The 57,671-nt window shown below is 68.6% G+C and carries 50 protein-coding genes and 1 riboswitch (2 of these 51 cut by a window edge); of the genes, 28 read left to right on the forward strand and 22 right to left on the reverse strand.

Going from position 1 to position 57,671, the window contains the following annotated elements; translation table 11 throughout:
* The 5 genes in view from ACWEKR_RS26280 to ACWEKR_RS26300 are tightly spaced (at most 59 nt apart) and all read right to left on the reverse strand, a layout consistent with a single transcriptional unit that may run on beyond the window.
* Window positions 1-721: the 5' portion of an HAD family hydrolase gene (locus ACWEKR_RS26280; RefSeq protein ID WP_195090733.1), read on the reverse strand. Its footprint begins 68 nt before the window's first position; the window shows 721 of its 789 coding nt (coding positions 1-721); it begins with the start codon at window positions 719-721; the stop codon falls past the left edge of the window.
* Between the two features lie 59 nt (window positions 722-780).
* On the reverse strand, window positions 781-1,920 hold the full coding sequence (locus ACWEKR_RS26285) for a cysteine protease StiP family protein (RefSeq protein ID WP_452356733.1): 1,140 nt from the start codon (window positions 1,918-1,920) through the stop codon (window positions 781-783).
* Window positions 1,917-3,365, reverse strand: coding sequence for a phosphoribosyltransferase family protein (locus tag ACWEKR_RS26290; protein WP_452356734.1), 1,449 nt, complete (start codon window positions 3,363-3,365; stop codon window positions 1,917-1,919). The genes ACWEKR_RS26285 and ACWEKR_RS26290 overlap by 4 nt, the downstream gene beginning before the upstream one ends.
* The gene (locus tag ACWEKR_RS26295; RefSeq protein ID WP_452356735.1) at window positions 3,362-4,576 is read right to left on the reverse strand and encodes an HpcH/HpaI aldolase/citrate lyase family protein; all 1,215 of its coding nucleotides are present in this window, start codon (window positions 4,574-4,576) and stop codon (window positions 3,362-3,364) included. The genes ACWEKR_RS26290 and ACWEKR_RS26295 overlap by 4 nt, the downstream gene beginning before the upstream one ends.
* 13 nt (window positions 4,577-4,589) lie before the next feature.
* Window positions 4,590-5,807 carry a hypothetical protein gene (locus ACWEKR_RS26300; protein ID WP_452356736.1) on the reverse strand — a complete coding sequence of 406 codons (1,218 nt, stop codon included), beginning with the start codon at window positions 5,805-5,807 and terminating at the stop codon, window positions 4,590-4,592.
* A gap of 145 nt (window positions 5,808-5,952) precedes the next feature.
* On the opposite strand from ACWEKR_RS26300, the gene ACWEKR_RS26305 reads away from it, so the two are divergent.
* From ACWEKR_RS26305 to ACWEKR_RS26315, 3 genes are all read left to right on the forward strand, one after another.
* Window positions 5,953-6,528: a TerD family protein gene (locus ACWEKR_RS26305; protein ID WP_452356737.1), complete on the forward strand. Its 576-nt coding sequence runs from the start codon at window positions 5,953-5,955 to the stop codon at window positions 6,526-6,528.
* 159 nt (window positions 6,529-6,687) lie between these two features.
* A complete protein-coding gene (locus ACWEKR_RS26310; protein WP_159841213.1) occupies window positions 6,688-7,788 on the forward strand; it encodes a DUF475 domain-containing protein in 1,101 nt (366 codons plus the stop codon).
* Window positions 7,789-7,882: 94 nt separating this feature from the next.
* Complete coding sequence (locus tag ACWEKR_RS26315; protein ID WP_452356738.1) at window positions 7,883-8,506, forward strand: TerD family protein; 624 nt, start codon at window positions 7,883-7,885, stop codon at window positions 8,504-8,506.
* Between the two features lies 1 nt (window position 8,507).
* On the opposite strand, the gene ACWEKR_RS26320 is transcribed toward ACWEKR_RS26315, so the two are convergent.
* A complete protein-coding gene (locus ACWEKR_RS26320; RefSeq protein ID WP_452356739.1) occupies window positions 8,508-9,395 on the reverse strand; it encodes a DMT family transporter in 888 nt (295 codons plus the stop codon).
* A gap of 85 nt (window positions 9,396-9,480) precedes the next feature.
* On the opposite strand from ACWEKR_RS26320, the gene ACWEKR_RS26325 reads away from it, so the two are divergent.
* The gene (locus ACWEKR_RS26325; RefSeq protein ID WP_452356740.1) at window positions 9,481-10,014 is read left to right on the forward strand and encodes a CGNR zinc finger domain-containing protein; all 534 of its coding nucleotides are present in this window, start codon (window positions 9,481-9,483) and stop codon (window positions 10,012-10,014) included.
* Here the strand turns inward: ACWEKR_RS26325 and ACWEKR_RS26330 are convergent.
* Window positions 10,011-11,399: a hypothetical protein gene (locus ACWEKR_RS26330; protein WP_452356741.1), complete on the reverse strand. Its 1,389-nt coding sequence runs from the start codon at window positions 11,397-11,399 to the stop codon at window positions 10,011-10,013. The two genes, ACWEKR_RS26325 and ACWEKR_RS26330, sit on opposite strands and share 4 nt — an antisense overlap.
* Window positions 11,400-11,615: 216 nt before the next feature.
* Between ACWEKR_RS26330 and rpsF the strand changes: the two genes are divergently transcribed.
* The 5 genes from rpsF (at window position 11,616) to ACWEKR_RS26355 (ending at window position 16,588) form a co-directional block, all read left to right on the forward strand.
* The gene (gene rpsF, locus ACWEKR_RS26335) at window positions 11,616-11,903 is read left to right on the forward strand and encodes a 30S ribosomal protein S6 (RefSeq protein ID WP_159841205.1); all 288 of its coding nucleotides are present in this window, start codon (window positions 11,616-11,618) and stop codon (window positions 11,901-11,903) included.
* A gap of 88 nt (window positions 11,904-11,991) precedes the next feature.
* Window positions 11,992-12,522, forward strand: coding sequence for a single-stranded DNA-binding protein (locus ACWEKR_RS26340; protein WP_195090747.1), 531 nt, complete (start codon window positions 11,992-11,994; stop codon window positions 12,520-12,522).
* Between the two features lie 57 nt (window positions 12,523-12,579).
* Complete coding sequence (gene rpsR, locus ACWEKR_RS26345) at window positions 12,580-12,831, forward strand: 30S ribosomal protein S18 (RefSeq protein ID WP_043700357.1); 252 nt, start codon at window positions 12,580-12,582, stop codon at window positions 12,829-12,831.
* Between the two features lie 17 nt (window positions 12,832-12,848).
* Window positions 12,849-13,301: a 50S ribosomal protein L9 gene (gene rplI, locus ACWEKR_RS26350; RefSeq protein WP_452356742.1), complete on the forward strand. Its 453-nt coding sequence runs from the start codon at window positions 12,849-12,851 to the stop codon at window positions 13,299-13,301.
* A gap of 629 nt (window positions 13,302-13,930) precedes the next feature.
* Window positions 13,931-16,588: a replicative DNA helicase gene (locus tag ACWEKR_RS26355; protein ID WP_452356743.1), complete on the forward strand. Its 2,658-nt coding sequence runs from the start codon at window positions 13,931-13,933 to the stop codon at window positions 16,586-16,588.
* Window positions 16,589-16,717: 129 nt separating this feature from the next.
* On the opposite strand, the gene ACWEKR_RS26360 is transcribed toward ACWEKR_RS26355, so the two are convergent.
* Window positions 16,718-17,902, reverse strand: coding sequence for an NAD(P)/FAD-dependent oxidoreductase (locus ACWEKR_RS26360; protein WP_195090752.1), 1,185 nt, complete (start codon window positions 17,900-17,902; stop codon window positions 16,718-16,720).
* A gap of 249 nt (window positions 17,903-18,151) precedes the next feature.
* Here ACWEKR_RS26360 and ACWEKR_RS26365 point away from each other — a divergent pair, with 249 nt between their 5' ends.
* Window positions 18,152-19,816 carry a cutinase family protein gene (locus ACWEKR_RS26365; protein ID WP_452356744.1) on the forward strand — a complete coding sequence of 555 codons (1,665 nt, stop codon included), beginning with the start codon at window positions 18,152-18,154 and terminating at the stop codon, window positions 19,814-19,816.
* 60 nt (window positions 19,817-19,876) lie between these two features.
* On the opposite strand, the gene ACWEKR_RS26370 is transcribed toward ACWEKR_RS26365, so the two are convergent.
* Entirely contained in the window at window positions 19,877-20,626 is a 750-nt protein-coding gene (locus ACWEKR_RS26370) for an SDR family oxidoreductase (protein WP_452356745.1), read from the reverse strand.
* Between the two features lie 201 nt (window positions 20,627-20,827).
* Window positions 20,828-22,060, reverse strand: coding sequence for a phthiocerol/phthiodiolone dimycocerosyl transferase family protein (locus ACWEKR_RS26375; RefSeq protein ID WP_452356746.1), 1,233 nt, complete (start codon window positions 22,058-22,060; stop codon window positions 20,828-20,830).
* A gap of 259 nt (window positions 22,061-22,319) precedes the next feature.
* Here ACWEKR_RS26375 and ACWEKR_RS26380 point away from each other — a divergent pair, with 259 nt between their 5' ends.
* The 5 genes from ACWEKR_RS26380 (at window position 22,320) to ACWEKR_RS26400 (ending at window position 27,260) form a co-directional block, all read left to right on the forward strand.
* Window positions 22,320-23,237 (forward strand): DMT family transporter, encoded by a 918-nt coding sequence (locus tag ACWEKR_RS26380; RefSeq protein WP_452356747.1) that lies wholly within the window; start codon window positions 22,320-22,322, stop codon window positions 23,235-23,237.
* A gap of 78 nt (window positions 23,238-23,315) precedes the next feature.
* On the forward strand, window positions 23,316-23,753 hold the full coding sequence (locus ACWEKR_RS26385) for a nuclear transport factor 2 family protein (RefSeq protein WP_452356748.1): 438 nt from the start codon (window positions 23,316-23,318) through the stop codon (window positions 23,751-23,753).
* A 21-nt stretch (window positions 23,754-23,774) separates the two neighbouring features.
* On the forward strand, window positions 23,775-24,440 hold the full coding sequence (locus tag ACWEKR_RS26390) for a class I SAM-dependent DNA methyltransferase (protein ID WP_452356749.1): 666 nt from the start codon (window positions 23,775-23,777) through the stop codon (window positions 24,438-24,440).
* Window positions 24,441-24,573: 133 nt separating this feature from the next.
* The gene (locus ACWEKR_RS26395) at window positions 24,574-25,917 is read left to right on the forward strand and encodes a WS/DGAT/MGAT family O-acyltransferase (protein ID WP_452356750.1); all 1,344 of its coding nucleotides are present in this window, start codon (window positions 24,574-24,576) and stop codon (window positions 25,915-25,917) included.
* Between the two features lie 218 nt (window positions 25,918-26,135).
* The gene (locus tag ACWEKR_RS26400) at window positions 26,136-27,260 is read left to right on the forward strand and encodes an NAD(P)H-dependent flavin oxidoreductase (RefSeq protein WP_159841118.1); all 1,125 of its coding nucleotides are present in this window, start codon (window positions 26,136-26,138) and stop codon (window positions 27,258-27,260) included.
* A gap of 371 nt (window positions 27,261-27,631) precedes the next feature.
* Here the strand turns inward: ACWEKR_RS26400 and ACWEKR_RS26405 are convergent, their stop codons facing one another.
* A complete protein-coding gene (locus ACWEKR_RS26405; RefSeq protein WP_452356751.1) occupies window positions 27,632-28,408 on the reverse strand; it encodes a GntR family transcriptional regulator in 777 nt (258 codons plus the stop codon).
* 105 nt (window positions 28,409-28,513) lie between these two features.
* Here ACWEKR_RS26405 and ACWEKR_RS26410 point away from each other — a divergent pair, with 105 nt between their 5' ends.
* Window positions 28,514-30,004 carry an ABC1 kinase family protein gene (locus ACWEKR_RS26410; protein ID WP_452356752.1) on the forward strand — a complete coding sequence of 497 codons (1,491 nt, stop codon included), beginning with the start codon at window positions 28,514-28,516 and terminating at the stop codon, window positions 30,002-30,004.
* A 131-nt stretch (window positions 30,005-30,135) separates the two neighbouring features.
* Here ACWEKR_RS26410 and ACWEKR_RS26415 read toward each other — a convergent pair whose 3' ends face one another.
* Window positions 30,136-30,735, reverse strand: coding sequence for a GDSL-type esterase/lipase family protein (locus tag ACWEKR_RS26415; RefSeq protein ID WP_452356753.1), 600 nt, complete (start codon window positions 30,733-30,735; stop codon window positions 30,136-30,138).
* Between the two features lie 85 nt (window positions 30,736-30,820).
* On the opposite strand from ACWEKR_RS26415, the gene ACWEKR_RS26420 reads away from it, so the two are divergent.
* The gene (locus tag ACWEKR_RS26420) at window positions 30,821-31,615 is read left to right on the forward strand and encodes a 2OG-Fe(II) oxygenase family protein (RefSeq protein WP_452356754.1); all 795 of its coding nucleotides are present in this window, start codon (window positions 30,821-30,823) and stop codon (window positions 31,613-31,615) included.
* Window positions 31,602-32,372, forward strand: a complete 771-nt coding sequence (locus ACWEKR_RS26425; protein ID WP_452356755.1) for an SDR family NAD(P)-dependent oxidoreductase — start codon at window positions 31,602-31,604, stop codon at window positions 32,370-32,372. Before ACWEKR_RS26420 ends, ACWEKR_RS26425 begins: the two co-directional genes overlap by 14 nt.
* Window positions 32,373-32,381: 9 nt before the next feature.
* Here the strand turns inward: ACWEKR_RS26425 and ACWEKR_RS26430 are convergent, their stop codons facing one another.
* Together ACWEKR_RS26430 and ACWEKR_RS26435 are read right to left on the reverse strand one after the other, a co-directional pair.
* Window positions 32,382-33,251 (reverse strand): SDR family NAD(P)-dependent oxidoreductase, encoded by an 870-nt coding sequence (locus ACWEKR_RS26430; protein ID WP_452356756.1) that lies wholly within the window; start codon window positions 33,249-33,251, stop codon window positions 32,382-32,384.
* A gap of 20 nt (window positions 33,252-33,271) precedes the next feature.
* Window positions 33,272-34,171: a polysaccharide deacetylase family protein gene (locus ACWEKR_RS26435; RefSeq protein WP_452356757.1), complete on the reverse strand. Its 900-nt coding sequence runs from the start codon at window positions 34,169-34,171 to the stop codon at window positions 33,272-33,274.
* Between the two features lie 268 nt (window positions 34,172-34,439).
* Here ACWEKR_RS26435 and ACWEKR_RS26440 point away from each other — a divergent pair, with 268 nt between their 5' ends.
* Entirely contained in the window at window positions 34,440-36,812 is a 2,373-nt protein-coding gene (locus ACWEKR_RS26440) for a lysylphosphatidylglycerol synthase transmembrane domain-containing protein (protein ID WP_452356758.1), read from the forward strand.
* On the opposite strand, the gene ACWEKR_RS26445 is transcribed toward ACWEKR_RS26440, so the two are convergent.
* On the reverse strand, window positions 36,809-37,516 hold the full coding sequence (locus ACWEKR_RS26445; protein WP_452356759.1) for a class I SAM-dependent methyltransferase: 708 nt from the start codon (window positions 37,514-37,516) through the stop codon (window positions 36,809-36,811). The genes ACWEKR_RS26440 and ACWEKR_RS26445 overlap by 4 nt on opposite strands.
* A gap of 97 nt (window positions 37,517-37,613) precedes the next feature.
* Between ACWEKR_RS26445 and ACWEKR_RS26450 the strand changes: the two genes are divergently transcribed.
* Window positions 37,614-38,189 carry a TetR/AcrR family transcriptional regulator gene (locus ACWEKR_RS26450; RefSeq protein WP_452356760.1) on the forward strand — a complete coding sequence of 192 codons (576 nt, stop codon included), beginning with the start codon at window positions 37,614-37,616 and terminating at the stop codon, window positions 38,187-38,189.
* A 31-nt stretch (window positions 38,190-38,220) separates the two neighbouring features.
* On the opposite strand, the gene ACWEKR_RS26455 is transcribed toward ACWEKR_RS26450, so the two are convergent.
* The 3 genes from ACWEKR_RS26455 to fadD5 form a co-directional block, all read right to left on the reverse strand.
* Window positions 38,221-38,850 (reverse strand): hypothetical protein, encoded by a 630-nt coding sequence (locus ACWEKR_RS26455; protein WP_452356761.1) that lies wholly within the window; start codon window positions 38,848-38,850, stop codon window positions 38,221-38,223.
* Between the two features lie 223 nt (window positions 38,851-39,073).
* Complete coding sequence (locus ACWEKR_RS26460) at window positions 39,074-39,676, reverse strand: cysteine hydrolase (protein ID WP_452356762.1); 603 nt, start codon at window positions 39,674-39,676, stop codon at window positions 39,074-39,076.
* Between the two features lie 66 nt (window positions 39,677-39,742).
* Window positions 39,743-41,314 carry a fatty-acid--CoA ligase FadD5 gene (gene fadD5 / locus ACWEKR_RS26465; protein ID WP_452356763.1) on the reverse strand — a complete coding sequence of 524 codons (1,572 nt, stop codon included), beginning with the start codon at window positions 41,312-41,314 and terminating at the stop codon, window positions 39,743-39,745.
* Between the two features lie 342 nt (window positions 41,315-41,656).
* On the opposite strand from fadD5, the gene ACWEKR_RS26470 reads away from it, so the two are divergent.
* Complete coding sequence (locus ACWEKR_RS26470; RefSeq protein ID WP_452356764.1) at window positions 41,657-42,634, forward strand: NAD(P)H-dependent flavin oxidoreductase; 978 nt, start codon at window positions 41,657-41,659, stop codon at window positions 42,632-42,634.
* A gap of 6 nt (window positions 42,635-42,640) precedes the next feature.
* Here ACWEKR_RS26470 and ACWEKR_RS26475 read toward each other — a convergent pair whose 3' ends face one another.
* Window positions 42,641-43,612, reverse strand: coding sequence for an MBL fold metallo-hydrolase (locus ACWEKR_RS26475; RefSeq protein ID WP_452356765.1), 972 nt, complete (start codon window positions 43,610-43,612; stop codon window positions 42,641-42,643).
* Window positions 43,613-43,764: 152 nt separating this feature from the next.
* Here ACWEKR_RS26475 and ACWEKR_RS26480 point away from each other — a divergent pair, with 152 nt between their 5' ends.
* The 3 genes from ACWEKR_RS26480 to ACWEKR_RS26490 are packed head-to-tail and all read left to right on the forward strand — an operon-like array spanning window position 43,765 to window position 50,953.
* Entirely contained in the window at window positions 43,765-44,061 is a 297-nt protein-coding gene (locus tag ACWEKR_RS26480) for an acyl carrier protein (protein WP_452356766.1), read from the forward strand.
* Complete coding sequence (locus ACWEKR_RS26485) at window positions 44,058-49,100, forward strand: SDR family NAD(P)-dependent oxidoreductase (protein WP_452356767.1); 5,043 nt, start codon at window positions 44,058-44,060, stop codon at window positions 49,098-49,100. Before ACWEKR_RS26480 ends, ACWEKR_RS26485 begins: the two co-directional genes overlap by 4 nt.
* Complete coding sequence (locus ACWEKR_RS26490; RefSeq protein ID WP_452356768.1) at window positions 49,097-50,953, forward strand: fatty acyl-AMP ligase; 1,857 nt, start codon at window positions 49,097-49,099, stop codon at window positions 50,951-50,953. The genes ACWEKR_RS26485 and ACWEKR_RS26490 overlap by 4 nt, the downstream gene beginning before the upstream one ends.
* Window positions 50,954-50,962: 9 nt before the next feature.
* On the opposite strand, the gene ACWEKR_RS26495 is transcribed toward ACWEKR_RS26490, so the two are convergent.
* The 3 genes from ACWEKR_RS26495 to ACWEKR_RS26505 form a co-directional block, all read right to left on the reverse strand.
* Entirely contained in the window at window positions 50,963-51,367 is a 405-nt protein-coding gene (locus ACWEKR_RS26495) for an RNA-binding S4 domain-containing protein (protein ID WP_452356769.1), read from the reverse strand.
* Between the two features lie 3 nt (window positions 51,368-51,370).
* Entirely contained in the window at window positions 51,371-51,967 is a 597-nt protein-coding gene (locus tag ACWEKR_RS26500) for a C40 family peptidase (RefSeq protein ID WP_452356770.1), read from the reverse strand.
* 78 nt (window positions 51,968-52,045) lie between these two features.
* Window positions 52,046-52,214: riboswitch (cyclic di-AMP (ydaO/yuaA leader) on the reverse strand.
* 201 nt (window positions 52,215-52,415) lie between these two features.
* Entirely contained in the window at window positions 52,416-52,673 is a 258-nt protein-coding gene (locus ACWEKR_RS26505; RefSeq protein WP_452356771.1) for a hypothetical protein, read from the reverse strand.
* 167 nt (window positions 52,674-52,840) lie between these two features.
* On the opposite strand from ACWEKR_RS26505, the gene ACWEKR_RS26510 reads away from it, so the two are divergent.
* The 4 genes from ACWEKR_RS26510 to ACWEKR_RS26525 form a co-directional block, all read left to right on the forward strand.
* Window positions 52,841-54,022: an AAA family ATPase gene (locus ACWEKR_RS26510; protein ID WP_452356772.1), complete on the forward strand. Its 1,182-nt coding sequence runs from the start codon at window positions 52,841-52,843 to the stop codon at window positions 54,020-54,022.
* Window positions 54,023-54,180: 158 nt separating this feature from the next.
* Window positions 54,181-56,136 (forward strand): acyl-CoA dehydrogenase family protein, encoded by a 1,956-nt coding sequence (locus tag ACWEKR_RS26515; protein ID WP_452356773.1) that lies wholly within the window; start codon window positions 54,181-54,183, stop codon window positions 56,134-56,136.
* A 318-nt stretch (window positions 56,137-56,454) separates the two neighbouring features.
* A complete protein-coding gene (locus ACWEKR_RS26520; RefSeq protein WP_452356774.1) occupies window positions 56,455-57,417 on the forward strand; it encodes an alpha/beta fold hydrolase in 963 nt (320 codons plus the stop codon).
* Between the two features lie 191 nt (window positions 57,418-57,608).
* Window positions 57,609-57,671, forward strand: the beginning of a protein-coding gene (locus ACWEKR_RS26525; RefSeq protein WP_452356775.1) for a hypothetical protein. 225 nt of this gene lie beyond the right edge of the window; 63 of the gene's 288 nt are visible here — the first part of the coding sequence; it begins with the start codon at window positions 57,609-57,611; its stop codon lies off the right edge, out of view.

Consider the following 57,671-nt stretch of genomic DNA (forward strand, 5'->3'; position numbering starts at 1 on the left):
TGGCTCGGGTGATGGTGAGGTTGGGGTGGGTCCAGTTGAGTTGTTCGAGTTCGCCGTGGCGGGGGCGGATGGCGGAGTCGGCGGCGCGGAGCATTTCGGCGTCGAGGGCGCCGTCGCCCGCCGCGAGTGTGCGGGCCTCGTCGGCGAGTTCTCCGCTTTCCCAGAGACGCTTGCGCACCTCGGCGACCGCGCGGCTCTTGCAGACGACCTGCGGCATCGTATAAATCTTGCGGCCCTGCTGGGAGGCGGACCAACCGCGTGGACGACACCATTCGTCCCACTCGGCCAAGAAGCCCTCGGGCACCTCTTTGGGCTGCACCACCAGGTAGCAGAACAAATGGTCGGCCACGCGGAACTTCGTGACCCAAGAGTCATCGATGCGGGTGTGCAGTTCCTTGCTCACCTCGGACAACGTGGCGCCCCCCGCGCGAACCTGGGCGTCGATGGCGATGCGCCAGCTCAGGTCGGGTACGCCGTCGACCAGGATGTTCCCGCCGTTACTGGTGATCGCGTAGCGCCACGGCGCTCCGGGCAGCCGGATGCGGTCGAACTGTTTGATCGTGCGGGTGGTGGTGGGAATGACGGCGGCGGGTTCGGTCAGGGTCTGCATCCGCAGCGCCGCGGTGGTCGTCATGAACGACAGCGGCGCCCCTTCCAGATGCTCCACGCAGACCGTCGGCACGTCGGCGGTGGTGCTGAAGGCGTTACGCGAGTAGATCATCGTCCGGTCCAGGTCGGTCGCGATCAGCGCACGTCTTCGGTGGGCTCTCGGAGATAGGTTCACTGCTGCACGTCCTTGATCAATCCCATGCACGAATATGCCAGGTCGGGGACGACGTCGACCGGGACACCCCGGGACGCGGCGAGCAGGCGGATGTGCGCGTGCTCCGGCGCGTCCGCCTCACGCACCAGCACCCGCCACGGCACCCGCCGCAGCAGCACCCGGGTCGTCTCGCCGACGCCGGGTTTCACGAAGTTCACGCTGGTGATGCCGTACTGCTCGCGCACCTGCTGCACGGACGCCCAGCCGGTCCAAGTGGGCGTCCGGTCACCCCCGCGGATCCCGGCGACCTGCGCGGGCACCCGGTCGCGGATCGCATCGAAGGCGCCGCTCACGGTGTCCAGCAGACGCCCGGACACGTCGTCACCGGCTAGTTCGCGGTAGAACTTGGCGCCGTGGAAGTCGTCGGGGCCGATCAGCGTGTCGTTCAGGACGGTGCGCGAGACCAAACCGGACACCGTCGAATTGAGGCACGCCGAGGCGATCAAGAAGTCGTCGCGCGTGCCGTAGGTGCGCACGCAGTGCCCCGGATCGGCCAGTACCGCCAATTCGTCGTCGAACCGGGGGCCACCGGCCGCGTGATAGGCGTCCAGTGCCTCGGTGAGCTCGCGGGTGATCGCCCCTTTGCCGGTCCAGCCGTCGACGAATACGACCGAGGCCGGGTCGTGATGCGCGGCCAGATAGTCCAGCGCCACCGCGTCGATGCCGCGATCCCGCACAATCGACACCGCATAGTGCGGCACCTCGAGACTCGGCCGCCGCGAACGCAGCCAGCGGCGCATCAGGATGCCGACCGGCGTGCCCGCTCGGGCCAGCGACACCAGGACGATGTCCGCGCCGCGTTCGGCGACGACCAGTTCCGACACGGTCGCCACGGCCAGCGCGAGCCGCTCGGCGCTGGTCGCGAGCACCTCGTCGAACAGCGACCGGTACGCCGCGTCCGGCTGGTACTCGATCGGCAGCGACTCCGCGTAGTGCGCCTTCCCCGCCTGGATCCGCCGTTCGCGCTCGGCGACGTCGGCCTCCAGATCGACGTCCGAGAGGTCCTTCAGCAGCCAGGAGACCTCATCGGCCGCGTAGGAGCCGAACTCCGGTCCGTGCAGCGGCGTGGGTAGCGCACCCACCCTGGTGCTCGTCACGCTCGGCTCCCCCGCGCCGCCTGCGCGCGTTCGGCGTGCAGCCGACGCGGGTCCGCCTCCGGCAGCACGGCGAGCAGCACATCCGCCCCGGAGGCGGTCAGCACGTCGACCAGCCCGTGCTCGGCCATCAACTCCGCCGTGTCGGCCGGCGAGTCGACCACGACGACCAGCACCGGATCGGTCGCCGGAGCGTCACCCTCGGCGCCGCTGTCGACACTGTCATCAGTGATGGCGGCATCGGCACCGAACGGAGGAGCGACGAGCAGCGCCGGATCGGCCTCGAACAGGTCGAGAGTCCCGGGCCACTGCGCGTTGTACAGGTAACGCGGCGCGGTATCGCCAGGCTCCGGCGCGATGAACCGGAACCCCCGCCGCAGCGGATACCCGGGCTCGTCCAGCACGTACGCGGGCGAGCGCGTGGTGGTCTGGAAACGTGTGGGCGTCCCCGAATCGGCGAGCAGCACCGCCAACCGCAGCGGCAGGTACATCAGTTCCTCGTGCCCGAGCACGATGACGGCCCGGCCCGGGAAATCAGCGGCGAGCCGGGCGGACAGCACCTGCCCCGCGTCCAGCAGCGCGGTCTCGAACGCCTCGGCGTCGGCGGCGAGGATGCCGTGCCTGCCGCCCTCCGGAACGGCAGCCGGCCAGGGGATCTCGACCCGCCCGAACGAACCCGCCTGTCCCGCGGTCGGATTGAGCCGCGGTTCGGGCAGCGCCCGCACCGCCTCGACGAGACCGGGAGGCAGCGACGCGCGGCCGGTGGCGAGGCAGACCGTGTCGATGCGGGCGCCGAGCTCCGCCGCCGCGGCGTCGAATTCGGCGCGATCCGCCTCCGCCCGCAGATCGACCAGCGACGCGAGAACGTAGTGCGCCCGTGGCGCGAAGGCGTGCAGCGCGCGCACCGCGTCGATCGCGGTGGCTCCGGTGGAGATCTCGTCGTCGACCAGCACCAGCGGCAGATCGTTGACGAAGATGTCGGCCGGCGCCGGTTGCAGCAGGTGCGAGGTGGCGTGCGAATGCCCCTCCTCGAACCCGGCGAGCGTCGGCGCGTGCGGCACCACGCGGCGGGTCGAATGCAGGTAGCAGTGCGCGCCGATCCGGGCGGCCACGCAGTGGCCGAGCCCCGTCGCGGTCTCGGCGAACCCGAGCACCACGGCTTCGCGATCACCGAGCACCGCGCGCACCAGGTCACCCAGCTGATCGCCCGCGCCGAGCACCACGCGCGGATCGGTGGGCAGGTGCTTGCCGAGCACGGTGGAGACCAGCAGATGCGCCCGGCGCCGATTGTTGTGGCGAACGCCCGGTTGCACCAGCGCGGTGATCGGCAGCCGCGCCGAACGCAGCCGCTCTGCGCCGCCGTTCGGATCGTGATGCAGATCGATACCGAGATTTCTTGTCGCCCAGGGTATTTGGTTGTGACCGAGATCGGTCGAAGTCCGGCTCATACGGTGACCAACGCCGTCAGCAGATCCACGAAGGACACTCCCTTGTTCGCCACGCCGAACACCTGTGCACGCAACAGCGTCTGCCGCGCCCAGCTGCGATGCGGCCGCATCTCGTTCATCTTGTTCCGGTAACCGGAGGCCGCCACGCCGCCGACGTCCTCGCGCAGAATGTCCAGCGCGTCCGAGTACTCCTCGTGCGTCACCACCGACAGCGCGTGCACGGCGGCCACGTGCGACGGGTGGATCACCGTCTTGCCCTGGATGCCGTTGGCCCGGTCCAGCGTGATCTCCCGCAGCAAGCCGTCCAGATCCCGGCTCACCAGGTACTGCCGGAACGGCACCGCGTCGGATTCCTCGAACGGCGCGGTCCGCAGCAGCGGCCGGAACATCCGTTCGTGGTCGGCGAAGTACTCCCACACCGGTCCCGTGATGACGAAACCGGTGCCGTCCGCGCGCCCCAGGTAGTTCACGATGTCGGCGATCACGTCGGCGACCACGCGCACGTCATAGATCGTCAGGTCGCGATCGCGCCGGATGCCGAACGTCGAACACATGTCCGTCGCGCCGACCCGTACCGCGAGCACCCGGTCCCGGTGCGCGGCCAGCAACGCCGCGATCTGGGTGAGCTCGTAGTCGCGGGTCTCCCGGTGCACCAGCCCCGGCGACTCCAGCACCGGCATTCCGTACAGCGGCCGGTCCACCCGCTGGGCCGCCACGTTCAGCGCGTTGAGGTACTTCGGGCCGGTGACGCTGTCGAACTTCGGGAACACGAAACCGGTCAGCACCCTGGCGCCCGGTCCGAGTTGCTCGATCAGCTCGGTGATCGTGTCCGCGTCGCGCACCCGCACGAACAACAGCGGGTTGGCGTCGTGGCTGCCCGCGAGCAGATCGAGCGCGGCGACGGTCTGTTGCTTAGCGTACTCCACCTCGTGATCGGCGACCGCGTCTTCGAGGTCGATCACCATCGAACACACACCGTGCTCGGCGCGCCTGCCGATCGTCAGGGCGAGATCGGGCCTGGTCGCCGGTGCGTACAGCGTTGCGCCGAGCCCGATCGCGAGCAGCTCGCGATCGGTGTGGTCGTCGCCGAACGGTTCGGGCTGCCGGTGGAACAGTCGCCTTGCCTCCGGTCCGTGCAGCTGCCGGAAGTGGCGCAGCGGCATGCGCTTCCGCAGGCAAACCTCCTGCTGGACGGCGATGCCTGCGGTCATCGTTGCCCCATCCTCATTCTCGTCGTGGTCCTGCTTGTCTTCTCATTCGATCCACTACCCCGGCTATGAATTCGGTGACGGCGTCCAGTTCCGTCACATAGGCCCAGTAGTCGGGGTGACGCCCCGACAGTGTTTCGCTGATTCGGTCGATCCGTGCCGCTTGCGCGTCGAGCACCGAACCCCATTCGGCGACCAGCCCGCGGCTCACCGCGAGCATTTGCGCGTCCCGCAGCCGGAATCGTACGGCCTTGGCCTGTTCTTGCGGGTCGGACCGAGTCGCACGCAGCAGGGTCAGCCGCTTGGTGACGGCGTCGACTCGCTGCTCGGCCTCGGCGAGGTACCCGCGCGCGGATGTGGTCAGATCAAGTGCTAACTCCGGATCGTTCGCCACCGCCGCCGCACGTGCCCTGCCGAGGGCAGCGTCCGCGGCCTCGATGGCTCGCTGGCTTTCCCGCTCATTGTTAGCCAGATCGGCCGAACTCGCAGCATTGAACTCGCGCAGCAGCGCCGAGAACGCCTGCGGAACCCCCTCCGCCCTGGTCCGGACGGCGGCAAGGCGGGTTGTCACGGACGATATCGCGGTGTTCGCCGCCCCGGCCCGAGATGGGGCTTGCGCCAAGGCCTCCGCCAGCTCCCCGGTGGCCGCCTGCAGCCGGTTCGCGGCCTCCCGTACCGTGCTCGTGGGTGCGCCCGCATCCGCCGCCTCCAGTGTGACCAGCGCCTCATCGACGGCGGCGGCACGCAGGCGCACCGACGGATAGTGCTCGAACTCCGATTCGGCGGCCCGGGCGCGCACACCGGCCGCGGCGGCCTTCACCTGCTGCACCAACTGCGGCACCGCACCGAGCACGGCCACCGCCTCTTCGAGCTTGCCCTGGTCGCCGCGGTAGAACTCGTCGACCGCGCGCGCCGCGTCGGTCAGCTGCCGTACCGCGGCGTCGACGCGCTCCCGGCCCTGCGGGACCGACGGGCCGCCCTGCTGCGCGGCCTCCAGCTCCGCGCTCAGCGTCAGGTACGCCTCCGCCGCGCCATAACATCTGTGCCGCACCGGTTCCCAGCGCGCGCCGATGCGCCGCTCCGGGAAAATCTGCTCGGCGGCGTGCACCGCCGCCTCGGCCGCGCTCTGCCGCCGGTCCATGTCGAGGAACGCCGTCGCCAGGGTGGCGCGGGCGTGTTCGATCCACTCGTCGTTTCCCGACGAACGGAACCAACCCCGCCTACGCCCTGCCACGCCCCGATGGTAGGAGATGTTCCTGTTCGCCGGGGGTTGCGCCGGTTCCTACGCAAGTTCGCGGAAACCTACTACTGTCGTATGGCGTACCCGGCGATTCGGACATGCTGGGAACCAATGACGGACTATTGAAAGGGAATCCCGCATGGGTGTCAGTTTGTCCAAGGGCGGCAATGTCTCGCTGACCAAGGCGGCGCCTAACCTCACTGCTGTTGCGGTCGGCCTCGGGTGGGATGTGCGGACCACCACCGGTACCGACTTCGACCTCGACGCGAGCGCCATCGCGACCGGCGCGGACAAGAAGGTCCTGTCCGACCAGCACTTCGTCTTCTTCAACAACCTGCGTTCCCCCGAGGGCTCGATCGAGCACGTGGGCGACAACCGGACCGGTGAGGGTGAGGGCGACGACGAGGTCATCAACGTCGACCTGGCGAACACCCCGCCCACGATCGAGAGCATCTTCTTCCCGGTCTCGATCTACGATGCCGACTCCCGGTCGCAGTCCTTCGGCCAGGTCCGCAACGCCTACATCCGCGTCGTGGACCGCAGCAACGGCGAGGAACTCGCCCGCTACGACCTGACCGAGGACGCCTCGACCGAGACCGCGATGGTCTTCGGCGAGCTGTACCGCAACGGCGCGGAGTGGAAGTTCCGCGCGATCGGCCAGGGTTACGCCTCGGGTCTGGCGGGCATCGCCCGCGACTACGGCGTGAACGTGTAAGGGACACTTCGCTGTTCGCAGGGGGCCCGGTGACGGGCCCCCTCGTCGTGCGACCCAGGCATGCCGGCGCCCTGGGAGCGCGTTGGACAACCGGCGATCCAGCAGCCACGCTGGTAGCAACCGTCGCCGCCTCGTTTTTCACTCACGAAAGGTCCCAGCGTGGTCCTGCGCATATTCGGCATGTCCCTCGTCATCACGGTGCTGTCCCTGGTCGTGGCGGTGTTGTACGGCGGCCCGACCGCCCTCGCGCTCGTCGCGATCCTCGGCATCCTGGAGGTGTCGCTGTCGTTCGACAACGCCGTGATCAACGCCACCGTGCTCGAACGTATGAGCGCCTTCTGGCAACGGATCTTCCTCACCATCGGCGTGTTGATCGCGGTGTTCGGCATGCGTCTGGTCTTCCCGCTCGCCATCGTGTGGATCACGGCCGGACTGAACCCGGTGGAGGCCTTCGACCTGGCCCTCAATCCGCCCCCTGGCGACGCGCTGACCTTCCCGGACGGCAGCCCGAGCTACGAGAAACTGCTCACCGACGCGCACCCGCAGATCGCTGCCTTCGGCGGCATGTTCCTCGCGCTGCTGTTCCTCAACTTCATCTTCGAGGAACGCGACATCACCTGGCTGAGCTGGCTGGAGCGGCCGCTGGCCAAGGCGGGCAAGCTGGACATGCTCTCCATCGTGGTCGCCGGCGGAGGGCTGATCCTCACCGCGGAGTACATCGCCGACGAGGCGCACCGCTCGACCGTCCTGGTGGCGGGGCTGCTCGGCATGATCACCTACATCGCGGTGGACGGCTTGGGCTCGATGTTCCACACCGAGGAGCACACCGAAGGCGGCCCGTCGGAGCTGGCCAAGGCCACCGGTAAGGCCGGCTTCTTCCTGTTCCTCTACCTGGAGGTGCTCGACGCCTCGTTCTCGTTCGACGGCGTGATCGGCGCGTTCGCCATCACCTCCGACCCGATCATCATCGCGCTCGGCCTCGGCCTGATCGGCGCCATGTTCGTCCGGTCGATCACGGTGTACCTGGTTCGCAAGGGCACGCTGTCGGAGTACGTCTACCTGGAGCACGGCGCGCACTGGGCGATCGGCGCGCTCGCGGCCATTCTGCTCGTCTCGATCGGCGTGCACATCAACGAGCTCGTCACCGGCCTGGTCGGCGTCGCGTTCATCGGCGCGGCGTTCGTCACGAGCATCGTCCGCAACCGCCGAGCGGACGAGGAGGAACTGGACAGCGAACCGGAACCGACGCCGGTAGGCTGATCTCCGGCAAGCAGCCCAAGACTCGTTGCGGCAGCGGCCCCATCCCCACGGATGGCCGCTGCCGCTCTCGTTTCCACAGAGGGGGGATCGAGCCATGGCGATCGACGACAACCCCGGCGGCGTCAACCTGTCCAAGGTGACCCTGTCGAAGGCGACACCGAGCATCAACCTGACCAAGCCGGGTGAGCAGCAGGGCACCATGCGGGTCAACCTGAACTGGTCGAGCGGATCCAGGGGCTTCTTCCGCCGGTCCAAGCCCGTGGATCTGGACCTCGGCTGCCTCTACGAACTGTCCAACGGCGCCAAAGGCGTGGTCCAGGCGATCGGGAACAATTTCGGCTCGCTCGAGGGCGAGCCCTACATCCGGCTCGACGGCGACGATCGCAGCGGTTCGGCCGCCTCCGGCGAGAACCTGCACATCGATCTGTCCCGGCCCGAGCTGTTCCGGCGCATCCTGATCTTCGCCTTCATCTACGAGGGCGCGCCCAACTGGGCGGCCGCCGATGGCGTGGTGACGCTCTATCCCACCGCAGGCCCGCAGGTCGAGGTGCGCCTCGACTCTCCGGTGGACGGCGCCCGCTCGTGCGCCATCGCCCTGCTGCAGAACCATGGGGCCGGGATCACCGTGCATCGCGAAGTGCACTACGTCAACGGCGCCCAGCGGGAACTCGACCAGGCCTATCGGTGGGGCATGCAGTGGCAGAGCGGGCGCAAGTAGGTCACCGCGCCGCGGGCACCGGCCTGCGCGCCACAGCCGTCGATCCGGTCGGCGTGCGCGCGGCGAACACCAGACCGACCAGGCCGATGCCGAGCCCGGCGACCGTCAGCAGCCGCAACGGCTGATCGATCAGCAGCCAGGCCAGGATCGCGGTCACGGCGGGCGTCGCGAAGAACAGTTTGCCGACCCTGGTCGCGTCCCACCGCCGCAGCATGGCGTTGAGCAGCAGGAACGCGGCCATGGAGTTCACCAGCACCATCCAGACGAGCGACCCGGCGAACCGGCCCGCGTCCCACACCTGCGCCTGACCCGACGCCCAGACCAGCGCCCCCGCGATCGGCGCGCTCACCGACACGTGCAACGCCGTGGAGGCTCTCGGATCGACGGCGGGCGCGAACCGCTTCTGATAGACGGTGCCGATGCTCAGACCGAGCAGTCCCACCACGCACAACAGCAGTCCGGTCGCGGAGAAGTGGGACTGGTCGAACACGGCCAGGGCGACCCCGATTCCGCCGATGCCGAAGCCGAACCACTGCCGCAGCGTGACCACTTCGCCGATCAGTCCGGCGCACAGCGCGATGACCACCGGATTCAGGCCCTGCACCAGCGCGATCACCGCCGCCGGGACATGCTCGGCCATCGCCGTGTAGAAGGCTCCGAACTGGACCATCTGCATCAGCAACCCGGCGACGAGCACGTGCCGCAGCGTGCGACCGCGCGGCCACGTGGCATGCGCGAGGACCGCGTACGTCATGAGCAGGACCCCTGCGACGGCGAAGCGCACGAACAACACCATCAGCGGCGGCGCGGCGCCCACCCCGATCACACCGGCGATGAACGCGCTGCTCCACAACACGACGAACAGCGGTTGCGCGAATCGACTCTGCACGGAACCTCCTCGCAACTAACCACCTAGGGTGGTTATCACAGTCGCATCCGCCGAACTAACCTGTCAAGGCGGTTATCATGCGAATGTGTTCACCTTCGTGAGCGGCAACCTCGCCCTGGATTTCGCGGGCACCGTCAAGGCACGGTCGTCCACGTTCGAGGACATCCTCGCCACCCCCGCCGTGCTCGCCGACTGGATCGTCGCCGCGGGGCTGCTCGACCACCCCCCGCGCAGCGACGCCGACACCCTGGCCCGAGCGGTCCGCCTGCGCGAGGCGGCTTACCGCATGGCGTTCGCCGCCGCCGAGGGACATACCTTCGATGACGCCGATCGCCGGACCGTCAACGCGTTCGCCGACGCCGCACCACCCTCGATCAGCCTGCGCGCCGACGGCACGGTCGTCCGCTCCGGCGACGCGGACGCGGCACTCGCCGCCATCGCCCGGTCCGCGATCGAGCTATCGGGTAGTGGGGCACTCGTCAAAGAGTGCGGCCGACCCGCGTGCACCCGGCTCTACGTGGACACTTCCCGCGGCGGCTCCCGCCGCTGGTGCGACATGACGCTGTGCGGCAATCGCGCCAAGAGCGCCGCCTTCCGGGCCCGGCACGGCGGGCCTTAGACGACCGGGACCAGATTGCGGGGGTCGGACCGCGGCACCGGGGACGACGCCGACCGGCTCCCGCGCGGCAACGCCCACAGGAACACGAAGAACAACACGACGAGCAGGCTCGCGCGCCCCCACACCCCGAACTCGACGACGTTCTCCATCTGCTCGACCGCGGTGCCCGAGCCCATCGAGTAGAAGTACCGGAACACCCCGATGCCGATCGCCGCGTCGGCGACGAGATAGCTGCCGATCAACCACCACGGCACCGCGAGCAGCACCAGGAACGGCACGAGCCATAGCGTGTACTGCGGTGAATGCACCTTGTGGAACAACAGGAATCCACACAGCATCGCGCCGCTCACGCCAACCCACGGGAACACGCCGGTCGCCCGATAACGCTTCCCTCCGAGCCACATGGCCAGCGCGAACGCCGCGAGCACGAGCAGCGGGGAAGCGACCGAGACCACTTGCTGGAATGCCGCCTCGCTGCGCGCGTCCGGACCGAACATCGGCCGAAGTCCCCAGTACCAGATCGAATTCGTGGTGATGTCGGCCTGCCGCAATTGCTGGAAGGTGATCGACGCGCGCCAGCCCTCGTATCCCGCGAGCGCGAACGGCAGATTCACCGCGACGACGGTGCCGATCGCCGCGGCCGCGGTGAGCAGAGCGCCTCGGACGTCCAGCCTGCGCTGCCGCCCTTCTCCCGCACGCTCGCCCCCGGTCAGCACGTACGCCAGCAGGGGTAGCACGAAGATCCCCGGGTACAGCTTGAGACAGAATCCGAGCCCGAGCAGCACCGCCGCCACGATCCCCCTGGTCCGCACGGAGTACCGGGTCTGCGCCGCCATCACGTAGACGGCCGCCACCGCGGTGCACACCACCGGGAGCTCCCAGTTGTGGAACGCATACAGCACCAGCGGCGGGCCTGCGGCCCACAACAGGGCGGCCCAGCCGGCCAGGCGAGCCAACATCCACGCGGTCAGCAGTGCGAACGGCGCAAGCAGCAGCGCCGAGTAGCGCAGGAAATCGGCGTCGTTGTGCGCGCCGATCGCGCCGAGCCACATCAGCACACCGCTGAGCACGGGGTACTCCACCGCGCCGCCCACCAACGCGCCGTCGTCGGTGATGCCGCCGGTCACGTAGGGGAAGACGTGTTCGTTGATGTCTCTGCCGAGCCAGAGGAACTGGATGTCCGAGTAGCAGACATCCGAGTCCTTGACGACATCGAAAACCGTGCTGCGCCCGTCCCGATCGAACGGCGCCCCCGCACAGCGCGCCTTGTTCGCGTACGCCAGGGCGAGGACGAGACCGCAGAGCAGCATCACCACCACGGCCAGCGCCGCACGGCGTCGCACGCGACCCGCGGGCAGGTCGCTGGCGACGAGTCCGGTCGGCATGGATCCACCCTAAGCGGACGGTCCGGGCGGTGCCGCCGTTCCCCCTTCCTACGGAGGCGAACGCGCGGCGCGGCCGCGTGCGCGCCCGGACCGCACGCCGGGGCGATTTCACTGCTCAGCTGCCGCTCATGTAGCCTGTTCGGGTTGCTGACGCAACGACCCTCCTGCCACGGACCGTCCGTGGCCGTTTCCTAGTCCACAGGAGGTGATTGGTCCGTGCGTCATTATGAAGTGATGGTCATCCTCGATCCGAGCCTGGACGAGCGCACTGTTGGTCCGTCGCTGGACAACCTGCTCAGTGTCGTTCGCACCGAGGGCGGCAAGATCGACAAGGTCGACATCTGGGGCCGCCGCCGGCTCGCCTACGAGATCGCCAAGCACGCCGAGGGCATCTACGCCGTGGTCGATCTGACCGCCGAGCCCGCCACGGTGAACGAGCTCGATCGCCAGCTGGGTCTCAACGAGACGGTGCTGCGCACCAAGGTTCTGCGCCACGACAAGTAGTCCGGCAACCCTCGTTTGCGTCGGAGCCTGTGCCTAGGCTCTAGCGCAACAGCGAGACGCGGACTGCACACCGAGCAGGAGGAACCACATGGCAGGCGACACGGTCATCACCGTCATCGGAAATCTGACGGCCGACCCGGAGCTTCGATTCACACCGGCGGGACAGGCGGTGGCGAATTTCACCGTCGCGTCGACTCCCCGTGTGTTCGACCGTAATTCGAACGAATGGAAAGACGGCGAAGCGCTGTTCCTGCGCTGCAATATCTGGCGTGAAGCCGCGGAGAATGTCGCCGAAAGCCTGACCAGAGGTTCCCGTGTCATCGTGAGCGGACGGCTCAAGCAGCGCTCCTACGAAACCCGCGAGGGTGAGAAGCGCACGGTCGTCGAGCTCGAGGTCGACGAGGTCGGTCCCTCGCTGCGCTATGCCACCGCGAAGGTCAACAAGACCAGCCGCGGCAGCGGTGGCGGCGGCTTCGGGTCCGGCAGCGGTGGCAACTACGCCTCCTCCGGTGGTAGCGGTGGGCGTTCCGGCGGCGCCGAGGACGACCCTTGGGGCAGTGCGCCCGCGGCTGGCTCCTTCGGGGGCGGCGGCCGCATGGATGACGAACCGCCGTTCTGAGAACGGCCACAGCGGCCCGCTCGCTTCGGGCCATCAATGATTACGGAGTACAAGACCATGCCTAAAGCGCCCGCGCGCGAAAAGGTGCTCAAGAAGAAGGCTTGCTCGTTCTGCAAGGAGAGCAAGACCGGAACCGTCACGATCGACTACAAGGACACGGCGTTGCTGCGCAAGTACGTCAGCGACCGCGGCAAGATCCGCGCCCGCCGCGTCACCGGCAACTGCGTCCAGCACCAGCGCGACGTCGCGGTTGCGGTCAAGAACTCGCGTGAGGTCGCTCTGCTGCCTTACGTGTCGACGGCTCGCTGAGAAAGGGAGGCACGCAAATGAAGTTGATTCTGACTGCTGATGTGGACAACCTCGGTGCCCCCGGCGACACCGTGGAGGTGAAGGACGGCTACGGCCGCAACTACCTGCTGCCGCGCGGTCTGGCGATCGTGGCCAGCCGTGGCGCGCAGAAGCAGGTCGAGGGCATCCGCCGGGCGCAGGAAGCCCGCCGGGTCCGCGACCTGGACCACGCCAACGAGCTGAAGCAGGCCCTCGAGGGCCTGGAGTCGGTCTCGCTGGCGGTCAAGACCGCTGGCACCGGCAAGCTGTTCGGCTCGGTGACCCAGTCGGACGTCGCGGCGGCCGTCAAGGCGGCGGGTGGCCCCGTCGTCGACAAGCGCAGCATCGAGCTGCCGAAGGCGCACATCAAGACGACCGGCAAGCACGTCATCGTGGTGCACCTGCACCCGGACGTGGCGGCGAAGTTCGACCTCACGGTCACTGCCGCCTGATCGAAGCAGAGCATCGAGGACCACTCCCGTCTCAGCGAGAGGAGTGGTCCTCGGCTGTGCCCGGTCATGCGAGATCGATTAGTAGCTGATCGATTGCCGAATGTTCGAGAGCGTCATTCGAGACAATCGGGGCGGTGCACGACCTCGCGGCTGCGCCTTATTCGTCCAGCCTGTGGATTACCGGCAGAACCGACCGTTCGCAATGTGATTCAAGTCATATGCGGCTCACGTTCTGTTAACCCAACACGCCCGGCTGTTCAACTCGACCGACACGCCGGTACTTCGTTAATCCACACCTGGAAAATCGCGAAAGCGCATATCTATCTGCGCATTCAACCTTGCCGACATGCGTTTTCCCCAAGTTGTACACAGGGCCTGCACACGGTTTGGTGAACTTTCCCCAAGTTATCCACAACTGTGTGCACAGCGCGGTTTGGTCCGCACCCATCGGGTCGCCTAGGTTCGTCGCATCGCCGCGCGCGGATCGCTCCGCGTCGCGTGCGCGGGCGGGTGCCGCGACGGTAGCTGGAGCCCTGGTCAAAGGCTTTCCCAAACGTGTCGGTGCCCGGGAGTACAACGAGTCGACAGGGTGGAACCCGGTCGTGGGGTAGAGAGGACGGTCGAGTCTGGTGACAACCACCGATGACCGCGGGCACACGGACTTCCCGCCCGAACCTCCCGGCGAAGACTTCGGCCGCCAGCCGCCGCACGACATGGCGGCCGAGCAGTCGGTGCTCGGCGGCATGCTGTTGAGCAAGGACGCCATCGCCGACGTCGTCGAGGTCCTTCGTCCCGGCGATTTCTACCGGCCCGCGCATCAGGCTGTCTACGACACCATCCTCGATCTCTACGGGCGCGGCGAACCCGCCGACCCGGTGACCGTCGCCGCGGGCCTCGACCGCCGCGGCGAGCTCAAGCGCATCGGCGGCGCGCCGTATCTGGTCACGCTCACCCAGACCGTGCCGACCGCGGCCAACGCCGGTTACTACGCCGAAATCGTCGCCGAGAAGGCCATTTTGCGCCGCTTGGTCGAGGCGGGCACCCGCATCGTCCAGTACGGCTACGCGGGCGCCGACGGGCAGGACGTCGCCGAGGTGGTCGATCGCGCCCAAGCCGAGGTCTACGAGGTCACCGAACGCCGCACCAGCGAAGATTTCCTCCCCTTGGAGGAATTGCTCCAGCCGACGATGGACGAGATCGACTCCATCGCCAGCCGCGGCGGCATCTCCCTCGGCGTCCCCACCGGTTTCACCGAACTCGACGAGATCACCAACGGCCTGCACCCGGGCCAGATGATCATCGTGGCCGCCAGGCCCGGAGTTGGCAAATCGACCCTGGGAATGGATTTCATGCGTAGTTGCTCGATCAAGCACGGCTTGGCGAGCGTCATCTTCTCCCTGGAGATGAGCCGGACCGAGATCGTCATGCGGTTGTTGTCGGCGGAAGCGAAGATCAAGCTCGGAGACATGCGGTCCGGGCGGATGAGCGACGACGACTGGACCAAGCTGGCGCGGCGGATGAGTGAGATCAGCGAAGCGCCGCTGTTCGTGGACGATTCGCCGAATCTCACCATGATGGAGATTCGCGCCAAAGCGCGGCGGCTCAAGCAACGTCACGACCTGAAACTCGTTGTGGTGGACTACCTGCAGCTGATGACCTCCGGTAAGAAGGTCGAATCCCGCCAGCAGGAAGTCTCGGACTTCTCCCGCAACCTGAAGCTGCTGGCCAAGGAACTCGAAGTGCCGGTGGTGGCGATCAGCCAGCTCAACCGCGGTCCCGAACAGCGAACCGACAAGCGCCCGATGGTGTCCGATCTCCGCGAGTCGGGTTGCCTGCCTGCTACCACACGTATCCTCCGCGCTGACACCGGCCACGAGACCACACTCGGCGACCTGCTGTCCGGCGGGGAGCAGCCATTGGTGTGGTCGCTCGACGAGCGTATGCGGATGGTTGCACGGCCGATGGTGAAGGTGTTCCCGAGCGGGCGGAAAGAAGTGTTTCGACTGCGCCTGGCATCCGGTCGTGAAGTGGAAGCGACCGGGAATCATCCGTTCTTGACATTGGACGGTTGGATTCCCCTCGACAAGTTGACCGTGGGCGACCGACTCGCCACTCCTCGCCGCGTGCCGGAACCGGTACACACTGCACGGATGCCAGAGGCCGAGGTGATTCTGCTCGCCCATATGATCGGCGACGGCTCGTGCGTAAAACGCCAGCCGCTGCGCTATGCCAGCATCGATGAGGAGAATCTCACGGCAGTAACCGACGCGGCGACGCATTTCGGTGTGACAGTTGCTCGTGACGACTACGCGGCCGCGAGAGTCACTACGCTTCGCCTGCGGGCTCCGAACCGACTTACGCACGGCAAGCGTAATCCGATTGCAGCGTGGCTGGACGGGCTCGGCTTGTTCGGTCTTCGCAGCTACGCGAAGTTTGTGCCCGCGCGCGTCTTCGCGCTGCCCAATGATCAAGTCGCGCTTTTCTTGCACCATCTCTGGGCCACGGACGGCTCCGTGCGCTGGGATGCGAAAGGACGTCAAGCCAGGATCTACTACGCGTCCACCAGCCGCCGATTGATTGATGACGTGGCCCAGTTGCTGCTTCGCTTGGGTGTGCACAGCCGGATCAAGAAGGTCACCAAGCCCGGCTACCGCGATGGCTGGCATCTGACGATCGATGGCGCGGAGAATCAAACCCTCTTTCTCCGTGACATCGGCGTGCACGGCGCACGCGGCCACTCGGCACGGGCTGCCCTCGCCGAGTTGGAGCCGATCGCGCGCAATACCAACGTCGACACGATCCCCCGCGAGGTCTGGGCGAAGGTCCGTGCGCTCCTCGCTACCAGAGGTATGACGCACCGCGAATTCTCGGCGGCGATGGGCTCGCGTTTCTGCGGATCGACGATGTGGAAGCACTCGCCCAGCCGCTCCCGGCTGGCTCGCGTCGCAGCGGTGCTGGAAGACGCGCAGATCGAGATGTTCGCCACGAACGATGTGTTCTGGGACAGGATCGTCGAAGTCACCAGCATCGGTGAGCAGGACGTCTACGACGGCACCGTGCCAGGCACGCACAATTTCGTCGCGCAGGGCATTTCGGTCCACAACTCCCTGGAACAAGACGCGGACATGGTCATCCTCCTGCATCGTCCCGACGCTTTCGAGCGCGACGACCCGCGCGGCGGCGAGGCGGACCTGATTCTGGGCAAGCACCGTAACGGCCCCACCGCGACGATCACCGTGGCCCACCAGCTGCATCTGTCCCGCTTCGTGGACATGGCGCGCGGGTGATGTTCCGGCCGTCACGGACCGGTTCGTCGCCATGCCGCATGCTGGAATAGGCGAGTCCGGTTCATGGTGGGATGGATGTAGGGCGGGCCGCGTCGGATCCGTCCGACACGGCCCGCAGCGGGCGCGGCCTCACGCGGTAGGGGCGCGGTTCGGCTCGGCTGTGGTGATGTGACGACGGCGGACCGGGAGCATCGTCGTCGGGTGCGAGATGCTCCAGGCCGCGCTCTTGCAGATGAGCTCTTTGACTCGCGCGGCCGCCCAACCGGTGAGGGCGGAGGATTTGGGCTGATCGTCGGGGGTGACCCACTGCACGACGGCGTCGCGGCGACCGAGGCTGATGCACTGCCCGGTGTAGCCGATCTCATTGCGGGGGATTTTGCGACCGGTCAGGCGTGCGGCGATGGCGTCGGCGGCTTGGTAGGCCGTAGGGACTCCCGAGGCGCAGGACATGCGCAACGGATCGCCGTTCGCTCCAGGGGCGAGCGCGGCGTCGCCGACGGCGTAGACGTCAGGGTGCGAGACCGACCGCATCGTGTCGTCGACGACGATCTGCCCGGTCGCCGACACCTGCAACGTGGTGGCCGCGGCGATCGGGTGGACGGTGAAACCGGCTGTCCACACGGTCATCTGGGCCGGGATCGTCCGGCCGTCGGCGGTGACCGCGCCGGTCGGCTGGACGCGGGCGATCTCGGTATTCTCCTGCACATCGATACCGAGCCGGTCGAATGCCTTGCGCAGGTGCTGCCGGGCCTTGTCGCCGAGCCAGTCCCCGAGGCCGCCGCGAGCGGCGAGGGCGACGGCGAGATCCGGTCGCGCTTCGGCTATCTCGGTGGCGGCTTCGATGCCGGTCAGACCACCACCGACGATCAGCACGGTCGCGCCCGCGGCCAGGCTGGCCAGACGGTCTCGCACCCGCTGCGCGGACTGCTTGCCCGCGATGTCGTAGGCGTGCTCGGCCACGCCGGGAACGCCGTGGTCGGCGGCGGCGCTGCCGAGGGCGTAGACGAGGGTGTCGTAGGCGATCTCGCCGGGGCCGTCGGCGTCGGTGACACTCACGGTCTTGCGTTCGGCGTCGACCGCGGTCACCCGTGCCGGCCGCACCCGCACGCCGGTGCCCGCGAAGATGTCGGTCAGCGGGCGGCGCTGGAGATCCTGGCCGGTCGCGTACTGGTGCATGCGGACCCGCTCGACGAACTCCGGGTCGGCGTTGACGAGGGTGATCTCGACATCGGCGGGGTGCAGCCGCTTGGCGAGGCGACCGGCGGCGTTGGCTCCGGCGTATCCGGCGCCGAGGACGACGATGTGGTGGGTCATGGTCTCACTCCTGTCTGGGTGGTGTTCGCTTCCTGAACCGGACAGCGGCGCGAACTCTGACAGGAGTGCGGTGTGATCTGAGTCACTGTTCGCCGAGGGTCGGATTTCGTGCCCGGACATCGCCCGGGGAGTGTGGTGCGCCCCACCCGAGTAACGCTCGGGTCCCCTACCACGACGTTCTCGGTGACGTATGGCCCGTCGGGGGGCTTGTCCGTCCCCTTTGTCGGTGTATGGAATGGAAAACAGGACATGGCTCTTCGCGAGTTCTTCGCGCGGCATCGCATAGGTTCGGCCGTTGCCGCCCCGGCGGCATTGGGGGTGGCGGCGGTCGTCGCCGCCTCGCTGGCACTGACGTCGTCGCCGCAAACCAGGGATACGCAGCTCACGACCTCCGTCACGGAATGCCGCGACATGGTCACCATCTCGGTAGCCGGTCGCAACGACACCCCGGTCGAGGGGACCACCAAGATGCTGGTGGACGCCAACGGCAACCCGCTGCCCGCCGCGCTGTCCGGCGACCACAGCAGTGAGTGGGTCGATCCGGTGGTCAACGCGCCCGCCGACGACGTCGATCCGGACGCGTACGCCGCGGTCTACATCGCCTATCCGGCGAACATGGCCACCTACGAGGACGCCGTCAACGCCGGTGTCGCGAACACCGAGCGGGTGATGCGGGAGATCGCGCAGGCGTGCCCCGACACCAAGTTCTCGATCGTCGGATACAGCGAGGGCGCCGATGTCGTCCGCCGTGTCGCGATGAAGATCGGTCACCAGGAACCCGGCCAGGACGGGTCCTACGAAGTCGTCGATCCGGACGATGTCGTCGGTGTCGTCATCCTGGCGGACTCGGGCCGCTCCGCGGGAGACGGGCCGTTCCCGGGCTCGAAGGACCCGTTCGGCAACCCGGACGGCTTCGACCAGCAGTATCAGAACGGCACGAACCCGGTCCCCGGCCGGGGCGCGGTGCCGGGCACCAGCGGTGACTTCGGTGCGTTGAACGGCAAGATCGCGTCGTTCTGCTCGGACGGCGATCTGACCTGTTCGGCGCCGCAGAACATCTCGCTGCTGCAGTTGGTGGTCAACGTCGGCAGGCAACTGAACGTCGACGCGCTGGAACGCGACGGGTTGACGCCGGCGACCGGGCAGGACGTGGCGGTGGTGCTGGGCCGGATCGCGTTGGCGGCGTTCGCCGACATCCAGTCGCAGCCGAACTGGATGCAGAGCGACGAGACCTTCCTGGAAGTGCTGCTGCGGGTCTCGGATCCGGCGTACAAGCCGGGGGAGAAGAAGGCCCCGGCGAAGGCGGATTCGATTTCGACCGCTGAGATGTCGCCGTTGGCGTACCTGCCGCAGAAGGTGCTCAACGAGATCGTCGGCCTCATCGTGACGAATCAGAACACCATCCCTGTGATCATGAGCGACCCGTACAACCTCACGCTCGGTCCGAACCACACCGGTCACCACTTCGACTACTGGGACGATGCCGACCCCGCTGCGGGCAAGCCGCTGACCTCGGCCGAGTACGCGGCGGCCTGGCTCACCCATCTGGCGAAGCAGGCACAGGCCGGTAAGCAGGTCGACCCGACGTCCAAGCCGCAAGAAGCCGATCTGGCCGCCGTGTACAAGGCGGTGGAGACCACCTCGGCGACGCCGACCACCGAACCCGCCAAGGCTTCGACCACGTCGGCGACGTCCACCAGCGCCGCCCCCACCACGACCGGCAGCACGAGCAGTCCGACCACCACGGTCGCGCCGACCACGACCACGACCACGACACCGGCGGCCACCACTCCGGCCCCGTCTCCGGTCGCGGCGCCGGTCGAGACGACGAAGCCCACCACCGCTGAACCGACGACAACCACAACGCAATCCGCGGCCCCGGCTACCAGCACGACCGCGAAAGTATCGAATTGACCGACCCGTCGGCTCGCGATCGCAACCCTGCGGTGCGATCGCGAGCCGACGGTGTTCCGGTCAGACGAGTCCGCCGTTGGCGCGAACGACCTGACCGTTGACCCAATGTCCCTGCGGGCCGGCCAGAAAGGCCACCACGGCGGCGATATCGGCTGGGGTGCCGAGTCGCTGCAGCGGCACCGCGTCGGCGAGTCGCTGGATGGTGGCGTCGTCTTTTCCGTCGAGGAACAGATCGGTGGCGGTCGGGCCCGGTGCCACCGCGTTGACCGTCACGTCCCGGCCCCGCAGTTCGCGGGCCAGGATCATGGTCAGCGCCTCGACGGCTCCTTTGCTGGCGGCGTAGGCCCCGTAGGTCGGGAACGCGGCGCCGACCACCGACGTGGAGAAGTTGATGATCGCGCCACCGGGTCGCAGCCGCCGCGCCGCCTGCTGGTCCACGACGAAAGTGCCGCGGATATTGGTCCGGTAGGTGCTGTCGAGCACCGCCAGATCCAGATCGACCAGCGGTGCGAGCTGCATCCGGCCCGCCGCGTGCACCACGACGTCGACGCCGCCGAATTCGCTTTCCGCCCGGTCGAATACCGCCACCATCGCGGACTCGTCGGCGACGTCTCCCTGGGCGGTCACCGCTACGCCCCCTGCGCCACGGATGGCTTCGGCGGTGTTGTCGGCCTCGGCGGCATTCGACGCGAAATTCACGACGACCGCGCACCCGTCCGCGGCAAGACGCTCGGCGCACGCGCGGCCGATGCCACGAGAACCGCCCGTTATTACCGCGACCCGTGCGGACCCGCCGTTCGTGGTTGCCACAGGATGCTGTTCCTTCCGCTCGTCGGCGTCGTTCCGGAGCTGTTCGACGGCCCGGTCACGGGGCGAACGACTGTGGGCAGGCGACACGCCATGGCCCGCGGCGTCGGTTCACCGGAAGGGGCCAACCATAACAGCGCAGTCTCCGGAATTCGCCGGTCACCGCACCGGCGGGTCACGCGCTCGCGCGAGCGGGTGGCATCGTCAGGCGAGGACAGCGCGAAGATTGCGCGCCAGTACTTCGACGCGGTGGCGCTGGAGCTCGGTGAATTCCTCCGGATGGTGTATCTCGACGCTCAGCCGACCGTCGAAGGTGCTGATGACGCAGGTGCCGCCACCCGGTTGCTGCGGACGGCGGCCGGTCAGATCCGGCTTCGCCAGCATGGTGGAGTGGAAGTCGTCGATTCGCAGCTCGTCGTGTTCGGGTAGCTGCGGAATGGTGCCCCAATTGGTCGCGATGACCACGCCGGGCAGCACGGGCCTGGGTGCGGCCGCCATGTCGGGGATGCTCAAGGGGGTGCGTTGCACGATGCCCGCGGCCAGGCCGGCATGCAGCGCCTCGCTGATGCCGCGAGCCGACTCCACCAGCGTGACGTCGGAGTCGGGGGAGAGGTAATTGGCGAATCCGAGGACGTTCGTCCCCTCGGTCGCGCCGATCTCCGGGTTCACCCTCGTGCGCAGGTCGACGGAGTACAGGTAGAGCAGTCCGGTGAGCGGTAGGTCGCGAATCTCCGCTTCGGTGCGCAACAGCGCCGCCGACACCAGACCGTGCACGGTGACGTTCTCCCGATGCCCGAGCGCCACCAGCGCGGCGGTCTCCTCCCGGGTGAACCTGCACCTGGTGGTGTACAGCATCGGGTATTCGTCGTCACGCTCCGGTACGCCCGGCGTCGCAGCGGCGGGAGTGGCGCCGGCGGGCACGGCGCCCGGCAACGCCATCTTCTCGATGCCGCGCGCCGCGAGCAGATGCTCGACCGGATCGGGGAACGCGCGCACCGGCGGCTGCGGCGTACCGCCGCCGACCGCTTCCCGATATCCCGCCCAGAACTCGGTGACGACGACGAACGCGTGAAAGGCGTCCGCGATGCTGTGATGGATCATGAGCGTGACGCTCGCGGTGTCGCCGTCGCGTACCACGCACAGGGCGCAGACGCCCGTTCGCTGATCGAACTTCGCACCGGCGAGGGGGAATTCGGGATTCGCGTCGGCGACGAAGATCTCCGGTACGGCGTCCGTCACGGCGAAGACATGTCCGCCCGCTTCGGTGGGCTCGATGCGGGCCCGCAGGATCGGATGCGCTCGCGCGACGGCCTCGAAGGCAGCGGTCAGCGCCCGCACGTCCAATCGGCCGGATACCCGGGCCGCATAGCCGATGAAGACCTCGCCCGCGGCGAACATCTCCTCGCTGGGGGCGAGCCGGCGAATCACCTCGACCACGATGATGCTTTCCCTTCGCTCCCGGCGAGACTAGCCCGAACACCGTTGCCTGCGGGCATGATTCGCCCCAATCGGACGAAAAGGACACAAGTCGGCGCCAACCGGCCTTGCCGGAGCCGGGAACTGGATCTGTCGGATGATCGGATCACTTGGCTAAGCTCCCGGTGGTCGAAAGCGACCGAAGCATGTTCCCCACCGAGCAGAGGTCGTTCGGCGCCGAGCCGATCGCCGTCCCTGGGTGCCGAACGGCGGGCGCGCGATGACCCGCCGGGGGTGGGCGCTGTTCTTGGTGATGGGCGTGATCTGGGGCGTGCCCTACGCGATGATCCGCGTCGCGGTGGAGGATCTGGACCCGATCGTGGTCGCGTTCGGCCGCACGCTGATCGGCGGTTTGCTGCTGTTGCCGGTCGCGCTGTTCTCCCGTGCGCTGGCGCCGGTGTTCCGGCGGTGGCGGCCACTGCTGCTCTACACCCTGGTGGAGATCACCGGGCCGTGGTTCCTGATCGGCTACGCCGAGACCACGCTGCACAGTTCCACCGTCGGCTTGCTGATCGCGGCGGTGCCGCTGATCGCCGTGGTGATCGTGACCGCGCTCGGTCACGATCGGTTCGACGCACGTCGGCTGCTCGGCCTGCTGATCGGTTTCGCCGGCGTCACGGCGCTGGTCGGATTGGACGTCGACCTGGGCAATCCCGCGGCGATCGCCGCGATCGGCCTGACCACGATCGGCTACGCGGTGGGCCCGATCGTGATCAATCGCGCGCTGGCCGATCTGCCTCCGCTCGGCGTGGTGACCGCGTCGCTGCTGCTCGCGGCGGCGATCTACGCGCCGTTCGCGGGCCGGCCGTGGCCGGCGCGGATCACCGCCGACGCGGGCTGGTCGGTGCTCGGCCTCGCGGTGATCTGCACGGCCGCGGCGTTCCTGCTTTTCTTCGCGCTGATCGCCGAGGTCGGCCCCGCCCGTGCGACGGTGATCACCTATATCAATCCCGCGGTGGCGATCCTGCTCGGCGTGACGGCGCTCGACGAGCCGCTGACCGCGGGCATGGCGATCGGCTTTCCGCTGGTCATCCTGGGTTCGGTGCTCGGCACCGCGAGCGGTCGCGACAAGGCGGCGCGGACGGAGCCTGCGACGCCCGCCGCGCCGGAGGCCGCCGCCCAATTACCCGAGAGGTAATCGCCACGGGTGCGGGCACACCAGAGAATCAGGTACGCGCCGTTGCGATCGCGCGGTGTCGTTTCGAAAGGATCTCGCGTGTCAGTCACCGTGCCCGCCACTAGAGCGGTGGTCGAAGAGTTGTTGCGGCGGATCGGTTCCGGAGACCCGGAAGCCGTCGCCGAGTTGTACGCCGAGGACACCGATTGGCGGCTCGATTGGCCGGAGGCCGAGCACGGCCGTACGGCGACGCCCTGGATCCGGCACCGTCGCACCCGGACCGATGTCGCCGATCACTACCGCTCGATCGCCGAACACCATGTGCCGGAGGAGGTGGCCACGCGTGTCGAACGAATACTCGTCGAGGGCGCGGACGCCGTGGTGCTCGGCGAGATCCGGCAGACCGCGCGCGGCACCCGTCGCGCCTATCGCGCGCGCTTCGCGCTGCATCTGACGGTGCACAACGGCCTGATCACCCGGCACCACGTCTACGAGGACAGTCTCGCGGTCGCCCAGGCCTTCGAACCGGGGGAGTGAGGAGGTAATACGCTGCTCGAGGTGCTGGATTCGACGGAAGACTTCGCAGACGAACGCCCCGATGTGGCGGCCACCCGCGCCGCCTACGACGATATCGCCGAGTTCTATACCGAACTCTTCCGCAACCACCTCGCCGGTGCGGTGCTCGACCGCGCGATACTCGGCGCGTTCGTGGAATCGGTGGCGGGCAACGGATCCGGGCCGATCGCCGATCTCGGTTGCGGACCGGGGCGGATCACCGGCCACCTCGCGTCGTTGGGGGCGCGGGTATTCGGCATCGATCTCTCGCCGCGCATGGTTGAGCTGGCCTGCGCGGAACATCCACAGCTGTTTTTCGCGCAAGGTTCGGTAGAGGAGCTACCGATCGGCGATTCCACGCTCGGGGGCATAGTGGCGTGGTATTCGCTGATCCACACGCCACCGGAGCGCGTGCCGCACGTGTTGAACGAGTTTCATCGGGTACTCGCGAGCAAAGGGCACGTGTTGCTGGCGTTCCAGACAGCCGACCTGCCCGATGCGGTGGAAGCCTTCGACCACAAGGTGACCCGGGCCTACCGGTGGGCACCGAAACGCCTTGCGCGTCTGCTCGACGCCGCCGGGTTCGCGATGATCGCCCGTATGGTGCGCGAACCCGGCCCCGACGAGCGGTTCGGGCAGGCATACCTGCTGGCTTCGAAGGTTCGGTGATTCACCGAACGCGGTCCATCCTGTCCGGGTAGGTTTGGCGTGTCGCGGCGGTTTCATGGCTGCGCGGGCCCGCCGACAACGTGGTCGATCCGAAACTCGAACGTTCCACCATGTCGTCAGGGGGCGACTCATCATGGAATTCATAGCGCCGGTCGATGCCGTCTTCTTGCTCGCCGAATCCCGGGAACAGCCGATGCATGTCGGGTCCCTGCAACTGTTCGAGCCACCGGAGGGCGCGGGAGACGACTTCGCCGCGCAGGTGCACGACGTACTCCTACGGAACACCGATATCGATCCGACCTTCCGCAAACATCCCGCGACGATATTCGGCTCCCCGCAGATGGCGTGGACGCGGGCCGAGCACGTGGAACTGGATTATCACGTGCGGCGGCTGGCCGTGCCCGGTCCCGGACGTATGGATCAGCTGGTCGAGCTGGCCTCGGGACTGCACAGCAGCCTGCTGGACCGGCATCGGCCGCTGTGGGAGTTCCATCTGATCGAGGGTCTCGCCGACGGCAGGTTCGCGCTGTATTCGAAGATGCACCACGCGTTGATCGACGGCGTCTCCGCTCAACGCCTGCTGCGGCGCACGCTGACCAGCGACCCGTCGGCCGCCGCCGCGCGGGTGCCATGGCATCTGCCTCGGGGCAGGCGCAGGGCGGCGGCCGGTGCGGCCGGTACCGCGCGCAACCTGATCTCCGCGGCGACGTCCGCCGCATCGGTGCTGCGCGCGGCCCGCACCGCCTTGACACGGCAGCAGCTGACCTTGCCGTTCGCGGCCCCGCGCACCATGTTCAACGTTCCGATCGGCGGCGCGCGCCGTGCGGTGGTCCGGTCCTGGCCGCTGGAGCGGCTCCAGCAAGTCAAGAAGGCCACCGGCTCGACGCTCAACGACGTGGTGCTCGCCATGTCGGCGGGAGCGCTGCGGCGGTACCTGATCGAACGCTCGGCCCTGCCGGACAAGCCGTTGATCGCGATGGTGCCGATGTCGTTGCGCGCCGAGGACGACGACGCGACCGACGGGGTGAAGGTGGGCGCGGTGCTGTGCAATCTCGGCACCGACCTCGCCGATCCGGGGGACCGCCTGCGCGTGGTCGCGGCGTCGATGCGCGACGGCAAGGAGGTCTACCGCACGCTGTCGTGCAACCAGACGATGGCGCTGTCGGCGCTGATGCTCAGCCCGCTGGCGCTCAATCTCGCGCCCGCGCTGATCCCGTACACCAACCCGACCTTCAATATCGTCATCTCGAACGTCCCTGGACCACGCGAGCCCATGTATTGGAACGGAGCGCGTCTGGACGCGAGTTACCCGTTGTCGATCCCGTTCGACGGCCAAGCGGTGAACATCACGCTCACCTCCAACGCGGGCAATCTCGATTTCGGCGTGGTCGGCTGCCGGCGCAGTGTGCCGCAACTTCCCCGTCTGCTCGACCAACTGGAGGAGTCGCTCGCCGAACTGGAGCGGGCCACCGCCTGACGCGGAAGCGCATTCCCCAGAAAACTAGAACGTGTTACTGTCGAGGCATGGTGTACCGGCCAGTCGAGGAAGCCGCGGCCGCTTCATGGCGATATCAGCGGCTTGCGGCGGACTCGACGCGCGGCGACCAGGCCGATCCGGGCGCCTCTTATGCAACTCGTTCTAGTACATCTGCGCCGCGCCGTTCGCGGCGGAGCAGTTAGGGAGACCAGCACGCCATGCGTACCGAAATCTGCGAACGGCTCGGGATCGAATTCCCCATCTTCGCCTTCACCCACTGCCGCGACGTGGCGGCCGCGGTCAGCAACGCGGGTGGGCTCGGCGTGCTCGGCGCCGTGGGCTTCACCGCCGAGCAGCTCGAGGTCGAGCTGGCCTGGCTGGACGAGCACGTGCAGGGCGTATACGGCGTCGACCTGGTGATTCCGTCCAAGTACGAAGGCAAGGGCATCGACGGCCTGAGCCCCGAGGAGCTGGAGGCCAAGCTGGCCGAGCTGGTCCCGCAGGAGCACCGCGACTTCGCCGAGAAGATCCTCGCCGACCACGGCGTGCCCAAGCTGCCGGAGGACGAGCACCACAACCAGTTGCTCGGCTGGACCGCCACCACCGCGGGGCCGCAGGTGGAGGTCATTCTGCGGCACCCGAAAGCCAAGCTGGTCGCCAATGCCCTCGGGACTCCGCCCGAGGACGTGATCAAGCAGGTGCAGGACTCCGGCCGGCTGATCGGCGCGCTGTGCGGTTCGGTCAAGCACGCGCTCAACCACAAGCGGGCGGGTCTGGACTTCGTGGTCTGCCAGGGCACCGAGGGCGGCGGCCACTGCGGCGAGGTCTCCTCGATGGTGCTGTGGCCGCAGGTGATCGACGCCGTGGGCGACCTGCCGGTGCTGGCCGCGGGCGGCATCGGCAACGGCCGCCAGGTGGCGGCCGCGATGGCGATGGGCGCCGCGGGCGCGTGGACCGGCTCGGTGTGGCTGACCGTCGAGGAAGCCAACGTGCCGCCCGCTCAGATGCAGACCTACATCGACGCCACCAGCCACGACACCGTGCGGTCGCGCGCCTGGACCGGCAAGCCCGCCCGCATGCTGCGCAACGAATGGACCGAGGCGTGGGAGCGGGCCGACACGCCCGATCCGCTGCCGATGCCGCTGCAGATGATGGTCGCGCTGGACGGCGTGAAGCGTGGCCACCGCTATCCGGAGGCCGCCAAGGATGTCAACTTCAACCCGGTCGGCCAGATCGTCGGCATGATGAACCGCGTGGAGCGTTCCGCCGACGTGGTCAACCGGCTGATCCAGGAGTACGTGGAGGCGTGTGAGCGCCTCAACAAACTCAACGGCGGGGTCTGAGTCCGGCGACGACACGGGGACGGCGGTGCCGCGCGGCAGCCCCCGGTCGAGCCGGGGGATGATCGCACCGGCGTAGCGGCGGCCACCCGTACGCCGGTGCGACCCGCCGGACCCGATTCGGCGGCACAGAAGAGTCGGTCACGCCGGCTGATGCCCTGTCGCGGAATCGATCTGGTGGCAGTCGGCGTCGTTCCCGGTAGGCCGAACAGCCTGGTGGCTGGAACCGATTCATCCCATTCGAATCCGCAAATCGTCTGAGACAGACTCGGCTGGGGAAACCAGGTATCCCGAGCACTTCCCCGCGATGAGCGGACCCGGCTCGGGCGATGTCCGAATGACGTCTCAGACGGACTGTGCGCCGTACGAAACGACTACGCGGAAGCCGCTCGGTTCTCCTCGGCGCTCTCCTCCACGCCGGCCACCAACTCCTCGAAGCGCGCGATGACCTTCTCGTGGTACATGCCGAACAGGTCCTCGAACAGCGCCAGCTGTGCCTCGCTCGGCCCGGAGCCGGAATCCCACACCGCGGCCAGCGCCCGCCACACCAGGACATGGAGATCCGGCGCGCCGGCGAAGTACGCCTCGACCGCCTCCGGCACCTCGAGCACCATCTCGCCGATCGAGTTCAAGATCGCGCGCTGCATGGGGAGCCCGAGCGCGGTCAGCAACCTGCGTACCAACGCCACCTCGAGCGCCAACAGCCGGCGCAAATCCGGATCGGGCTCCCTCGCTATCGATTCGAGTTCATCGATCGTGGATTTCAGTTCGGCGGAATCGATCCGCTGCGCGCCACCGGTGTAGGCGAGCAGCGCCTCGAGGACGAGAGTGCGCTCGACGTCGACGATGTCGCGGAACATCTCCATCGCGATGTCGGGCATCGGAATCGAGAAGCGGAACAGCTGGCGGTACACGTCCACCCCGCCGGCCTCCCGGACGTCGCGGATCGTGAATCCCTTGCCGCGCCGGGCTTCGACGAAACCGTACGACTCCAGCCGACCCAGAGTCAGCTGCGCGGTCGCGCGGTTCATATCGAATTCCTCGGCGACCTGACGCACCGACGGCATGAGATCCCCCGGCTGATATTCCCCCGCGGCAACCCGGCGCGCCAGTTCGTCGGCAACGTCGGCGACCACCGTCTGGGATCCCATCGAAGTCACCTTTCGACTGGTTTCGTATACGTCCCAGACAGTCTAAGCCCTACTGTGCGGTACTGCACCTGTGTCACACTTGTGCGCGCGACTGTGAGGTGAGTCATGACCATCCGGCCCATCGGAGAGCGCCCCGAGGAGGGGACCACGGGCAAACGATCCCGGCTTTTCGCTTCGCGGCCCCAAGGTAGACCCCCTGTTCACGGCGCTGTTCGCGGCGCGAAGCTGGCCGCGCTGCCGGCGGCGTTCGCCGGACGACAGGCCGCGGGGCTCGGCATGCGGGCACTCGGCAGATCGGCCGAAGAAGTCGATCGCGACATCCAGCTGCGCACCGCCCAACACATCTTCGAGGTGCTCGGCGAGCTCAAAGGCTGCGCCGCGAAGCTGGGGCAACTACTGGCCATCTATGAACTGGCACTGCCGCGGGACGTGGCCGAGCCGTACCGGATCGCGCTCGCCAGGCTCCAGGACGCCGCGCCCGCGATGCTGCCGCACGCGGTGCACGCCGCCATGGCCGAAAGCATGGGCGCGCAGTGGCGTTCGAGTTTCCGCGAATTCGACGACCGGCGCGCCGCGGCGGCCTCGCTCGGGCAGGTGCACCGCGCGGTCTGGCACGACGGCAGGACGGTCGCGGTCAAGGTGATGTACCCCGGTGGCAGGCAGGCGGTGGCTCGCGATCTGGATCACTTGCGCCGGATCTCGTATCTCGCAACGGTATTCCTGCCGGGCGCGGACGTAAAGGCGGTGACCGAGGCGATCTGCGCGTCGGTCACCGGGGAACTCGACTATGCGGCGGAGGCGAATTGCCAGAGGGCGTTCGCCGCGGCCTATGCCGACGATCCCGACTTCTACGTCCCGAACGTTGTTGCGCAGCACGGCGATGTGTTGATCAGCGAGTGGATCGACGGCACGCCGGTGCCACGCATCGTCGCCTCCGGTACGCAGGCCGAGCGCGACCGCGTGGGCATGCTCATGGTCCGCTTCGTGACTCGCGGCTGGGGCAGGCACGGCCTGCTGTACGCCGATCCGCATCCCGGCAATTTCCGGGTGCTGCCCGACGGACGCCTCGGCGTCATGGATTTCGGCGCGTGCTGCACGTGGCCGCCCGCGGGTTTCGGCGATCTGACGCTCGACTGTTGCAAGGCGATCTTCCGTGGCGGGCCGGGTGATCTGGCCGCGGCCACACGCCGACACGGCTTCGTCGAGAATGGACAGGCCATCGACAGCGAGGCGCTCTACGCGGCGATCACCCCGTGCGGCGAGCCGTTGCGGCACGCGACCTATCGCTTGACCACACGCTGGTTGCGCCGACAAGTGTTGCGCACCACAAATCCTCGGCTGACCAACGTGGTGCGCCAGATGACCATGCCCGCCTACTTCACGCCGTTCGCCCGCTCGTTTCTCACACTGGTGGGCGTGCTCGGGCAGTTGGAGACCGAAGGGCCTTACCGCGACGAAATCGTCCGCTGGGTACCGGAATTGAGCGAAGCGTTCAGTTCCGATGCTGCGCCGGAGGATCTTTCGGCGACAGCCGACCTGGATACCGCGCGGCGGCGGCGCGCCGGGACGCGCAAACCGGGTCTGCCGATCGGATGAGCAGGAGTACGTTGCCGCGCAGACGAATTCGGTAACCTGCTTATCCGAGGCCAGCTGGTGAGGCAATTCTGACGCTTCCGTCTCAGACAGAGCGCGAAATAGCTGCCACCCCGTGTTCGGAAAACGACATATCACTCTGTCAACCACGCACGCCACTGCGGAACGATGAGTGCGGCGAGTTCCGCATAACCCGCGGCGCCGGGATGCGCCCCGTCGCCCGCCCGGACCTCGGCGCTCCACACCGCGTTGTCACGCAACGGCTGGTGCACGCGCGCGTAGGGCACCCCGGATGCGGCGCAGACCCGGGCGAACCGCTCGTCCAGCGCCGCGGTGCGGGCATTGTGCTCCTCGTCCGCGATCGGCGGCGGGGCGACCATCAGCACCGGCCACCCGTACGCCGCGGTGTGGGCCAGCAGCGCGCTCAGATTGGCGACCGACTGATCCGGGGTCACTCTCGGGCCGCCGTTCTCGTGCATGGTGTCGTTCACGCCGAACGAAAGAACAACCCTGGCGTCCACGCCCTCCGGCAGCCGGGGTGCGCATTCGGTCTGGAAGCGTCGCACGATCGCGGTCGAGGTCTGCCTGCGCACCCCGAGGTTGTAAGCGGTCAGCGGGATGCCCTCCGCGTACGCGGCGGACGCGAGCCTGCCCGCCCAGCCCAGGCAACCCGGGTCGCCGACACCCGCGACGAACGAATCTCCGACGAAACACACACGCAGGTCACGACTCACAGGGGTGATCCTCGCAGCGCGGAGACCGGCCCGCGTACGCCGGGTGCGGGCAATATGATCACGGGGGTTCGACCGGGAGGGAGTAATGGTGACAACCGAGCCGGAGCTCGCGACACCGCCGGTTCCGCAGTGGTTCGCGCAGTTGTTCGCCCATCGGCGCTGGATCCGGCGCAGCAGGCCGTTCCCGCACGTGTACGCCCGCGACGTCTTCGTCCCCGAGTTCTATCAGCGGCTGGCCGACCAACTGGAACGCGTCCGCCGGGAGCGTCCCGACCTGTTCGTCACCGTCGCCGACGGCTGCAGCGCCGACGGAATCCGATTCGCCGATCTGCGCGACGGTCCGCTCGCGGTCTTCGCCACGCGCGAGTGGCACGACTTGGTCGCACGGCTCGGCGGCGTCGAAGCGACCGGTGACGTCGAGGGGTCGGTGCATCATCACGGGCCGGGCAGCCCGTTCGGCCGGCCGCACAACGACCTCGACCCGGCCTGGTTCCCCGGGCCCCCGCCCGGTCCCGGCGAAGTGCGGTTGCCCGACGGCACCGTGCACACCAAGACCGGAGCGCGCGCGCCCGGCGTCGTCGCGCGCGAGACCGTTCGCGCCGTCGCGGTGCGGTTCTATCTCGGCAATCCGGGCTGGTCGCCCGGCGACGGCGGCGAGACCGCACTGTACGACCACGTCGCCGACGCAGCCGCGCTGCCGTCGGTGGCTCTCCTCCCTCCACTGGACAACTCGCTCGTGCTGTTCGAGGTCACCCCGCGCAGCTGGCACACGTTCGCGGGCAACAACGCCAAAGACCGCAACAGCGTGGTGATGTGGGTGCACCGCACCAAAGCGGACGCCGAACGACGCTGGGGAGGAGACCGGATTGTCCAGTGGTGACCGCCGCGTCTGCCTGCTCACCGGCGCGGGCGGCACCCTGGGCGACGCCTTCTGCCAGGCCTACTACCGCGACTACGACATCGTCGCCGTCTGCCGCACGCGCACGCCGGCGGTGCCTTCGCAGCTGGAGTGGTACGTCGATCCGCTGGTGCCGGACGCGGCGGTGCCGGAGAACGACTCCCGGGTGTTCGTCCTCCGGTCCGATCTCACCCAGCCGGGCGAGGTGGACCGGGTGGTGGACCTCGCGCTGGCCCGGTTCGGCCGGGTCGACCTGCTGGTGAACAACGCGGCGCACGTCCGGCTGCACCCACGCGGCATCGTCGACGGCGACGCGGCGCTGGACGACTTCGATCCCCATTTCCTGCTGAACGTGGCGGTACCGCTGCGTCTTTCGGCACGGCTGGCACAGCGGTCCTGGCTGCACGCAGGCTCCGAGAACCGCGCGCGCAACCGCAACATCGTCAATGTCTCGAGTATCTCCGGCTCGGAGGTCTATCCGGGACAGACCCTGTACTCCGCGTCGAAGGCCGCGCTCGATCAGCTGACCCGCAATCTCGCGGCCGAATTCACCGAGTTCGGTGTGCGCGTGAACGCGATCGCACCCACCACGTTTCCCGTGCTCGTCCCCACCGAGCGAGTCGCGCGGGCGATCGTCGAGTTGGACTCGGGCCAGGTGTCCGGCGGGGTGTACGGGGTCGGCGTCGAACCGGACCGCGAGGACGGCAACTCCCTCCGGCTCGCCGACGCCGAACCGTGAACCAGCGGACTATTCACCGGTCGCGAGCCCGGTGGCCCGCTCGGAGAGCGTCCAGAGCCGACGCGCGAGTTCGGCGTCGACCGCCTGCTTGTTGCGCGGTCGCTCCGGCTCGAGCCGGTGAAAATACTGCCCGTTGATCGCCGCGCCGTCGGCGGTGGTGGCCAGGTGGATCAGCGGCTCGGCGCCTTTGTCCGGCTGGATGAAGAACACGCGCCCAAGCGGAGACCGGATGAACCGGCCGAGACCGAGCGGGGCGTTGTCGTAGACGTGGGTGGCGACCGCGCCGGGATGGAAGGCCGCGGTGGTGATCCCGGCGCCCTCGGTGCGGCGCGCCAGTTCCCGGGTGAACAGGATGTTCGCCAGCTTCGACGCGGCGTACGCGCCGAGCTGGTTGAACGAGCCCGTCGCGGCGTTGACCGTGTCCAGGTCCAGCTTCGCCATCCGGTAGGTCGTGCTCGCGGTGTTCACCACCCTGGCCGTGGCGTGGGTCAAGCGCTCCAGCAGCAGGTTCGTCAGCAGGAACGGCGCGAGGTGATTGACCTGGAAGGTGAGTTCGTTGCCGTCCTCGGTGACGGTCCGCTCGGGCCATGCGCCGCCCGCGTTGTTGGCCAGCACGTCGATCGTGGGATACCGGTCGAGCAGTTGGTCGGCCAGTTCGCGCACATCGTCGAGTCGGGCGAAGTCGGCGACGAACGGCTCGGCGCCGGCCTTCGCCGCCACCTCGGCGGTCCGCTCCGGTGACCGGCCGACCACCGCGACGGTGGCGCCGCGCGCGGCGAGCCGCTGCGCCGCGGCGGCGCCGATGCCCGAGCTGGCGCCGGTCACCACCACCGTCTTTCCGGTGAGGTCCTTCTCCCGTTCCTGGTCCTGCGCTGCCATCGCTGCCTCCCGAGCATCGGTTACCTGACCCGATCGTCTTCGGCTCGCGCGGATTCGGCAAGCTCCACCGCACCGGAGTAGTGCTCGGCGATCTCGTCGCTGGTGGTCAGCCACACTCCCGGGTGGGTGGCCACGTACTCGAGCGCCTGATCGAGGTACTTGATCCGGAACGCCTGCCCGATCACGAAAGGGTGCAAAGCCAGCGCCATGACGCGCCCGCTACCGGCCGATTCGGCGTAGAGCTGGTCGAGCTGATCGCGGACGATCCGCACGAAGTCCGGTCCACTGGTGGCTTTGCCGAGGAAGAGCGTGTTGTCGTTGAGTTCCACCGAATAGGGCACGCTGAGCAGGCCGGGTACCGACAGCGGGTAGGGCTGGTCGTCGTTGGTCCAGTCGAGTACGTAGCCGAGGCCGAGCTCGGCCAGTAGCGACGGGGTTCGGAACGACTCGGTCAGGGCGGGCCCCATCCAGCCGCGCGGCTTGCGGCCGGTGGCTCGCTCGATGGTCGCGACCACGTCGGCCAGGTACGCGCGCTCCTCCTCCGCAGGCAGGTCCGCCTGGAAGATCGAGTTGTTCTTCCCGTGCGCCGGCCACGCCCAGTTCCGTCGCACACCCGCGGTCACGATCTGCGGATAATGCTCGACGACATCCGAATTGAGCAGTGCGCTGGCGCGGATACCGTGCCGGTCGAGCACCTCGATCACCCGCCAGATGCCCACCCGCGGTCCGTAGTCGCGCCAGCCGTAGTTCAACGGGTCGGGCGCGAGCCCGGCGGTGCCGGGAAAGATGCTGGTGGACGGGCGGTCGAGCTGATAGTGCTCGACATTGAGCCCGACATAGAACGCGACCCTGGCGTCACCGGGCCAGCGCAGCGGCGCGCGGTCGACGATCGGGCTGTAGTCGAAGAGTTCGTTGTCCATGCCCTCATGCTGGAACTTGACACCAATGTGAGGATCAACGCCGAGAATGGTGATATAGGACACAACAGGCAGCCGATGCCCGATACCACCGCCGAATCTCCGAGCGTGCCGAACGGTATCGTGCAGCGAACATAACAACCGATCTCGTACGCACATGGGTAACTCGACGGGTACGCCCAAAAGAGGAGTGGCGCTCAACGCAAGACCTGAAGGCGGGTCTCGCGCCTCCCAACCAGTACGGCCTGAGTACCCGGAGAGGCGGGCGCGCATGCGAGTGGACGGGCGAGAGATCCCGGTCACGGGCAGCCTGCTACAGCCGCTGATCCGCCGCACGAGCGACATCGTCCGCGTCGTCCTCGCGGCCCTTTGGGTGGCGGTCGTCATCGCGGCGTCCCTGATCACCCGCCCGGAATGGCTGGCGCTGGAACAGTCGGTCTCCGAGATCGTCGGCTTCCTCAATCCGGACCAGTCCAACCTGGTGTACCTGGTCTACGGCATGGCGATTCTCGCGCTGCCGTTCGCGATCCTGATCGAGCTGATCATCGGCAGGCAATGGAAGCTGCTCGCCGGTTACGCCGCGGCCGGAGCCGTCGCCGCGCTGCTGTTGTCCATCACCGGCACCGGACTGTCCGCGCCGAAATGGCATCTGCAAGTGCCGGATCGGCTGGACACCTTCCTGTCCCAGTTCCTCGACGATCCGCGCTGGATCGCGATGATCGCCGCGATGCTCACCGTCGCCAGCCCGTGGCTGCCCGTCCGGCCGCGGCGCTGGCTGTGGTTCCTGCTGCTCGCGTTCGCGCCGATCCACCTCGTGGTCAGCACCGTGGTGCCCGCCCGTGCGATGTTCGGGCTGGCGGTCGGCTGGCTGGTCGGGGCGGTGATCGTGCTCGTGGTGGGCACGCCCGCGCTCGAGGTCCCGCTCGACGCGGCCGTCCGGCTACTCGCCCGACGCGGGCACACGGTCACCGGCTTCACCGTGGTACATCCGGCGGGCCGCGGGCCCTTGGTGCTCGCCGCGGCCGTCGAAGGGCCGGAACGCGAGCTCGTCGTCGAGATGTTCGGCAAGAATCAGCGCAGTTTCGGCGCGCTGCGGCAGGTGTGGCGCTGGCTGACCTTCCGCTCCAGTGAGACCGCGGCCATCCACGGTTCCATGCATCGCGCGGTCGAGCACCGGGCGCTCATGGCGATCGCCGTCGCCGATCTCGGGCTCGGCAGCTGCACGCCGGTCGCGGTCGCCGCGCTGTCGCGCGGCTGGATGTTGTACGCGCGCACCCAGCCCTGCGGGACGGCCCTCACCGAACAGTCCGCCGAAGTGCTGCCCGGCGTCTGGCGGGCGCTCGACACTTTGCAGCGCAAACAGATCTCCCACGGCGACCTACGGCCGGTCGACATCCGCGTCGCCGACGGCGTCGCGTTGTTCGGCGGCTTCGGCAACGCCGAGTACGGAGCATCGGACGCGCAACTGCAATCCGACATCGCCCAATTGCTGGTGACGACCACCGCGACGTTCGGCAAGGAGCCCGCGGTGCGGGCGGCGATCGAAACACTGGGGGAGGCCCGGGTGCTCGCGGCCGCGAGCCGGTTGACCAAGTCCGCCATACCGACCGGGATCCGCAAAGCGGTTCCGGAATGGAAGGCCGCGCTCTCCGACGCCCGCGAGGAGGTACGCAGACAGACCGGTCAGGACCGGATCGAAGCCGAGCAGATCACCCGGTTCTCCCGCAACCAGATCATCCAGCTGGTGCTGCTGATCGGCCTGGTGTACGTCGCCTACCCGTTCATCAGCGCCGTGCCGACCTTCTTCACCCAACTGCGCACGGCCAACTGGTGGTGGGCGCTGGCCGGGCTCCTGGTCTCGGCGCTGACCTACGTCGGCGCGGCGGCGGCGCTGTGGGCTTGCGCGTCCGGTGCGGTGAGCTTCCGCAACCTCGTGATCATGCAGGTCGCCAACACTTTCGCCGCGACGACGACGCCCGCGCGGGTCGGTGGCCTCGCGCTCAGCGTGCGCTTCCTGCAGAAGGGCGGCGTCGGCGCGGTGCGCGCCACGGCCGCGGTGGCGCTGCAACAGGCGGTGCAGGTGATCACCCACCTCAGCCTGCTGCTCGCGTTCAGCATCTTGGCCGGTACCTCGACCGATCTGTCCCACTTCGTCCCGGACGCCACGGTGCTGTATCTGCTCGCCGGCGTCGGCGTGGGCATCGTCGGCACGTTCATGTTCGTGCCGAAACTGCGCCGCTGGCTGAACAACGCGGTCCGCCCGCAACTGCAGGAAGTCCTCGGCGAACTCGCCGACCTCGCCCGCGACCCGAAGCGCTCGGCGGTGATCGTCCTGGGCTGCGCGGCGATCACCCTCGGCCTCGCCGGCGCGCTCTGGGCCAGCGTGGAGGCGTTCGGTGGCGGCACCACCTTCATCACCGTCACCATCGTCACGATGATCGGCGGCACCCTGGCCTCGGCCGCGCCGACCCCGGGCGGCGTCGGCGCGGTCGAGGCCGCGCTGATCGGCGGCCTGGCCGCATTCGGGCTGCCCGCGAACATCGCGGTGCCGTCGGTGCTGCTCTACCGCGTGCTCACCTGCTGGCTTCCGGTGTTCTGCGGCTGGGCGACCATGCGCTGGCTGGCGAAGAAGGACCTGATCTAGGTCCGTTCCGGCGCGGCTTGCGGCTTGGTGGCCGACAGGACGCCGGTCGCGGGGCGCACGACGACGAACTCGACATCCTCGAAACCGGTGTCCTCCAGCATGGCTCGGTACCGGCGGATGTCGATGCCCGCCATGGGATCACCGTGGTCGTCGCCGTAGCCGGTGTCGTGCGTGCGGTGGGCCGCGAACCGGGCCATCACCCGCACGGCGGTGGAGCGCAGCGGGTCGGTCGGATAGGTGTCGGCGAGCAGCAGCCGGCCGCCGGGCCGCAAGACCCGAAACATCTGCGCGACGGCGTCGGCACGGTGCGCCGCGGGGATGTGGTGCATGGCGAAGGTACAGGTCACCAGATCGGCGGACGCGTCGGGCAGCGGAAGCGCCTGCGCGGTACCGCGTTCGAATCGGCAATTCGGCAGGTCACGGCAGCGGGCGGTCGCGTAGTCGACCATCTGCGGCGCCGGGTCTACGCCGGTGACCCGGCCGGCGCGGCGCGCCAGCACCCGCGCGAGGTCGCCGGGGCCGCAACCGATGTCGACGACGTCGGCGTCGGGCGCCGGACGAGCCAGCCCGGCGAGGCGGGCGTTCAGGCGGTCCCCTCCGCCGAGTAGGAAACCGGCTTTGAACGCGCGGTAGCGGCGCGGCTGGGTGAGCAGGACTCCGACGTCGTGCGAAGTGGTGGCAGACTGTGGTTCGTTTCGGGACATGAGTCCAGGATCGGCCGCTGTCGCCCTGCCGACCAGGGGCAATGCCCCGGGACCCGTCCGTAACCGGACGCATACGAGACTTTGTCCGGGAGGTACCGTGCCGGAAGAACAAGACACCGCCGATCGCCGGGTCCGCCGCACCAGAGCCCTGCTGCACCGGGCGCTGATCGAGCTGATGGTCGAACGGTCCTACGACCGCATCACCGTCCGGGACATCCTGGATCGCGCGGACGTCGGACGGTCGACGTTCTACGCGCATTACCGGGACAAGGACGACCTGCTGTTGCGCAGCAGCACCGACTATCTACGCGCGGCCATGGCCGCGGCCGAGCCGGACGCCGACGCTCCCGAACTGCTCGCTCCCGTGCGCACGCTGTTCGACCTGGCCGCCACTCATCCCGAGATCTACCGCGCGCTGCTCGGCCGTAAGAGCGGCACCGTGCTGCTGCGCACCACGCGGGTGATGGTCGCGCAGATCCTCGCCGAGCGGTTGGGCGAGCGGCTGGCGATGCCGGAGGACGAGTTCGCGACCACCGTGACGTTCCTGTCCTGGGGTGTCGTCGGCCTGCTCGGAGCCATCGCCGAGCCGCAACCACCGCTCTCGGCCGAGGAGGCGTACCGGCGGTTGGTGCGCCTGGTCGGCCCCGGTTTGAGCGATCGGGCGCGGGACTGAGCCGCGTTCTCCGGTTCTCCTGTCCCGAATTTCAGTCGCTTTCGCGCAGACGCTTGTTGTGGCGGAGAATCCACTGCCCGCCAACAGCCATCGCGCAAAGCAGTGAGATCACGATGGCGCAGAGCGCGGACCACGTGAGGCTGTAGGTGACGTACGAGATCTGCCGGAACCCGGGTGCTGGATAGTTGTCGTGCCCCTTGGCCCATCGGATCAGAAATCCGATCTGGGTACCCGGATCTCGCGCTGTGCCATAGGACACCGCGCGCGTCAGTTCGTCGCCTTTGCTGTTGAGGTAGAGCGCGGTGGCAATGGTGCAGACGGCGACGAGAAACGTGGCGGCGACCGCCAGATGCGCGAACACTTCGGTGCGGACCACGCTGCCGACCGCCACAGTGCACACGGCGATGATGATCGCGACACCGGTGAGGATGCCCCACGCACCAGTGGCTTTCGGGCCGGGCACCGATGCTCGCGCCCACAGATCGACCAATGACGTGGTCACGTACATGCGGCCGAAGGCGTTCGCGCGGATCACCCCGTCCGTCCCACCGGTGCCCGTGGTGAGCCACGGCTGGAACAGCAGAACCAAGGTGATGAGGCAGCCGACCGCGGCGGACAGCTGAACCCAGTTGCCGCGGAGCGCGACTACCGGCCGCTTCACACGGAGCGCGGCCCTACGCCACGCGCCATTCCGTCGACGTCGTGCCGCCCCACCGGCCGAGCCGACCCGCTCGAGTAGAGCTTCTCTGTTCTGCCAAGGAGTTGGGCGCACGATTTCGCAGCCTAGGAGGACGGCTGTATGGATCCCGTCAACGAGAACCCCGCTGGGCGACAAGTTTTCGTCAAGATTCGGCGGCAGGCTGGTTGTCGCCCGCGCGTGTCGCTCAGCGGCCGAGGAGTTCCAGCGCGTCCGTGGCGCGAACGGTGCCCGCGGTGACGAGTTCGAGGTTGGTCAGCGCGGCTTCGTGCGCCTCCGGACCTGCGGCGGCCACGCAGTCGGCCACCACGTGCACGGTGAAGCCGAGATCGGTGCCGTGCCGCGCGGTCTGCTCGACGGTGAGATTGGTCGCGACGCCGGTGAGCAGTAGCGTCTGGATACCCTGATCCGCCAACCACTCCGGCAATTTGCTGCCGGCCAGGCCGGACAGTTTCTGGTTGTCGAACACTTCCGTCGGCTGCGCCGCCATCTCCGGAATAATCGCGGCGCCGGGCGAATCCGGCCGGAAATCGGTTTGCGCCGCGCCGACCGAGCGCATGAATCCGGTGTTGCGCACGAGTTCACCCTCGCCGACCGGAATGGTGAACCTGGTGAAGATCACCGGCGCCCCTGCCGCCGACGCCGCCGCGTGGAAGTCCGTCGCCCGCGGCACCACGCCGGATGCCGCCACGGGCGCGGCCAGCATGGGCCCGAAAAACCCCTCTGGCCGAATGACATTCACCTGCCAGTGCAGCGCCAGCACGGCGGCGCGGATACGTCGGATCGCCATGCGACGACCTTACGCATCCGCGCCCCGCCCAGTGTCCGATTCACGTGAAACGAACGCGTCGGCCGGTCAGGACGAGTAGTCCTTGCGCAACTGGACTTTCACCACTTTGCCGCTCGCGTTGCGGGGCAGCTCGGGCAGCAGCACCAAGTCCTTGGGGTGCTTGTAGCGTGCCAGATTCTCGTTGAGGAACGGCTCCAGTTCGGCGAGGGTCAGCTCGTCGTCCGGGTTGTGCAGCGCGACCACCGCGACCGGCACTTCGCCCCACTTCTCGTGCGCCCGGCCGACCACCGCCGCCTCGCGGATCTTCGGGTGCGCGAACAGGACGTTCTCCACCTCGGCGCAGTAGATGTTCTCACCGCCGGAGATGATCATGTCCTTCTTGCGGTCGACCACGTAGACGAAGCCGTCCTCGTCCTGGCGGACCAGATCGCCCGAGTGGAACCAGCCGCCCGCGAACGCCTCGGCGGTGGCCTCGGGCTTGTTCCAGTAGCCCCGCATGAGCGTCGGGCCCCGGTAGACGATCTCGCCCACCTCGCCGGGCGCGACGTCGTTCATCTCGTCGTCCACGACGCGGGCCTGAATCGTGGGGATCACCTTGCCGACCGAGCCGAGCTTGCGGATGGCGTCCTTGCCCTCCAGCACGCAGGTGATCGGCGACATCTCCGTCTGGCCGAACACCGCGACGTTGAACGCGTTCGGGAAGCACTCGGCCATCGCGCGCAGCACGGTGTCCGAGGCGGGCGCCGCGCCCCAGCTGAGTACCTCCAGCGCGAGCTTGCGGTCCTTCACCGTCGGGTGGTCGCAGACCAACTGCCACTGGGCAGGCACGCAGAATGCGGAGGTGGCCTGCTCACGCTCCAGCGCGTCCAGGAATTCACCGGCGTCGAAGGCGCCGAGCGGATGCAGCACCGTCTTCGAGCCCAGCAGGAAAGCCGGTGCGAGACTGCCGAGGCCGGCGATGTGGAACAGCGGCGAGGTGCACAGCCCGATCGAGTCGGGTTCCAGCGCCAGCGCTCGGATGCAGGTCAAGGCCTGGGCGTTCATGTTGGCGTAGGTCAGCACCGCGCCCTTCGGGCTGCCCGTGGTGCCCGAGGTGTACATGATGAGGCTGGGGGTGTCCTCGGGGATGTCCGAGGGGGTGTGCGGCTCACCCGGTTCGGCGAGCAGGTCGTCGAAGCCGATCGCGCCGTCGGCGGACGCGCCGCCGATCACCACGAGGGTCTCCAGCGCGGGCGCCTGCGCCTGTACGGCGGCGGCGAGCGGCTGCAACACGGTGTCGGTGACGACCGCTTCGGCTCCGCTGTCGCTGACGATGTAGGCGACCTCCGGCGGGGTGAGGCGGAAGTTGACCGGGACCGCGATCGCGCCCAGCGCGTTGATGCCGAACACGGCTTCCAGATATTCGGGGTAGTTCAACGCCAGGATCAGCACCCGGTCGCCGAATCCGACGCCACGGCGCGCCAAGCCGTCGGCGAACTTCAGCGATCGTTCGTGCAGTTGCCGCCAGGTGGTGTCCACGCCGCGGAATCGCACGGCGACCGCGTCCGGGCGCATCTGCGCGTGCACGGCGATCTGGTTGTTCCAGTGGTTGCGCCGCGACCTGATCGGCTCGTCGAGCGCTGCTGCCCCGGTGGTCATTGCCACGAACTCCTCTCGGACCGCCATCGGACCGCCGGGTGGTCCGACGGCGGCGACGGGCTGAATCGGGTGCAGAATAGCAACTAACTTAAACCCCCGGCAAGGGATTCGAGAATGAATCCGGGTTAATCAGCCCGGCTGCGACCCTCGGGCCGGACATACGCCTTCTAGCAGGCAACTTAGCAATCTAGCAACCGGTATCGACGCCGAAACCGAGCCGGCGAAGATCATCGACTATGCGAACCTCGGCTCACTTACGAGTTGAATGCGGGGTGATTACCGTGTCACCATCGACCCCAACGGGCGAACCGGCACGCCCGCGCGAGATAGAGGAGAAGCGCAATGCTGCGGACCAGGTTCACCGAGAAGTTCGGGGTGGAACATCCGATCGTGCAGGGCGGCATGATGTGGGTCGGGCGGGCCGAACTCGTCGCGGCAGTCGCCGACGCGGGCGGGCTCGGCTTCATCACGGCCCTGACCCAGCCGACCCCGGACGATCTGCGCCGCGAGATCGCGCGCACCAGGGAGCTGACCGATAAGCCGTTCGGCGTGAACGTCACCATCCTGCCCTCGATCAACCCGCCGCCCTACGCGGAATACGTGCGGGCGATCATCGACAGCGGCGTCAAGATCGTCGAGACGGCGGGCAGCAACCCGGAGCCGTTCCTGCCCTACTACAAGGACGCGGGCATCAAGGTGCTGCACAAGTGCACCAGCGTGCGGCACGCGCTGAAAGCCGAGCGGATCGGCGTGGACGGGGTCAGCATCGACGGCTTCGAGTGCGCGGGCCATCCCGGTGAGGACGACGTGCCCGGCCTGGTGCTCATCCCGGCCGCCGCCCGCGAGCTGAGCATCCCGATGATCGCCTCCGGCGGCATCGCCGACGCCCGCGGCCTGGTCGCCGCACTCGCCCTCGGCGCGGACGGCGTCAACATGGGCACCCGGTTCCTGTGCACCCAGGAGTCCGCGATCGATCAGAAGGTCAAGGAGAAGATCGTCGCGAACTCCGAGCGCGACACCCGGCTCATCTTCCGCACCATGCGTAATACCGCGCGGGTGGCCGACAACGAGATCAGCCGCAAGGTCGTCGAGATCGAGAAGGCCGGCGGCACCTTCGACGACGTGCGGGATCTGGTCGCGGGAGCGCGCGGCCGCCGGGTGTTCGAGGAAGGCGACCTGGACGCGGGCATCTGGTCGGTCGGCCTGTGCCAGGGTCTGATCCACGACATCCCGACCTGCGCCGAGCTGATCGGCCGGATGGTGAGCGAAGCGGAGGAGCTGATCACGGCCCGGCTCGCCGACACCGTGGTGGTCGGCTGACCGGAATCACTTGGCCGCGCGGGCGGTGACGGCGGCGTAGTCGTGGCTCGCGACGAGTTCGATGCCGTCGGGTAGCGCGTGCAGGCGGTGGATCGTGGTGAAGGCGGCGTCGCGGTCGGCGTCGAACAACTTGCCCGGCATCGGCGCCTTCTCCCGCAGCAGGTCGACCTGCAACTTGCTCCAGACGGCGTCGCCCGCGAACAAGACGCGGCTGCCGTCGTCCACCGCGAGCAGCGCGCCGATGCTGCCCGGCGTGTGCCCCGCGAGATCGACCAGCAGCACCGACCCGTCGCCGAACAGGTCCTTGCTGCGCGGGAAGGTCAGCACCGGCGGTCCGTCCAACTCGAAGCGGTCGAAGTCGCGCCCCCGCAGCGGGCCGCGCGCCACGCCGGCCGGAGCGTGCCGACCGCCGAGCGCCCAGTCGTATTCCGCGCGCGGCAAGCGGATCTCGACCGAGGCGGGCAACTCGAGCAGGCCCGACACATGATCCCAGTGCAGGTGGGTCGGCACCACGAAATCGATGTCCTCGCCCGCGACATCGTGCGCGGCGAGCGCGTCGGACAGGCCGAGCACCGGCTTGTCCGGCGCGACGAGCAGCGGAACGGGGAACGGCAGTTCGGGCAGCACGCGATCGTGCACGCCCGCGCACAGGGCGGGATCGATGAGGAAGCGGGCCTTCGGATGCTCGACCAGGAATGCCGCCATCGACAGCCGCATCTCCCGCAGGCTGCGCACGCCCTCGGCCACGATGGTGGTCGGCGCGGACATGGTGGCCTGGGTCAGCACGGTCAGCCGGACGGTCGCGCTCGCGGCCGGCGGCGGCAGCACCTCGAGGTTCGCCAGCAGCTCCTTATCAGGGCGGCGCGGCCGCAACAAGCGGCCCGGCGTGGCGGCCAAGGCGGCGCAGCAGCGCAGCAGGACGGGCAGAGTGGGCGTGCGCTCGGCACGGGTGTCGGCACCGCTGTCCGGTTCGGTCACGGTGCCACGGTATGCGATCATCGCCGGTTCGCGAAAGAGCCGGGCTGGCAGCGGATATGCGACCTTGCTCAGGGCGGATTCTCCGGCATAATCGCGGGGGTACCGTTCTCGAGTGAGTGACAGCAGCCGGGGCGACGGGGAGGGAGAACGCGATGCGGCCCAGCCTTCCGGAGGGGCACCGCGGTGCACCGGAGAACGACGGTTCGCTGGGTCGTAGCCAGCACGCCGCTCTCACGTGCGCCGCCGTCCTGGCTGTCGCGGACCTATTGGGTGTCGACGCCGCCGCGGTGTCGACCACCTCGCCCTTCACCGATCTCGGCCTCGGTTCCACCCAACTCGCGAGGCTGACCGCCCATCTCGAGGACGCCATGGGAGTCGAGGTTCCGCTGACCGCGATCTACGACCATCCGGACATCGAACAGCTTGTCGAGTACCTCGCGATGCGATGAGCGGCGCGCCCACGGATCCCGCAGGCTCGCATCCCCCCGTCTCCGTCATCGGCATCGGCTGCCGAGTGCCAGGAGCGGCGAGCGCCGCCGAGTTCTGGCGGCTGCTGATCGAGGGCCGCGACGCCACGTCCACCCCGCCGGCGGGACGGCTGGGTTCCCGGCGCGGCGGGTACCTGGATGACGTCGAGTCCTTCGACAACGACTGGTTCGCCATCTCCGACCGCGAGGCCGCGGTGATGGACCCGCAGCAACGGCTCGCGCTGGAAGTCGCGGTCGAGGCGCTGGACGACGCCGGGATCGGCTATCGCGTCCGGGGTTCCGGCGCCGCCGTCGTCTTCGGCGCGTCGGGGTACGACCACGGCATCGCGGTGCTCGGCCGCGCCGGCCACGACGCTCCCTACGCGGTGACCGGCTCCGCGCTCAGCATCATCGCCAACCGGTTGTCGTACGTGCTCGATCTGCACGGACCGAGCCTGGTGCTCGACAGCGCCTGTTCGTCCTCGCTCGCCGCGGTGGACCTCGCGGTCCGGCTGCTGGCCGACGGCACGGTGCCGTTCGTCATCGTGGGCGGCGTCAATCTGGTGCTTCTCGAGCACACCTCGAACTACTTGGCCGACAGCGGTTTCCTCTCGCCGGGCGGACGGTCGGCTCCGTTCGACGCCACCGCCGACGGTTACGCCCGCGGCGACGGCTGCGCCGTCGTGGTGCTGCAACGCAGCGCGGACGCGGTGCGCGAGGGAAACCGGGTGTACGCGGAGATCGTCGGGACCGCGGTCGGGTCGGACGGGCGCTCGAACGGCCTGTACGCGCCGAACGGCCGCGCGCAGCAGGAGACGTTGCGCACCGCGTGGTCGCGGGCCGGGCGCGCGCCCAGCAGCGCCGGGTACATCGAATGCCACGGCACCGGAACGCCGCTGGGCGACGCGGTGGAAGTCGGCGCGCTCGCGGCGGCGCTCGGCGACGGCGCGGGCGATCCCCTCTGGATCGGTTCGGTGAAGGCGAATATCGGACATCTGGAAGCCGCCGCCGGAGTCGCCGGGATGGTGAAGACCGCGCTGTCCATTCATCACGGGGTGATCGCCCCGACGATCCACCTGCACACCGAGCACCCTCTGCTGCACTTGGCCGAACGGGGCCTGCGCGTGCCGACCGAGCCGGTGGATTGGAGCCGGGTGGCCGCGCCCGAACGCGTGGCGGGGGTCAGCTCGTTCGGATTCGGCGGCACGATCGCGCACATCGTCCTGCGGGGCGTCCCACCGACCCGGCCGGATCATGGTGACCATTTCCCGATGCTGCTGCCGCTCACCGCACGCGACGACGAGGAACTGCGCGAACGCGCGCTGCGGCTGGCCGGCGAATTGGACGGGGAACGGCCCCCGTTGCCCGAGTTCGTGTCCGCCACGGCGCGCTCGATCTGCGAGCCGACCAGGGCGGCGATCGTCGCGCACGATCGCGCGGACGCGGTGCACCGACTGCGCGCCTTGGGCCGCGGCGACGCCGATGCGGCGCTCGTCCCGGTGGCGAGCCGCCGCCGCGGCGGGCTGCTGTTCCTGTTCTCCGGCCAAGGTGGTCAGCATCCGAAGATGGGCCGTGCGCTGGCGGCGCGGTATCCGGTCTTCGCCGCCGCGCTCGCCGAGGCGACCGACGCGATCGTGACGGCGGGCGGGCCGCGGGTGTGGACGCCGCGCCACGGCTTCACCGCCGCCGGTGAGACGCAACCCACCGATCTGGTGCAGCCCGCCTTGTTCGCGTTCCAGATCGCGCTGGCGGAATTGCTGGCGGCGTGGGGGATTCGCCCCGACGCCGTAGCCGGGCACAGCTCGGGCGAGATCGCCGCCGCGGCGGTGAGCGGCGCGCTGTCCCTCGCGGATGCCGCGCGCGTGGTGGTGCTGCGCAGCGCGACCCTGGCGCATCTGGACGGGCACGGCGCGATGGCGGTGCTGGAGGCGGACCAGGACGAAGCCGCCAGACTCGTGGAACCGATGCGGGCGGAGGTGGCCATCGCCGCGGTCAACGGCCCACGATCGGTGGTCGTGTCCGGGACGCCGCGCTACATCGACGCGCTGGTGCGGCGAGCCACGCGCCGCACCATGTTCGCGCGCAGGCTCGCGGTCGACTTCGCCGCGCACAGCCCGCAGGTCGCTACCGTGCTCGCGCCGTTCGTCGGCGCGTTGACCGAGATCGCCCCGCTCGTCCCGCGCCTGCCGGTGTATTCGACGGCGCGGCGGGGCGTGAAACTCACCACTGCGGCTATGGACCGCGACTACTGGGCCGAGAATGCCGCGGGCACGGTGGAGTTGGCGGCCGCGCTGGAGCGCGCGGCCGGAGACGGATTCTCGACCGTGCTCGAGATCGGCCCGCATCCGGTGCTGCTCTCGGCGGTGCGGGAATATCCGGACTTCCGCGACGGCGCGCATTCCGTGGCCACGCGGGAGGACGAGGCGAGCGGCTTCCTCACCGGCGTGGCCCGGCTGCACCTGGAGGGGCGTCCGATCGACTGGTCGGCGCTCGGCCCCTTCACCACGTCCGCACCGCGGCGGTGGCGCAAGCGGAAGTTCCCGCTGCTGGTGGCCGGTCCCGCGAGCGCGCATGTCCCCGAAACCGTTTTCGACGCCGAAGATCTCGCCGATCACGTGGTCCAGGGCGACAACATCGTCCCCGCCGTCTTCTGGCTGCGCAGGCTCCTGCACCTCGCCCGCGATACCGCGGGGACGGCCGCCGTGGCCGACTTCGCCGTGCACGAGAGGACCGACCCGAGCGTTCTGCCCGAGGTCGTCTATCTCGGGCCGGGGCCGGAGGAAAGCGTACGGGCGGAGGTCACGGGCACCAGGACGCTGGCTTCGGCCCGGCCCGCCGGTGACCCCACACCCGCCGATATCGTCGCATGGATGCGGGTGGTCGACGCAAATCGGGCCGCGCGGCATCACATGCGCGTGGTCACCACCGGCGCGTTCTACCAGGAATTGCGCCGCAGGCGGCTGGAGTACGGGCCTCGGTTCCGCCCGCTGCGCGGCATAGCCGCGGGCACCGGACGTGCGCTGGGATTGTTCGACGCCGCCGAATTGCATCACACCGCAACGCTGGACGGCTGCCTGCACGTGCTCGCCGCGGCGGTGTTCGACGAACTGCCCACAACGTCGATTCCGCTGCCGATCGGCATCGATGCGGCTTGGTTGTCGCACGAGCCGAATCGCCACGTGCTCGAGGTACACGCCCTGATCCGGGAGCGCAGCGATACCGGGCTGGTCGGCGACATCGTCGCGACCGACCAGCACGGCGTACCCTGTCTCGCCTTCTCCGGCGTGCATGTCCGTTACGCCGACGCGGCGGACGAGGAAAGCTCCGACGGGTTCCGCGTGGCGCGTGCCGAGCAGGCGACGCAGACCGCCCCCTTCCGCCAAGAGGTCTGGGAGACGTGCGATCCCGGCTCGCTCGGGCTCGGCGGCCCGGCCGGAACCCTCGTGCGGCGTGCGGTGGTGGTGGGCGCGTCCGATCTCGCGGTCCGGCTCGCCCGCGCGCTGGACGCCGAGTTGCCGACCGAGCGGATCGCGCGTGAACCGGACGACGCGAGCCCGCTCGTCGCCGCGATGCCGACCGGGCGCGGCAGCGGCCACGGCGTAGTGGTCGTGTGGCCGGCGGACTCCGGCGCGCGCCACGACGAGAGCGCCGCCACGACCACCGGTCGCATTCTCGAACTGCTGCAACTGATCTCCGGCCACGACGCCACCGCGTCCATTACGGTCGTGCTGCCGGTCTCCCGGGCCGACGAGCCCGGCGCGGCGGCACCGGTCGTCCCTGCGGCCGTAGCCGGACTGGTGCGCTCACTGCAGCTCGAGACGGACCGGCCGGTGCGGCTGGTCTGGACCGACCCGGACCTCGGAAACCTGCCGCTGCTCACCCAGCTGGCGACGACTGCCGACAGCGCGATTCCCGGCGAGCTGCGCCTCTCGGCGGGCGAGGTCGCGGTGCGGCGCTTCACGCCCGCGCGAGTGCGCGCCCTGCCGGTGGTCGGCATCGACCCGAGCGGAACGTACGTCGTCACCGGTGGGCTGGGCGCGCTCGGTTCGGTCGCCGTGCGCTGGTTGCTCGAGGCGGGCGCGCGCGACGTCGTGGTGCTGACCCGCGCGCCGCGCCCGGTGCCCGCTCTGCTCGACGGCTTGGAGGACCGCATCGTCGTGGTGCGCTGCGATGCCGCCGACCGGGTCGATCTGGCCAACGCGCTCAGCGATATCCGAGCCTCCGACTCGGTGATCCGCGGCGTCGTGCACGCGGCGGGAGTACTGCAGGACGCCGGGTTCGACGCGGTCACCGCGGGCCAGCTGGCCAGGGTGTTCCTGCCCAAGTCCACCGCGGCGGGCAATCTGATCGAACTCACCGCCGCCGACGCCACCGACTTCGTTCTGCTGTTCTCCTCGGCCACCGGTGCGCTCGGAGCCCCGGGGCAAGCTGCTTACGCCGCCGCCAACGCGGCCATGGATGCCCTCGCACAGCGTGATCCGGGCAGGCGGATCCTGAGCATCGGCTGGGGCCTGTGGGACGCCGGTCTCGCCGCGGCGGCAGGTGGAGCGGGTCATCTGCGGCGAGCGGGCGTCGCGGCGTTCGACGTGCGACACGGAAGCGCCGTGCTGTCCCAGGTCCTGCGGTACGACGGCCCCTATCTGCTGGCGCTGGAACACACGCCGACGGCCGACGCCTCCCCGGTCGCGATGCGGTTGACGAATCTGCTCGCGCCGACGCTCGATGCGCGTCCCGATCGCACCCGATCCGCCGCGACACCCGCGCCCGCCGAACCGCTGACCACGACGATCCGCCGCGTCCTGGCGACCACGCTCGAGCTGCCCGCCGAACGCATCGACCCGGCGGCCGACTTCAACGACCTCGGGCTCAGCTCGCTGCTCGCGATCGAGATGCGACGGAACCTGGAAGCGCGGCTGCGCGTCCGGATCGCCACCGCGGAGTTGTTCAAGCACCCCACCATCACCGCCCTCGGCGCGGCCCTGCTGGATCGGGTCGCCGCCAACCTGGGAGCGGACTCGTGACCAGCGCCGACCACCCGGCGGCCGATGGATTCGCGACTTCGGTGGCCGCGTGGGCCGCCACGCGGCCGGACGAGCCCGCCTTCACCGAACTGCGTTTCCGCGTTCAGCAGCGCGAACCCGTCACGCTCACCTACGCCGGCTTGCACGCTGCAGCGGGTGCGCTGGCGGCACGGTTGCGGCAGGAGAGCGCGCCCGGTGACCGGGTCGGCATCCTGTGCGCGCACGGAATCGATTACGCCGTCGCGTTTCTCGCCTGCCTCTACAGCAATCGAGTCGCGGTGCCGCTGTTCCCGGCCGCGGGCACCCGCAACCGCGACCGTCTGCAAGCCGTGCTCGCCGACGCCCGGCCCACGCTCGGTCTGATTTCGGCGCACGACGAGATCAGCGCACCGATCCTCGGACCCGCACTGGGCCGCGTACTCACCGTGGGGTCGGCTCTGCCTGTCCCCGAGTATGTTCCGCTCGAGCAGGTCACCGCATCTCCGGTGGCCGCGGCGGCGGGTGCGCCATGGTACGCGGAATCCCTGAAGACGCGTTTCGGCACACAAGCGGTCGGGTCGGTGGCGGATTCGTCCGCACCGGATGCCGCTGCACCGGTCATAGATCCGGTATCCGACAACCTGGCCTACTTGCAGTACACCTCCGGTTCGACCAGGTCTCCCGCAGGCGTCCGGGTTACCCACGAGAACCTCACCACGGCGTTGACGCAGCTCGGGCACGCTGTATCGGGCGCGGACGATCGGCCGATCGTCACCTGGCTGCCGTTCTTCCACGACATGGGTCTGATCCTCGGCCTCGCGCTACCGCTGTTCCTGGGCGTGCACGGCATCACGCTGGCGCCTGCGGAGTTCGTGAAGCGCCCCGCCCGGTGGTTGCACGCCATCGCCGACTACCGCGCCGGCACCACGGGATGCCCCGATTTCGGACTGAAACTCGCGGTGTCCGGCACTACCCCCGCCGAGCGAGCCGGGCTGGACCTGTCCGGATTGGACCTCGTGCTCAACGGCTCGGAGCCGGTCCGCGCCGACGTGCTGGAGGCGTTCACCGAGACCTTCGGCCCGTACGGTTTCCGCCATCACGCGCACACCCCCGGCTTCGGCTTGGCCGAGGCCACCCTCGCGGTCACCGTCTGCGGCCGGCACGATGCCCCGGTGTGGCACCGATTCGACCGGGCGGCACTGGCCGAGGGGCGCGCGGTCGCCCTACCCGAGACCGCGGAGGCCGGGGACGGTGTGCCGCTGGTCGGGTGTGGCGCACCCGTCGGGCAGGAGTTGCGCATCGTCGATCCGATGGCGGGGGCAGCGCTGCCCGCGGGACGCGTCGGCGAGATCTGGGTGGTCGGAGACAATGTCTGCGACGGCTATTTCGGCAGGCCGGACGCCACCGCGGAGATCTTCGGCGCAACGGTGCCCGGAAGCGGCGCCCGCTGGCTGCGCACCGGGGATCTCGGGTTCCAGCACGAAGGGCAGCTCTATATCGCGGGCCGCCGCAAGGACGTCATCGTGGTCGACGGACGCAATCACTATCCCGCCGACATCGAGGCGACGGTGCAGGCATGTGCTCCGGAGGTCAGATCGGGCCACGTGACGGCGTTCGGGCACGACGACGGGCTGCGAGAAGACCTGGTTGTGGTCGCGGAACTGGTCGCCATCGGCGGACGCGAGCCCATCGAACTCTTCGCCCTGGCTCGGCGCATCCGCACCGCGGTCGCGTCCGCGCACGAGGTGATGCCGGGAGCGGTGCTGCTCGTGGAGACGGGACGGATTCCCAAGACCAGCAGCGGGAAATTGCGCCGCGGCGAGTGCAGGGCGCGCTACCTGGCGGGCAGCTTGAGCCCGGTGGCCATGATCTGATCTGCTCGATCAGTGCTCTGGTCGGCCCATGAGCCGATCGGTCTCGCGACGCTCACGCTTGGTGGGCCGCCCCGCACCGCGATCGCGACGAGGCATGCTCGCCACTATCTCGCGCGGGGGAGGGGGCGGACTGCGATCGATCAAGCATTGCGCGGCGATCGGAGCGCCGACGCGTTTGGTGACGATCCGCTCCACGATGACGATACGTTCGACGCCGCCCGCCCGGATGCGGACCTCATCACCGGGACGCACGGACTGCGCGGGCTTGGCCGTCGCGCCGTTCACCCGGACATGTCCACCACGACAGGCTTCCGCGGCAGCGGATCTGGTCTTGAACAGGCGCACCGCCCAGGTCCACGAGTCGACGCGGGCCTGGGTAGCGCTGCTCTGGATGCCGGATTCGGCGCGGGCCACTCGTCAGACGATACGGCGTGCGGTGACCACCATGTCGGGGCGCAGCGGCGTGTAGGACACCGGCGTACCCGTCTGCACCGCGTTCAGGAGTTTGTTGTCGCCCGCGTAGATGCCGACGTGACCGCCGCCGTTGGTGATGACGATGTCACCCGGCTTCAGGTCGTGGTAGGCCACCGGAGCGCCGACGTGCGACTGCTCGAAGCTTGTGCGGGGGAGTTCGATGCCCGCCTGGCGGAACGCCCACTGGACGAGCCCGGAGCAGTCGAAGGAACGGGGACCCGCGGCGCCCCACGAGTACTGAGCGCCGACCTTGGTCCTGGCGGCGTCGAGGGCGATGTCGCCCGGGGAGTTGTTCTGCTGCTGACCGAACAGGCCCGGCAGCATGGGCGCGAAGTTGGGAGCCTGGGGAGCGACCTCTTGCGGCGCCTGGGGAGGGGCGGCGGGAGCGGCCGCGAGCGCCTGCTGGATCTGCTGATTGAGCTGCTGAACCGGCTGTTCCCATTCTTGCGGAACGTCGAAATTGCCGACACCGGGAACGTTGATGGTCGCGGCCATGGCCGGAATCGCGGGCATGGCGCCGGTCGCGGCCACCGCACCCATGACAATCGCACCCTTGACGGAATTCGGAACCCGAGAATCCCGTTGCAAGCTGTGTTTACCCACCGAGCTACGTCTCCGATCTTGCTGCTCTCCCGCCGACCGGGTTAGCTGACGGGTTCGGGCCGGGAGAGCGGCCCTACCCCACGACCGGCATGGCCGCGAGGATTCACCCCAGACGAACCTGTGGGTCCCCGGCACGACGACCGAGACCGGTTGGCCCCGACAGTCGTTTAGGCGGTAACTAGTGGCGCCGTTTCACTTACGAAGCGACTTGTTCCACTAAGTCACGAAGAGATTACGGTGCCGACGCGATGTTGTCCAGCGCACAGAGCAGCATCTTTTCCATCACCGCGGGTATCGCTGCACCCTCAAGGGGAAACGGGTGCGAGGGCCCGGGTCACGCGGAGATCTCACCGCTCGGCCGAGGTCACGGAGAGGACAACCGCGCTCAGCACTGCCCGCGGTGCACCGCGCGCTCGAGCTCGTCGATCCTGCGGCGCGCCTCGGCCAGTTCGACCTCGAGTTGGCCGAGCGCCATGACCAGCGGACCGACCGCGAGATCGGCGACCAATTGGGGATCGTCGTAGCCGCGTTCGATCGCGACGAGAATGTTGGACCGGATGCGCTGGGCTACCGTGGCGCCCGCGGGGACGTTCCAGGACCCGACCACTTCCGCGAGGCCCGCTGGCGTCGGTTCGTCGGACATGCCCCTCCGTTCTCCCGCGCCGTGGCGCGCGACCGTTCTGGCGAACCGCCGCCAGCCTAGGGAACCGGCGGCGAGAGCAATAGTGCAATACCGGCCGCTAGGGCTTTCTAGGACACGCCGTAGATGCGGTCAGATTATCCGGACGAAACGCGCTACGGTGTCCGGGCATGGACCCCGTGCGGAATCCGTATGCTCCCGGAGCCGGACAGCGCCCGCCCGAATTGGCTGGGCGCGACAAGCAACTCACCGCTTTCGACATCGTTCTCGAACGCGTCGCACGTGGCCGCCCGGAGCGCAGCGTCATGCTCACCGGCTTGCGCGGCGTCGGTAAAACGGTGCTGCTCAACCAGCTTCGCTCCGCCGCGATCTCGCGCGGCTGGGGCACCGGCAAAATCGAAGCGCGGCCGGACCAGGAACTGCGCCGCCCGCTGTCCTCGGCGTTGCACATGGCGGCGCGGGCGATCGCGACGGCGCACCGAAATCCGGAGCGGGTGGACGACTTCCTCGGCATCCTCAAGGCTTTCGCCCTGCGCGCCACCGCCGACAAGGGCATGCGGGAACGCTGGCAACCCGGCATCGATGTACCGGCGGTGAGCGGCCGGGCCGATTCCGGCGATATCGAGATCGATCTGGTGGAGTTGCTCGTCGAGGCGGCGGCGCTGGCCGGCGATATCGGCGTCGGCATCGCGATCTTCATCGACGAGATGCAGGATCTCGGCCCCGCCGACATCTCCGCGATCTGCGGCGCGTGCCACGAACTGAGTCAGGACGCCGCGCCGCTGATCGTGGTCGGCGCGGGCCTCCCACACTTGCCCGCCGTGCTGTCCGCGTCGAAGAGCTACTCGGAGCGACTATTCAGCTATCACCGGATCGACCGGCTGGACCGGGAATCCGCCGACCAAGCGCTGATCGCGCCCGCCCAGCGCGAAGACGTGAAGTTCACCGACGAGGCGCTGGATGCGCTGTACGACAAGGCCGATGGCTATCCGTATTTCGTGCAGTCGTACGGGAAGGCCGCCTGGGATCAGGCCCCGGAGAGCCCGATCACGGCCGAGGACGTCGAGGTGGCCTCACCCACCGCGGAAGAGGAGCTCGCGGTCGGGTTCTTCGGTTCCCGTTACGAGCGAGCTACGCCCGCCGAACGCGAATACATGCGCGCCATGGCCGACCTGGCCGGCGACGACGGACCGGTGGCGACCGCGGCGGTGGCCAACGAACTCGGCCGCAAGCCGGCATCGCTCTCGCCCGCCCGTGACGGTCTGATCAAGAAAGGTCTCATCTATTCCGCCGAGCGCGGCACCATCGGCTTCACGGTCCCGCACTTCGGCCGCTACTTGCGCTCGGTGTGATCGCCCGGCCAGACGTCCTGCGGCTGATTGCCGACTATTCACCCGTCTTTCAAGATCACTAGATATTCGTAGATTTATCTCGAACGGCAGCCCTACCGATGGGTAACAAACCCTCCTACACTCGGATGTGATCCTGATCACGTCCGAGGGAGGACATCATGGCGACAGCCGCGAAAGTCGACGCCACCGAAGAGCAGGCCCGCGCACTGGTCGAGGAGTCCCGCGAAACGAGCTGGGTCAAGCCATCCTTCGCCAAGGAGATGTTCCTGGGACGGTTCCGGCTCGATCTCATCCATCCGTATCCGCAGCCCGGTCCCGAGGACGCCGAGCGCACCGACGCGTTCCTGTCCCGGCTGCGGAAGCTGTGCGAGTCGATCGACGGATCGGTGATCGAAGCGGAGGACCGGATCCCGGACGAGTACGTCAAGGGCCTGGCCGAACTCGGCTGCTTCGGCTTGAAGATCCCGCAATCCTATGGCGGCCAGGGACTTTCCCAGGTCGGTTACAACCGCGCGCTGATGCTGGCCGGTTCGACGCACCCGAGCCTCGGCGTACTGCTGTCGGCGCATCAGTCCATCGGGGTGCCCGAGCCGCTCAAGCTGGCAGGCACCGACGAGCAGAAGGCCGAATTCCTGCCGCGCTGCGCCGCCGGGGCGGTCAGCGCGTTCCTGCTCACCGAGCCCGATGTCGGTTCCGACCCGGCCCGGATGGCCAGCACCGCGACGCCGACCGACGATGGTGAGGCCTACCTGCTCAACGGCGTGAAACTGTGGACAACCAACGGCGTGGTCGCCGAGCTGCTGGTGGTGATGGCGCGGGTGCCCAAGAGCGAGGGGCACCGCGGCGGCATCTCGGCGTTCGTGGTCGAAGCCGATTCCCCTGGCATCACCGTGGAGCGGCGCAACTCCTTCATGGGCTTGCGCGGCATCGAGAACGGCTTGACCCGCATGCACGACGTCCGGGTGCCCAAGCGCAACCTGATCGGCCGGGAGGGCGACGGCCTCAAGATCGCGCTCACCACCCTGAACGCGGGCCGGCTGGCCATCCCCGCGATGTGCACCGCGGCCGCCAAGTGGTCGTTGAAGATCGCGCGGGAGTGGAGCACCCAGCGCGTGCAGTGGGGCAGGCCGGTCGGTGAGCACGCGGCCGTGGGCCAGAAGATCTCGTTCATCGCGGCGACGACGTTCGCCCTGGAAGCGGCGCTCGACCTGTCGGCCACCATGTCCGACGAAGGCCGCAACGACATCCGGATCGAGGCGGCGCTGGCCAAGCTGTGGGCCAGTGAGATGAGTTGTCAGATCGCCGACGAACTCGTGCAGATCCGGGGCGGCCGGGGCTACGAGACGGCGGCTTCGCTCGCCGCGCGGGGCGAACGGGCCGTGCCCGCCGAGCAGCTGGTGCGCGATCTGCGGATCAACCGCATCTTCGAAGGCTCCAGCGAGATCATGCGACTGCTGATCGCCAGGGAGATGGCCGATGCGCACATGGCGGCCGCGGGCGCGCTGGTCGACCGCAAGGCCGAGTTCAAGGACAAGGCGAAGGCGGCGGTCGGCGCGACGGGTTTCTACGCCAAGTGGTTCCCGCAGCTCGCGGTCGGCGCGGGGACGGTGCCCGCGGCATACACCGAATTCGGCGTGCTCGCCCGGCACCTGCGATTCGTCGAGCGCAGCTCGCGCAAGCAGGCGAGGTCGCTGATGTACGCGATGGGCCGCTGGCAGGCGGGCCTGGAGTACCGGCAGAACTTCCTCGGCCGGATCGTGGACATCGGCGCCGAGTTGTTCGCGATGTCGGCGGCCTGCGTGCGGGCCCAGGCATTGCTCGCCGCGGACGCGGCGGAAGGCAAGGCGGCCGAGGAACTGGCCGACGTCTTCTGCAGGCAGTCGCGGCTGCGCGTACGCCGGTTGTTCGACGCACTGTGGGAGAACACCGACGATGACGACCGCACCCTCACCCGCGGCGTGCTCGACGGCCGGTACGAGTGGCTGGAGAGCGGCGTCCTCGATCCGAGCGAGGGGACCGGGCCCTGGATCGCCGAATGGCAGATGGGCGCATCGACCGAGGAGAACCTCCTGCGGCCCTTCCTACCGCCGACACGTCCGCGCGCGGAGGCCTGAGCGAAGCAGCGGGTCCGTCGCGGGCGAAGCGCGTGCGACGGACCCTCGCTCTCGCAATATTTACCGGTATCGGATTTCTCCTAGAAAGACGCAGATTCTCCTCGTCGCACCGAGGATCTAAATCTAAAGGAATCTAGTCGCTGAACTATCATTCCGTAGATTTTCCTGTGCGGGGCGGCGAGCGCTGTTGGATCGACCGGCAGCCTCGGTTGGACAACGTGTCCATAACGGCAGGTGTGGGCCGGTAACGGCGCGGAAATCCAGTCCGACAACTGGGCAGGAAGCGCCGATCATGCGCCTCGCCCACAGGAGAGTGCCATGTCCACCACTATCGCCCGCCGCGCCGCCGATCACGACGGTCACCGCGTCACGGTGTCGGCCGGGGACGGCATTCCCCTCGCGGTCCGCGTCTTCGGCGCCGATGACGCCGCCACGACCGTCGTCTTCGTCCACGGACACTGCTTGCGCACCGAATCCTGGTTCTACCTGCGCGAGCACCTGCTGCGGCGATGGGGCGAGAACACCAGGATGGTGTTCTACGACCATCGCGGTCACGGCGCGTCCGGTGCGGCGCATCCGTCGACCTACACCATCGAGCAGCTCGGCCACGACCTGGACACCGTGCTGCGGACGGTCGCGCCGACCGGGCCGGTGATCCTGGTCGGCCACTCGATGGGCGCGATGGCGGTGCTCGCCTATGCCCGGCTGTACCCGGAGGCGATCGGCACGCGGATCGCCGGTGTCGGGCTGCTCGCCGCAGCGGCCGCCGGAATCACCGAGGTCGGACTGGCCCGCCTGCTCCACCGACGGACGGTGAACTCACTGCAAGCCGCCGTCGCCCGGGCACCGCGCGTGGTGCAGGCTTCCAGGCACCTGACCCGCCGCTTGTTCGCGCCGGTCCTGCGCGATGCCGAGTTCGGCACCAGGAAGGTGAACCCGCGGGTGGCCGCGCTGGCCACGGCGATGCTCAACGACACGCCGCTGGTGACCATGACCGGCTTTCTGCACTCGCTGATCACTTTCGACGAGACGGCGACTCTGCGCCGCCTCGACGCCGTCCCCGTGCTGGTGCTGGCCGGCTCGGCGGACATCATCTTCCCCTTCGCACACTCGGTAGCCCTGGCTTCCCAACTGACCGGCGCCGAACTGGTCCGCCTGGAAGGCGCCGGACACAGTGTGATGCTGGAACGGGCCGAAGAGGTCGCGCTGTCCATCGCCGGACTCACCGAACGCGCCGTCGCCGCGGCGCGCGCCTGCACCGGGTATGCCGCCGCGGGCTGACTACGGCAACCGGGCGGCAATCATCGGATTTTCCCCTGGGAGGAGCCAGGAGCGGATTCTTTCGGTACTGTGTTGTAGATCACGTTGTGCGGTGGGTCACACAACTCGGTACCGCGCGGCTCAAGGCAGAAGGGCAACCGCGCGCCACGGTACCGAGTTCGCATGTCCGCCAGGGAATTCAGGAGGTATCGATGACTCGCAGCGAATTTGCGGAACTACGCTACGCGGTCGGCCAACTCCGGCAATCCATCGGC

This window comes from Nocardia sp. NPDC004573 (genome assembly GCF_053602135.1).

Bases quoted from the DNA above. Each gene is read 5' to 3' on its own strand.
- ACWEKR_RS26305 (WP_452356737.1), top strand. From the start codon at position 5,953: ATGGGTGTCAGTTTGTCCAAGGGCGGCAATGTCTCGCTGACCAAGGCG.
- ACWEKR_RS26290 (WP_452356734.1), bottom strand. From the start codon at position 3,365: ATGAGCCGGACTTCGACCGATCTCGGTCACAACCAAATACCCTGGGCG.
- ACWEKR_RS26420 (WP_452356754.1), top strand. From the start codon at position 30,821: ATGGTGACAACCGAGCCGGAGCTCGCGACACCGCCGGTTCCGCAGTGG.
- rplI (WP_452356742.1), top strand. From the start codon at position 12,849: ATGAAGTTGATTCTGACTGCTGATGTGGACAACCTCGGTGCCCCCGGC.
- ACWEKR_RS26400 (WP_159841118.1), top strand. From the start codon at position 26,136: ATGCGTACCGAAATCTGCGAACGGCTCGGGATCGAATTCCCCATCTTC.
- ACWEKR_RS26315 (WP_452356738.1), top strand. From the start codon at position 7,883: ATGGCGATCGACGACAACCCCGGCGGCGTCAACCTGTCCAAGGTGACC.
- ACWEKR_RS26410 (WP_452356752.1), top strand. From the start codon at position 28,514: ATGACCATCCGGCCCATCGGAGAGCGCCCCGAGGAGGGGACCACGGGC.
- ACWEKR_RS26340 (WP_195090747.1), top strand. From the start codon at position 11,992: ATGGCAGGCGACACGGTCATCACCGTCATCGGAAATCTGACGGCCGAC.
- ACWEKR_RS26435 (WP_452356757.1), bottom strand. From the start codon at position 34,171: ATGGACAACGAACTCTTCGACTACAGCCCGATCGTCGACCGCGCGCCG.
- ACWEKR_RS26440 (WP_452356758.1), top strand. From the start codon at position 34,440: ATGCGAGTGGACGGGCGAGAGATCCCGGTCACGGGCAGCCTGCTACAG.
- ACWEKR_RS26330 (WP_452356741.1), bottom strand. From the start codon at position 11,399: ATGCCGACCGGACTCGTCGCCAGCGACCTGCCCGCGGGTCGCGTGCGA.
- ACWEKR_RS26520 (WP_452356774.1), top strand. From the start codon at position 56,455: ATGTCCACCACTATCGCCCGCCGCGCCGCCGATCACGACGGTCACCGC.
- ACWEKR_RS26515 (WP_452356773.1), top strand. From the start codon at position 54,181: ATGGCGACAGCCGCGAAAGTCGACGCCACCGAAGAGCAGGCCCGCGCA.
- ACWEKR_RS26505 (WP_452356771.1), bottom strand. From the start codon at position 52,673: ATGTCCGACGAACCGACGCCAGCGGGCCTCGCGGAAGTGGTCGGGTCC.
- fadD5 (WP_452356763.1), bottom strand. From the start codon at position 41,314: ATGACCACCGGGGCAGCAGCGCTCGACGAGCCGATCAGGTCGCGGCGC.
- ACWEKR_RS26430 (WP_452356756.1), bottom strand. From the start codon at position 33,251: ATGGCAGCGCAGGACCAGGAACGGGAGAAGGACCTCACCGGAAAGACG.
- ACWEKR_RS26295 (WP_452356735.1), bottom strand. From the start codon at position 4,576: ATGACCGCAGGCATCGCCGTCCAGCAGGAGGTTTGCCTGCGGAAGCGC.
- ACWEKR_RS26405 (WP_452356751.1), bottom strand. From the start codon at position 28,408: ATGGGATCCCAGACGGTGGTCGCCGACGTTGCCGACGAACTGGCGCGC.
- ACWEKR_RS26395 (WP_452356750.1), top strand. From the start codon at position 24,574: ATGGAATTCATAGCGCCGGTCGATGCCGTCTTCTTGCTCGCCGAATCC.
- rpsR (WP_043700357.1), top strand. From the start codon at position 12,580: ATGCCTAAAGCGCCCGCGCGCGAAAAGGTGCTCAAGAAGAAGGCTTGC.
- ACWEKR_RS26510 (WP_452356772.1), top strand. From the start codon at position 52,841: ATGGACCCCGTGCGGAATCCGTATGCTCCCGGAGCCGGACAGCGCCCG.
- ACWEKR_RS26485 (WP_452356767.1), top strand. From the start codon at position 44,058: ATGAGCGGCGCGCCCACGGATCCCGCAGGCTCGCATCCCCCCGTCTCC.
- ACWEKR_RS26365 (WP_452356744.1), top strand. From the start codon at position 18,152: ATGGCTCTTCGCGAGTTCTTCGCGCGGCATCGCATAGGTTCGGCCGTT.
- ACWEKR_RS26460 (WP_452356762.1), bottom strand. From the start codon at position 39,676: ATGGCGATCCGACGTATCCGCGCCGCCGTGCTGGCGCTGCACTGGCAG.
- ACWEKR_RS26445 (WP_452356759.1), bottom strand. From the start codon at position 37,516: ATGTCCCGAAACGAACCACAGTCTGCCACCACTTCGCACGACGTCGGA.
- ACWEKR_RS26500 (WP_452356770.1), bottom strand. From the start codon at position 51,967: ATGGGTGCGGTGGCCGCGACCGGCGCCATGCCCGCGATTCCGGCCATG.
- ACWEKR_RS26380 (WP_452356747.1), top strand. From the start codon at position 22,320: ATGACCCGCCGGGGGTGGGCGCTGTTCTTGGTGATGGGCGTGATCTGG.
- ACWEKR_RS26360 (WP_195090752.1), bottom strand. From the start codon at position 17,902: ATGACCCACCACATCGTCGTCCTCGGCGCCGGATACGCCGGAGCCAAC.
- ACWEKR_RS26480 (WP_452356766.1), top strand. From the start codon at position 43,765: ATGCGGCCCAGCCTTCCGGAGGGGCACCGCGGTGCACCGGAGAACGAC.
- ACWEKR_RS26470 (WP_452356764.1), top strand. From the start codon at position 41,657: ATGCTGCGGACCAGGTTCACCGAGAAGTTCGGGGTGGAACATCCGATC.